We start from the raw sequence: 52,362 nt of genomic DNA, 5'->3' as shown, positions 1-52,362 counted from the left end.
TGTGGTCCTGACGCCCCAGTGGCTGGTGTCTCCTCGCAAGACGCGAACGCGTCTTTGCGAAGACGGTGGCAAAAAAGCCCGGTCTCGCCGGGGAGAGCACGAAGTAAGCCGTAAAACCACTGCGCAGGGAAAGCCGGAGTTTCCGGTTTCACCTGTGGTCCTACCCCTGTGCTTTTTGTTGCACAGGGCCCATGGGTGCGATCGGCACCCGGCTTTCCCTGCGCCCTCTGCTCGATGAGAGGGCGACACGAGACGCAAAGCTCGGGCGATTCACGCCGCGAGAATACGGACTCACGTCCTCTTCGCTGTTTGACAATTGAATCGGAGTTCCTCCCCGTCATTGCGAGGAGCTCGCGACAAAATTGCAAAGCAATTTTGCGCTGAAGCGACGAAGCAATCCATGCTTCCGCAAGTGGCGACGTGGACTGCGTCGCTCCGCTCGCAATGACGTGGGGACGGCGTGCGCCAATACAACTAGCTCGTGGTCGACGGACGGACCACGCGCTTGACCTTGTCGGTCGTATAGGACTGGCCGCCGATCGAGAGCAGCGGCGGCGAGGCGGTGAGGTCGACGGAATCGACCACGCCCTGGACCTCGGTCGAGATCGAGACGGTCTTGCCGTTGGAGTCCTTGCCGGTTGCGGTCAGCGTATAGGTCCCGGGCGGCCACTTGGTGCCGTCGTTGCCCTTGCCGTCCCAGACGAAGCTGGCATTGCCCTGGCTCAGCGTGAAATTGCCGGAATAGGCGGTCTGGCCGGTCGAATTCGTGATCGTGATCGTCGCGTTGGTGCCTTTCGGCGCGGTCAGGTTCCAGGTCGCGGATTTGTCGAACTGGGCCTTGCTGCCGTCGACCGCAACGGTGTTGCCGACATAGACCAGCGCCTGCGTCGATTGCGCGCTCTGCTCGATCGCGATCAGGGACTTCAACTGGTCGTTCGATTTGAGCTGCTGCTCGACGCCCGCGAACTGCACCAGTTGCTGGGTGAACTGGTTGGTGTCGAGCGGATCGAGCGGGTTCTGGTTCTGCAACTGCGTCGTCAGCAGCGTGAGGAAGGTCTGGAAATTATCGGCGATGCCCTTCGTCGCCGTCGACGCGGTGTTGTTGCTGCTCGAGCTCGACCCGGTGTTGGTGGCGGGCGCCGAAACCACCGGCGTTGGCATGGTTGCATCGACTGACATCGTGAGCTCCTTACACTCTGATATCGACCCCGCCGCTCGCGCCGGACATGCGCCCGTAGGAGCGGCCGGCGACGGCGGCAGGGATCGTCTCTTCTTCGCCGACGATCAGGCGGTGGGCGTTTGGATTGGACTGGCCGTTGTTGTTCTGGCCCGACTGCGATTGATCGCGCAGGCTGAACTGCAGGCCGCCATTGCCGGTCGATAGGCCGGCATTGTCGAGGGCGCGCTGCAACTGGTTGGCGTCCTGGCGCAGCATCGACAGCGTTTCGGGCCGCTCGACCGTGAGATGCGAGGTGACCTGGCCGTTGCGGTCAACGTCGATGCGGACGTCGATGCGGCCAAGCTCGGCCGGATCGAGCCGGATCTCGAAGCGGCTCTTGCCGCTCTTCGCCGATGCCGCGATCTCCACGGCAAGCCCGCTGAGCGGCACTGCGGCGCTTTGCGTTGCGGCGGTTGCGGTCAATTGTGCCGTCGCAGCCGGCGTTGCCGGCGTGGTCGGCGGTTGCGGTTGGATCGCGTTGGCGGCTTGCGCGCCGGCATCGGGCGTGTTGACCAGCGCCTGTGCCGCAGCGGCCGAATGACCGTTGGTCGCGGGCGTTGGCGCCGCATTGCTTGGAGCGTCGGCTTTGACGGCATCGACAACGCCGTCAGCGGCTTTTGCCTTGCCGGTGACAGCGGGCGGCTGGGTGACGCCGGGGACGATGGTGGCCGTTGTTGCAGATGCGGTGTTGTTGGTGGTGGTGGCGGATCCGGTCGCGCCGTCCTGTTCGGCAGGCGTCGTGACGATGCCATCCTTCCCGGCGATTTGGGGCGCGGTCGGCGACGCCGTCTTCGTGGCCGGCGTTCCGGTGGCGACGGTTGCGGCCAGCGCGATGCCGGTGCTGGCGTTGCCGGTTTCCGCGGCGACGCCTTGCACCGTTGCCGCATCGGCCTTTGCGGCTTGCGTTTCGCTCTTCAGGCCGGCCGCCTTGGCGACATCGGCCGCATTCGCAGCGGTCGTGGCCGCCGTCGCCGCGTCGGCTCCGGTCGGGGCGGCTGTGCCGGCAATCGCCGAGCTCGCAGCGATGGCCGCAGCGGCGATCGCAAGCGGGGCGGCGGGCTTGTCGGATAACGCCGCTGCCGCGCCGGTCGGCGTTGCGGGCACGGGAATCGCGGCAGCGATGGCATCCGTCGTAGCCGTTGCGGCCGCATCCTGCTTGGCGTCGGTCGGACCGGTGACCGGCGTCTGGTCGGCGGAGTCGGTCTTGCCGGTTGATTTCTGGTCGTCGGATTTCGACGCCGACTTCGGCTTGCTCTTGCGTGGCGCGTCACTGCGGCCGTCGACCTTGTCATTGTCTTGCGCGCCGGTCGCGTTGTCGGAGTCCCGCGCCGTCCCGTCGGGCGCCGTGTCGCGCGATCGGGGGTTGGTCGGCGATGAATCATCGGCGCGGCGCGCGGGGGCGGGCGGCGAGTTCGACGAGTCGGGCAGGCGATTGTCGCTGTTGTTGGCGGCCGTGTTGTTGCTGTCGACCAGCGAGGCAAAGCTGTCGTTCCGCGCCGACGGGGCGGGGTCCGGGCGCTGCGACCGCTGGGGCGAGCCCTGGAAAGACAGGTTTGCCGATGCTTCTGACGTGACGCTGACCACAGCCGATCCTCGTGATGAGACTTCCGCCTTCCATTCAGCAAGGACCGGGCCATTGCCCGGAGATGGATAATTATGTGTTATATCAATGGCTTATGTGGACGGCTTGGCTGCCGAGGCGGGTTCCGAGCGGTCTCGTTTTTGCCCGGCGGCAAGATTTGCCCTGCCGCGGCAGCGCTCCGTGACTTCCCCTGATTGCCTCTGCGGAATACGGCCTATATTAAAGGGTGGCCTTCGACGCGTCCCGAACCGACCGATCCGGCCCCGGATTCGTCTTCTGGGCTCGCCCCAAGGCCTTCTGGATAAAGGCCTTTTAATCCCGTCGCCGAGCCAGTGAAACTCGTCGCGATAACGATCGATGACCGCTTAAGATGCTCAACAGTCTGGATCTCGAAGGCCGCCCTGAGGACACACGGATCGTGGTCGCCATGTCCGGCGGCGTGGATTCCTCGGTGACGGCTGCGCTGCTGAAGTCGCAGGGCTATGACGTGGTTGGCATCACCCTGCAGCTCTACGACCATGGCGCCGCCACCCATCGCAAGGGGGCCTGCTGCGCCGGCCGCGATATCCATGACGCGCGCAACGTTGCCGAGCGCATCGGCATTCCGCATTACGTCCTCGACTATGAAAGCCGCTTCAAGGAGCAGGTGATCGACAATTTCGCCGACAGCTACGCGCTCGGCGAGACGCCGGTGCCGTGCATCGAGTGCAACCGTTCGGTGAAGTTTCGCGACCTGCTCGCGACCGCGCGCGAGCTCGGTGCTCAGGCGCTTGCCACCGGCCACTACGTCGCATCGCGTCGCCTCGCTGACGGATCGCGTTCGATGGTTTGCGCAGCCGACGCCGATCGCGATCAGAGCTACTTCCTGTTCGTGACGACGCGCGAGCAGCTCGACTTCCTGCGCTTCCCGCTCGGCGACATGACCAAGCCGCAGACCCGCGAGCTCGCGCGCCGATTCGATCTCGAGGTCGCCGACAAGCAGGACAGCCAGGATATCTGCTTCGTGCCGACCGGCCGCTACACCGATATCATCGGTCGCCTGAAGCCGAATGCGATCGCTCCGGGCGACATCGTCGATCTCGCCGGCAACATCATCGGCCAGCACCAGGGCATCGTTCATTTCACCGTCGGCCAGCGCAAGGGGCTCGGCATCGCCTCGGGTCATCCGCTTTATGTCGTCAAGCTGGACGCCGCGACCCGTCGCGTCGTGGTCGGACCGCGCGAGGCATTGCGGATGGATCGGATCGCGCTGCGCGACGTCAACTGGATCGGCGACGGGCCGCTGGATCGCGTGATCGGCGACGGCATCGAGCTGTATGTCCGCGTGCGCTCGACCCGCTCGCCGCAGCCGGCGTGGCTGCGCGCCGTCGATGGCGGATACGAGGTCGAACTCGTCGCCGGAGAAGAGGGCGTGTCGCCCGGACAGGCCTGCGTGTTCTACGATGCGGCTTCGGGGCAGGCGCGCGTGCTTGGCGGCGGCTTCATCAAGAGCGCGACCGCAAGCCGCGTGGCGGCGCGGGCAGGGACGCGGGATACAATGGCGCCGCTCGCAGAAGCGGTCCGCGGTTAGGATTTCGGGGCGGGGCATGGCTGGGGACATCGACCGCGACGGGGTCGAAAAGGCGTATGGGCGCTGGGCGCCGATCTACGATCTCGTGTTCGGCAAGGTGTTCGATCAGGGCCGCCAGTCGACCATTGCGGAGGCCGACCGGATCGGCGGCCGTGTGCTCGATGTCGGCGTCGGCACCGGTTTGTCGCTGTCGGATTATTCGCGCACGACAAAGCTCTGCGGCGTCGATATTTCCGAGCCGATGCTGCGGCGGGCGCAGCAGCGCGTGCGCGCGCTGGGATTGAGCAATGTCGAGGCGCTGGCGGTGATGGACGCCAAGAATCTTGCCTTTCCTGATTCGTTTTTCGACGCGGTGGTCGCGCAATATGTCATCACCGCGGTGCCGGATCCCGAGGCGACGCTGGACGACTTCATCCGCGTGCTGAAGCCCGGCGGCGAATTGATCCTGGTCAATCATATCGGCGCCGAAAGCGGGCCGCGTCGCCTGTTCGAGCTGGCTTTCGCGCCGCTGGCGCGCCGGCTTGGTTGGCGGCCGGAATTCCCCTGGGCGCGGCTGACCGATTGGGCCGCCAGGCATGGCGGCGTGAGCCTTGCAGAGCGCCGTCCGATGCCGCCGATGGGACATTTTTCGCTGATCCGCTTCCGCAAATCGTGAGGCTGCGAGGCTCGTAAGGGGCATGATTCTCGCGAAGGGCCGGTTCCAGCCTCTTTCGGATCAAGCTCGGGGGAACATCGGCGTGTCAGCGCGGTTTTCTCTCCATGCGGATCACTCAGTCACTTCTTTTGTCATGTGCGCTGATGGCGCCCGTCGTGGCTTCGGCCCAGGCGCCGCCCAGCCCGACGACACCGCCGGCCCAGACCGCCCCACCATCGCCGACGCGCGCGGCGAACTGCGCCCCGATGCAACAGCCGGCTCATCCCGGGATTGTGGTCCCGGAGGGAACCACCACCGGTCAGAGCACGATGCCGCTGGGCGACAAGCTGGCGAAATCCGACGGGGTGCTGTGCCCGCCCGCTGGCGTGGATCCCGAAATGCGCGCGCCGACCCCGGAAGGCGGCAACACGCCGGTGATTCCGCCGCCCGGCAGTCCCGGCGGCGACCCTTCGATCCGCCCGAAATAGCGTAGGCTTACAATGAGTTGCGGGAGGGGCCCGGGTTGCTTGACAGGCGTGCGGCCCACTCCTTATATGCCGCGCGTTCGCGTCCCGCGGCTTGATGCCGCCGACCGCGACGCCGTGGCGGGGTAGCTCAGCTGGTTAGAGCACGGGAATCATAATCCTGGGGTCGGGGGTTCGAGTCCCTCCCCCGCTACCAAAAACACAGCAAAATCAATTAATTGCTTGCTGGTCGCGCGGACACGATATTTCGGCGCCGGCCTCGTAGCAAATCGGTAGCAGTCGAGCGTAGTCGGCGGACGATAGTCTAATCCTTGAAGTGGTCAGTATTCGAATCCTTCCGCAAGGCGGCGACTCGAATGCCGATCCCCTCCTGACGTGTATGTCGCCTCAGTCGAACAACCGCTGACGTTCTAATCGGCGGGTCCTCGGTTCAGGTTCTGCTGCGAGCACCAAATCCCTCGAGCTTGCGAATAGCTCAGTGATGGCCAAGCCGTTATTTTGCGTTGGTCGCGGCTAGGTCACGCGAAAAGATCCAGCCGCTGTCGTCGATCGGCTTTTTCTGCAAGCATTCGAAAGGAAAATCTCAGCCGGCATCTCGACTGGCGACCGCAACGTAGCTCATCGATTGCGCGCATCGGGAGCAAGAAGCGGGGCTAGCGGGCGGAGGTGAGAGTCTTCTGATCGGTGGGGAGGCCCGCAAAAGCAGGTGAGAGTCCCTCCCTCTCCGCCACTTGATTGCGACGTGCGAAAAACCCAATAAAACCGGGCATTTCTCGAGCCACCGGATTCGGACGGTGGAGAACCGCGGTGGAGACCCTGTGGGTCCCGCGGCCCGGTCAAGTTGCCATCATTGAGCCGTCCGCGGGAAGCTCGAATCCTTGGAAAATGGCCGAAGTCACCTGAGCGAGCATCGAGCCCTTCGAGCCAGCGACATAGGTGCGGGAGGAGTGGATCGCATTAACGAAACGCTGATGCCGCCTACGGAGCAGGCCAAGGCCAACGACCATCGGATTTAGCGGGCAGCAAAAGGCATTAGAACCGCCCGTTGAACACGGTAGATGTCGTCAGTACCGGCTGCCCCTTGGACGTGGAGCGAACGGTGCGACATCGGGCGGCCGCGGCCCCGCTGTGCCAGCGCGTCCCATACCGTAAAACACTTGACCATTTCCGGCTGACCGGGCGACCTCAATTCAATCTGACGTGACAGTCCTTTCTATCCGCCTGGGCAGCGACGTCCACGCGATCGCCGCTCGGCGAGACGATGTCACCGCAGTTCCGTTGCCTACACTTGCGCGCTCGACCGTAGCGATGCGCACGTCGGGCAGCTGGGACGCTTCGGGACAATCGCCCAGATAGGGCTCTCCGGACGAAGAGGCGTCGCGTAAATCTGCTGATCTGGGAGCGCAGCGCCGAGGACACCGGCACGGTGCCGAAGGAAATAAGTCGCCGTTAGCAGTCCGGCCCAGAACGAGACGAACGCCACCGTCGGAATGGGAGCGTCGGCAGGATCGTCGTCGGGGTGCAGGCACTCGGCGCAACCGTCCGTGCCGGGCACATGGAACGATGCCATGGCGGACCAGTGCGTCGTTGCGCCGACGCCGAGCCATGCCGGCCAGCCGCGCTGCACAAGCCACCGCGAGGGGATGTCGTCGACGCCCACCAGCACGACCTCGCTCAGGCCGATCGAATTGGCGGTCTCAGGACCAAATCGCTCCGGGATGGGCGTGACTGCCAGGCCGGTTCCTGCGCACATCTCTTCGAGGTCTTTGGCCTTTTGCGCGCCGAAGTGGGATCGCAGCAGCAGCATGTACCGATTGAGGTTGGTCAGATCGGCGAATTCGGGCTCGATCACGCGGGCATGCCCGCGGACCTCCGGCAGCCGCGTCAAGGCGAAAAGTGCCGATTGGGTAATCGCGCCTCCGCTCACGCAATCGAACTCGCCGAGTGCGCTCACCATCGGCGTGCCGGCCGGTGCCAGCGCGAACTCGATGTCGGTCGAGGGCGCGAACGTCTCCATCATCACCGCGGGGTTGCGGGCGTGGCGCACGATCTTCCGCATCGCGATCTTGAAGGCCTCGGTCGCAGCCATCGCCGCTGCGGCCATGGCGCCCAGCGGCCATCGGCCTGCACGCCACCGTATAGCCCTCGCCGGCGGGGAGAGCCTGCCGGTCCAGTCGTCCGCATTAACGCTGATCATCGCGCGCCCACGCAGCGACGTCTCGGTATCGCCGAGCGTGACGACGAGATCGACCGGGTCGGCCGGCATCGCACTGGAGAACGTTATGCCAGGCAGCAGGTCGCGACCCACGGCGAGCAAGCCGGTGATCATCAGGCCCGCCGGCACAGGTGGTTGCGCGGCAGCGAGGAGAATGTCGGGTGCGACCAGATGCACTCGATGTCCCGACCGCGCCATCAGCATCGCCAGCGTCATGAAGGCGGTCTGCGCCGAGTGCGAAGCCAGGTTCGAGGAGTCGGCGACGATCGCTACCTCCGTCTCGATCAACGCGGCGAGCAGCGCGTCGTCGGGCGTGGATGCGTCGAGTTCGTCGCGCATCAGCCGCATCGTGCGGTCGAGGGCCAGTTGCAGGGTCATGTCATCACCAGTCGTGAAGCAATGGGGACTTCCTTCCAGCGCCCGCCGGGCTGGATCTCGGTCAGGTAGGCCTCGTCGAAGCCGATCGGCCCGAGCCCGAAGTTCGGGATCACCAACGAAAGGAATCCAGGGGTGTGGATGATCGGGTATTCGTCATCCGTGCGCGAATGAAAGGCCTCGCGGGGGTGCGTGTGCACCTGGACGCGGATGCCCATCTTGGTGGCACCGAGTTCCAGCCAGAACTCGTTCAGCCAAGTGTCGTCGAGCACGAAGCCGCCGAAATGTCCGGCATGCTTCGGATGCACGACCTTGGCGATGATGTCCGGCTGCGACCAGGGGCTGAGCCAGAGCACTTGGCATTCCTCCCGACCGCAGCCGCAGTCGCGGAAGTGCCGGAAGGTCGCTTCCAGCACACCGCGATCGAGGCGATAGGGCGCGCTCATGAGCCGCCCTTCACGGCGCCAGGGCGCAGCAGCAACTGGTCGTTCGGCTCGACGCCCGCCTGCTTCAGCGTCAGCCCGTCGGCCAATTCCGCACCGCCCTTGTAGAGCGAGAGCGTGTGGGGATTGGCGGCGCCGAACGCGCGGATCGCCTCGTCCAGTAAGTGCTTGACGGTCTCCTCGGGACGAACCTCGAACGTCTTGACGACGCCGTTGTAGAGCACCTTCACGGTGAACTTGTGCGGGTGCTCCATCTCCTCGATCGCCTTCTCGACCTCGGCCTCGGCCTTCGCCACGTCGTTGGCGGCTTCGCGGCTCTTTTCGAGGGCCTGTTCGAGGTTGCGTTCAGCGCGGTGCAGGTGTTCGACGGGGGGGCCCTCGGTGTGCTGGTTGTCCAAACGATCGCTCTCCGGCTTGCTGCCGTCGCCGCGCTCGACATCGTGCATCGTGTGACTTCTCCTAGTTCCCATAATAGGAACGATGTCTGTGTAGCTTGATTCGGAGCGAAGCGCAACGTAATCGATCCCATTTTGGGAACCATTTTTCTTGCGCTTGAGCAGCGGTTATGGGATAGCAATGAGGATTGCGGGGAAATCCAAGCTGATTCGGGCGTCGTCGGAGTGCAATGACGAGACGGCCGGGGCCTATCGAGCCTTTCATGCTGAGCTTGAAGCGGCGGCCTGGCGGTCTCCCAAGGACGTCCTTGCCGCCTACCCCGATGCCAAACTCGAGACGCAGAGCCTGGTCGTTCCCCTTGACGGGCAACATTGCGTCGTCCTCGCGATCAACTACGAAACGGGAATCGCCCTGATCGACTACGCGGGACCTCGCGCGCGTCGTCCGGGTGATTCATGACACGGAAGTCTTCATGAACGTCACACCAATTCGCTCGGAAGCTCATTACGAAGCCGCGCTCGAACGGATGAGCGTTCTGATTGGCAAGCACGATCAGCGCTCGCTCGACGAGCTTGAGGTGCTTCAGACGCTCGTAGAGAAATGGGATCGCGAGAATAGCAATGTCATGGCCCTGCCTACCCCGGTAGAGGCGATACGCTTCCGCATGAAGCAGGGCAACTTGAAGCCTCGCGATCTCGAGCCATACATCGGGCATAAATCCAAGGTGTCCGAAGTTCTGAGCGGCCGTCGTCCTCTGTCGATCGATATGATCCGTGCGCTTCATCGTCACCTTGGAATCCCTCTCGCGTCTTTGGTCGGACCAGACGAGGACGATCGAAACGAGCCGCGGCTTACCAAGTCGGCGATGAAGACGCTCGCGAGCTTCGGAGTTTTGAGGCAGAAGGAGCATCATTCCGCCTTTCTCGCGAGGGCGTTTGCCGGCACTGCTTTGCCCGCCATGCTGCGGAAGACGCGCACAGAGCGGACTAATGCCAAGACTGATGTTAATGCGCTGGAGGCTTGGTGCGCTGCGGTCCTCGTGAAGGCGGCTTCCTTTAAGCCTCCCAAGAAGCGGCACGCTATTTCGCGCGAATTTGGTCGCGAACTCGCTCGGCTAAGCACCAAGCCAGATGGTCCGACTCTTGTGAGGGATGCACTCGCGCAAGTCGGTGTGGCGTTCGTGATCCTTGAGCATCTGCCCGGAACGTTCCTCGACGGTGCAGCGCTCTGTCGAGCCGATGCGACCCCTATAATTGCGATGACTGTCCGCCATGACCGACTGGATAATTTCTGGTTTACCCTTCTCCACGAGTACGCGCACGTCTGCTGCCATCTAACTGGTGATACCAAGCTCATCTTCGACGATCTCGATGTTAAAAGCTCCGATGCGATCGAGAGAGAGGCCGACGAATTTGCGCAATCGACGCTCATCCCGCCGAAGATTGCGCAGAAGCTGGCTTCGAGCGAACTGGCTCCGGAAGACGTAGTACGCATAGCGGCGGAAGCCGAAGTCCATTCGGCGATCGTCGCTGGTCGGTGGCAGCGCGATCACAACGACTACCGGCGCTTCGCCAAGATGCTTGGTCATAGGCAAGTACGAGAGCAATTGTTTTCGAACGATTGAGTTCGTCGGTGACCGCTGGCAAGACGCGGCCGGCCTCGGGGGCTAAAGTATGGTGTTCGTTTGTACAGAGCGGCAGGATTTCTGTTTTCGTGATGTTTGCCTTCCCAGAGGCTCTGGTGAAACTCCGCGAAGCGTTCCCTGAACTGCAAGCTGTTGCGGCGAACGTCTTGGGCGATGAGTTGCGCTCGCTCGCTGCTGACGCCTCAATTTTCGAGGATGAAGCCAGTCACCGCTTCGCGCGGGATATGCTGCTTCAGATTGGGCGGGAGCTGTACCCAGATGCTCCACTTGGCTTCGGCGACATGGGAGCCTTAGTGGCCTTCCACAATGCTGTTCCCAACAACACGCTGCCCATCTTTTGGAGCAATGGGGGTTCGGATCGTCCTTGACGACCGCTCTTTCCGCAGGCCTAGAAGGACTTTCGGAGAGATTTTGGGAACGGTCCACTTGGTTGAGATTGCGGGGCGCATCCTGGCAACTATGGAACGGAAGGCTCCCAGCTTTCACGAGAGGCCCTCGATAGTCATCGGGCCGATCACTCGCGCCGCGTGACGGATTCGCGCCAAGGCTGCATCTCGTAAATCGCAGTATCGCGACTGGGAGATTCCGTCGGACACGCTGCTCGATCAGTGCCAAGTCGTCGAGGCGGATGGTATCCGACGAACTTAATGTTCGTGACCTTGTCCAGCACTCCCGACAAATCGATGGTAGCGAGTGTGTTCTCTATTTGCTGTGTTCTGCTTTGACACAGTCACCTCCTGTGGCGCCAATTCATACGGCTCCTCCCACTCAACCCTACCGCTTCATCGCAAATGCATTCACTGCGTAGGTACACTATTCGCCTGCCGTGAGACCCAGCGCAATAGAGCCACGCCATCGCATCTTCGTATGCCCCCAGCTAACAATCAGTGGTTCGCAATGTAAGGCGCTCGCGTACGCGCGGTGCCCATCGGAAAAATCAGGGAAGCTTTACCTCCTTGCCGGAGGCAAGTACGCGAGTGCCGCCTCAGGCGGGGGTTCCGCTTCCGTAATAATCTGACAAGACGTCCCGACATCATTAAGCTAGGGAGAGAAGATCGTCTTCCTACCAGGATTAGTATTGGGAGCTCGTTCATCGCGCTGGCGTCTATCCTGGCTGGTTTATGTCGATCAGGTACTGAATGGCGGACCGGCTCGGCAAGAAGAAGTATCCGCCAGCTCGTGCGGTCACGAACGTCTTCATGCCGTGCAACTGAACGGGACCTGACGCCGTTGGAATGGTGAAAGAACGCGGTCTCTTTGGATCAGACCATGCCACCATTGGATCGGGCTCGTCTCTCAGGCCGTGAAACGATGGCGATTGAATCCAGGTTTGTTGAACGAACTCGAATTGCCGGTCGAGATCGGCGCAGAGGCACATGAACAGCAGACCCTTTTCCGTTTCAGCATCCTCTGACGGGCGGTACGCGTAGGGCCGTCCCCGCCGCAGCAATCGGTGGCGGTTGGTGATCGACTGTTGACCCGGATCATCCGGCTGCAGACTGTCCCGCGGGTTGGCGCGGCGGATATGGGCGCCGAGCGGGCAATGCAATCCCTGCGGATCGTCCACACCATAGCTAAATTTGTTGTCAAGCGCTTCGCCCTTGCGCGGGCTCTCCTCGCGGTCGGCACCCGGCCGCTCGACCAGGGCCGTGCCGTCGGGCCAACGGCCGATCATCTTTGCGGCCAGCCATTTGGCGTTGATTCTAGCGCCGACAGTATCCGCGAGGTTCGGATAGTCGTCATCGATCTGGCGCGCCTTGGCGTCAAGAAATTCGGCGAAACCAGCGACGTCCTGCGCAAGTTGCCGAACCACGAGGAAGCTGCCATTGCGGCCGAAGTCACGTACGGCGGAGTTGCCTTCGAACGAAGGGAACTCGCTCGGCGCGTCCGCGAGGACGACGGGAAGGTGCTCGTTCTGATCGGAGTCCGCGCGGACCGTCGCGGTGGGCGGATAGTAGCCCTGGTTGTTGCGGTATCCGAGAATGAATTCGCCAGGCTCCACGATGTCGCGTTTTTGTACGCCCTTCAGAAAGCGTTGGCTCCCTCGTATCGCCGGCTGCGAAATGCCGTCACGGAATCCGAAATGTTCATAGAGAACGTAGTCGACGTCGTTGTCGCTCCGTAGATCCTCGCCCAGCGGGCATTGGACTCTTGCGCGCCCTTCCTGCTCATAGGAGATGCGCTCGATTGCCGGCTGGGTCGGGACGACATGAATCAACGCGTCTTTGCCGAGCGTCGCAACGTGATCGGCGAGGGCTTTTTCGCATTCCAGGGCATCCTGGGCGTAGATGAGGAGGACGGCATCGGCGCCGGACGGCCTCGCGCTACATCCGTCGGGGCCCGCGTTCGGCGTGGCGTCCGACCAGCGCCATCCCGCCGGTGAGGACTGTCCGAAATCTCCAAGGCTACGGCTGCGATTGGCCATTCCCATGTTGAAGGTGTTCGGGAAAGCACCCAGCCCGTCGTGCTGGGTTGCCTCCGACAGCCCGAGCTTGTGCAGACCGGCGGCACTGAAACCGACGAAGGTTGCGAGGTTCTGCAGGCGGCGGTCGGGGCTAAACGGATGGTCGCCGAAGGTTATCCTGAAGGCTCCGTCTTCGTCCTCGTCGAGCTCTGCGACGCTGTGCGGTGATTTTGCTCCCGGCACCAGCTTTTCGAGCCATTCGGCACGCGCGGCCTTTGTGTCGGGCAGCCGTATCAGCGCGCAAATCGCGTAGCGCAAGTAGCGTTGGCCGCGGAAAAGCAACGACTGGACCTCGTCGGTTTCGATCACGTAATCGGGGCGTGGAATCGAACCGAAGCAATCGAGCCAGGCGCGCGCCGCGGAATCGGTCGATGCGCGCGCCAGGCCATCGTGGATCAACGCATTGCGACGGATCTGGTCGGTGGTGAGATGGGGGAAGCGGCTGTACCAGAATGGCGAAAGGACCTGCTGACGGCGGACCCAACGCTTGAACCGGTCGCCGTTCTGGGCTCCGTCGAGGATCAGGTACCGCGTGCGAGGGAAGCCAACCCCATTGCTCCAGGCGGCAGTCTGACCCAAGTGCGCTTTCATGATGAAGTCTTCAAGGTAACTTTCCCAGCTTCCGTCGTAGTTTGCCTGGAAGACGAGCTTGTCGTGACCGGGCAACCGGAACCATTTCGCGTAATGGATGGTGCCCATATTGAGGACGAAGCCGGGTCGGAAATAATTGAGCACCATCTGCTTGATGCCCCACAGCGACATCGCGAGCGTCAATTTCCTGAACCACCCGGGCTTCAGCGCCGTCACGGCCATGAAATGATTTTGGGCAAAGCCGGGCGGGTTTTCGACGCCGGCGATTGTAGCAACATCGTGCAGAACCGGGTTTCGGTCGTCCGGGATGTCCTTCGTCTCGTGGTAGCGGAGCAACGCAAGGAACCCGACGCCGACGATCGCAAGCACCGACAGCGTCGCCAGGGCACCACCCACCAGGGCCAGGATGATCCTGCCCGGAAGGACAATTGATGCGGAGCTATCGGTCGCGGTGGCGTGGAAGACGGCGACGGCAAACAGCGCGGCGAGTGCGAGGGCGGGGAGCGCGAGGCTCCAGTAATCCCAGGTCTTGAGGAATTTGAACACCGCTTCGCGCTTGGTGCACGGCTGCCAATCGGAGATCTTGAGGCGTCGCCTGCTTGGAACGACGAGGACGTCGTGCTCGGAAAACTTCGCGCCGCGCGCAAGCAAGTCCTCTATCCTTTGTCCTATGGCACCCGACGGCTTGATATTGGCCCAGCGCTCTGGATGGACGATGAACGATCGGACGAAGTCGAGTGCCTTCATCGCGCGATTACCGATGCCGACGTGGAACATCAGGAACAGGTCGAGGGCGTCACGCGCGAATGTGGACAGGGACTCCTGCATCGCGATGTCAGGTACGGAAAACTCCGGCGTCCCGTTGAAGTTGATGCCAGTTACGCCCCAAGGGCGGGTTCGAAGGTCACGTACATAGCTGTTGAGAATCTCGGCGAGCGCGGCCTTGCCCTTTGGCGTGTTCCGAAAGATCGAATGCAGCGTCCGGCTGGCCCGATCCGCAGCGGCGATCTTCTGAATCGCTGCTTCCGTCGATCCGTCGACGTTGAGCTCCAGCAGCAAATGGGGTGCGGCCTTGCCGTCATCGCCTGCATCGATCATGGACAGCGAGGCGAAATGAACGATGCCGGTCTCGTCGAGCATGCCGCGCATCGGTCGCGCTGAGGGATTTCCCAGTTCGGCGATCTGCCGCCGGATTTCCTCGAGTTTGGTGTCCGTCCGTTCGCCGTCGCTTACCTCGATCGGCGCGCAGATGGTCATCATGGTCTGGGTGGACGGCGAGGTCGGCGGATCGAAGTCCATGTCGAGCCAGCGTGGAAATGGTCCCGTCCACCTGATGCCGCCCCACCAGTCCCAGCTTGTCGGGCGACGACGAAGGTTCTCCTGCGACAGCAGGATCATGAAGATCTCGGTAATCTGGGAAATCGCCAGATGTTTACCCAGGCACTCGTGGACGCCGGTGCCGAATAGAAGATCCCATGAGGATGGCTCCCGATTGGTCCTGAACGCGCCGGGCCGATCCATCGCGCGGCGATCGCGCAAGGCTGACATGGTGGAAACGATCAGCGTCTTGCCCTTTGCGATCGTGCGGCGCGATGCTCCCGATCCAATCTCGGCCTCGCTCTTGACGAAGCGCCACTGTCCCGGCGCGAGCGCCGGATTAAGGCGTGCCGCTTCCAGCAAGGCGGCTTGCAGCGCCTTTCGGTCCGGATTGCCAAGTTTGCTGGCGCTCGTCGGGCTGTTTTCATCGATCTCGCGGGCGCGTCGGGCTTTCTCGACAGCGTCGCGCATGGCATCAGGCCTGCGTAATAGCTCCTGCAGGATCTTTCCGGCGGCCAGCGTATTCGTCGGAATGAACCCTGTTGCCAAGCCTAACAGGATGGCGCGGATTTTTTCATTCGTGATCGTGCCGTCAGTTTCCTGGCGCAGCAGCAGTCGACCAAGCACGGTATCGGAAACGTCCGCGCCGAGTTTGCGGCGCTTCTTGGTCTCGGCTATCGACCGATCGATGACGGCGCGCACGCGGGCTGCGCCGTTGAGGGCCAACTGACGGGTGGCCGGCGCACCGCAAGGATCCGCAAACAGCAGGGCCGAGATGGACATTGTCCATTCGGCGAAGATGTCCGGGTCGTCAACCTGAAGTCCGAAGTAGCGGATGCAGGTCTCTGCGGCAACGCGTGTGATGAAATCCTTCATCACGTCAATTCGGCCGCCGGACGCGCGAATCAAGGCCTTGGCGTATCGATTGCTCAATCGCGCGAGGTGCTCGGCATCCTCTTTGCCGAAGCCTGCCCTGAGCAGATCCTCGTCCGTCGTCGCTGGCCCGCCGACCACCTCGGATCGGGACTGCTCGCCGTTGCCGCCGAGGACCGTCCTGATGAGCCTGTTCTGCTCGTCATGAGCCGAGCCCTCCAGCCCCAGGACGAAGTGTTCGCCGCCTAGCTCCTTCATCTCGCGATCGAAGGGGACCTCGAACAGTTCAGGGTGAGCCAGCACACTGCAGACATCTGCATAACGCGTGACGACAACGAACGAACCGATCGTCGCGACAGGCCAGAATTCCCGGAGCAGGAACAACAGGGGCGGGAGAGCCGCTCCAGTCAACCAGACGGTTATGCGCCGACGCCAGCTGTCTGCACCGAGTTGGTCGAGGTCGAACGGTTGATTGGCGTCGTCAGCCTTGGTCTTACGTTGTGCTGCCTTGATGCGAGCATAATATTTGGACTTGAACATCGGCCCCCCGATTGTCCTGCAAGAAAAAATGAATGAAGTGGCTATCCACTATGCGGTCCTGCTTTGATCGTCGTTCTCGAGCCAAGCGGACCGCTCGATCGGCACCAGTTTCAAACCTTCGACCAAGTAGCTCGTCCACTTGCTGTCGACGAACGGCAGCCAGTCGATGAACCGCTTGGAGAAGTCCGGCTTTAGTAACAACAGTTCCTCCAGCGCGTCGCGTGCCGCCGATAATTCGCCGGTCCGGGCAAGCGCATTCACCTTGATGACATGTGCGTACCAATAGGCAGGACGAAGGGCGAGAGCGTGGTCCGCATGCTCGATCGCCTTGCTCCACTTGCCGAGCATGCTGAACGCAAGAGCAAGTTCAGTCAGCGCATAGAAATTCTGGAGATCGTTCGAGTTCAGCCGTAGCGCCGCCTGCAGATGTATGATGGCCTGCTCTGGCTGGCCGGTTAGATTGAAGCTCCCTCCCAATTGGGCATGCGCCATGGACAGACTTGGATTAAGCGCAATCGCTTGTTGCAGGAGCTCCTGGGCCGCCAAGGGATGCCGTAGCCACATTTCCGCGATGCCGGCCAGCATATACCCGCGGCCGTCATCGCGATCGGCATAGATCGCGTCCTGAGCCAACTTGCGCATCTCGTAGACGCGATCTTTCGGCTGGCGGCCCGCCCAGATCGCCCAGCCGAGGGCGAAGGTCGATTGGAGGAGCGCTTCCGATGACGTTGGATCGAGTGCCAGCGCTTCGGCAAACAGCTTCTGCGCCATTTCGGAATCAGTCTTGGTGAGCCGGTTAAGGTGCCAGCGGCCGCGCCATATCAAGTCGTTGACGGTGAAATTATCCTGCCGTTTGCCCCGAGTCCGCATCTGCTCGGCATGATCGACCCTGGCTTCAAGACTAGCCACCAGCTCTGCGACGAATTGATCGAAGGAATTCTTTGATGTCAATGATGGCAGGATGAACCGCTGCGTCCAGACGGTATGTCCGTTGGTCCCGTCAATCAGGCTTGCAACGATCAGAGGGGTGTCGCGGTCTCGGCGCAGGCGACCTTCGAGCAGATATCTGGCCCCGAGACTTTTGCTGACGGTTCTTCGATCGGTCGCGTCGGAGAACGAGAAGCTCGAGCTTCGGGATATGACTGGTAACCAGCGGATTCTTGACAGGCGCTCGATGAGCTCCTCACTAATGCCCTCCGCGATATAGTCATACTGTTCGTCGCCGATCATGTTCAAGAAGGGCAACACGGCAAGAGCCGAGCTACCTTCGAATCCGATTGGCGGTTGCGATGTATCAACGATATGCAAGGGCAGCAGCGAAGCCGATGTCGGCGTGTCAGAGGCGGGACGTGGTGACGATTCGCTGAACGGTTTGCTCTGGGTGAGAGCTGTGCGCGTGAGCAGGCGTCGTTGTTCTCGAAGCCATTCCTCAAAGCCGTCCTCACCCGCAATGTCGAGCCCTTCAAGGAATTCCCCGGGCAGCGGATGAGCTAGTGCACGTCGTGCGTCGACGTCGATCAGCTCAAGGTTAAGTGTTACACGATCGCGTCCAGTGACGAGCAGCTGCGTATCGTGGTTCAGCAGCTTTCTGAGGTTGGACAATTCCCGCCGCAAGCTGCCGCGCGCTTCGGTCTGTTGTCGCTTTCCCCACAACCTGTCCTGCAGCCAGCTGCGCGTGCGCTCGCCGTCTCTCGCCATAGCAAGCATTGCAACCACCGCGACCCCCTTCTTGCTGGGGATTTCAACGCGCTCACCTCCAGGTTTCAGAAGTCGGAATGGTCCGAACAAACCTAACGTGAACCGCTGAGCCGTCGCCATGATTGCCAGAATTTTCCGCCACACCCAAGACGAGCATAGCAGTTTTCACCGTTCGATCACGCTTTTTTCACGCGGATTGAACGCTTCCATCGCGGAGTACGGACGACCGCGGGCGAAGGTGCCGGCAGCCGGAAAGAGCGCCGGCAACGGGTATGACAGGAGGGCTCGCATGAAATTGCTTATCGTCCTCGCCACGGCGGTTTCTCTATCCACCGTCGCTCCTACGGTTGTTTACGCAGACGATGTGAATCTCGCTCCGACCTATCAGCCGCATCCCGAGACCGACAGCGAGCGCCTGCAGAACTTCAGAGTGCCGTCACCACCGCCGACCAGCTATCCCAACGTCAGCGGCGGCGATCGCGGTGATCCGCGCCTGAACATCAATCGCGACGTTTCGCTGGGCGGAAATGTCAGTCCGCACAGCGTCGAGGGAAATGTGCGTTTCCCAATTCCTGGACGACATTGATCAAGGGAAGTAATGCAATGATGGGCTTGGGGACTGCCGACACGTTGCGAAAGACCATCGGGGCATGCCTCGGGCAGGGCGACCCCAGGGTCAGAATTGCCGTACTGGACGGCCGAGTCGATGCTACGCATGGCTGCTTCCTCGGCGCCCATCTTAGACCGCTGGAAATCCCGGTCACTGCTGACAGCGATGCCAGCGCGCGCGGGACGCACACTGGCAGTTTGATCTTCGGACAACCCGGAAGCTCGGTCGCGGGACTGGCGCCGCGGTGCCGCGGCCTGATCGTCCCGGTCTTCGGAAACGACGGTCCGCGATGCTCCCAACTGTGTCTCGCGCGGGCGATCGAGCTGGCGATCGAGCATGGTGCTCACATCATCGATATTAGCAGGGGTGAGTTTGTGAGTTCTGGCACGACTCAACTGGAGTTGACACGAGCGATCGATAGATGCGTGCACCACAATGTGATGATTGTGGCGGCGGTAACGACGGTCGGCCTTGATGCAGCAGAGCCGATCCTTGCTGTCGATGCCATCCATGAGCCCGGTCATCTGCCGTTCGAACGTATTGGTGGCCATGCGCGCAGTGGTCGGTACGTGCTGGCGCCGGGCTCCAACATCGAAGGCGCAGCGTTGCAGGGCGGCATCGCGCATAGGAGTGGCGCAAGTTGCGCGGCAGCACTGGTCGCCGCGATCGCGGGGCTTCTGCTCAGTCATCAGCTCAGGAACGGACGACAGCCGGATCCGCACCAGGTTCACAGGGCGTTGCTGGAGACGGCAACTCCGTGTCCCTCGTCGGCCGCCGGCGTCATCAATCCCGACGGCGCTCTCGACCATGTCGCAAGCGGGGCGGTGGCTGGTAGAGAGGCCATGGAGTTTTGGACCAGAATCGGAGTGACGATTGCACCGACGGTGTCGGGCCCATGAAGCCGGCGCTCACGGTTTTGGACGATCGATCCGCGCGGTGTAGCGGTGGGTCGCCTATTACGATCGCCGCAGCCGCCGCTTCAATATGGATCGCTAATACGAAATTTCACTGGCAACAAAAGGAGAGCCCTTATGCCGCGCATTATGGATGTCGAACAAGTTCATGTCATCGTGTTCAAGTCGGGACCGCAGGAGGTCTTTGCAGTTCATGCTAGTGGTCACGTTCCTACGACCGGCTGGACTCAGATCGAATTGGACGCGCATGTCTATATTGTCCCGCCGGCCGACGGGATCATGGATTTCGACTTCAACGGAAAGGCACCCGACGGAATCGTCGGCGAAGTGGTATTGCCGGTCACGGCTCAAACCGTACGCCGCATGCCGAAATGGCTGAAGGGCGTTCGCGTTCACGCGAAGCAGAACGCCGTGGAAGAGCTGGTGACCAAGCCGGTTCGGCATCTCGACATGCTGGGTGACGCCTAGGCCAACCTGGTTCTCGATTCCCTGGTCAGGCGCGCGCAAATGTCGAGACGAAGGAGCGGCCAAAGGATCGGTCCGATCCGGTTGGCCGCTCGTCGTCGGCGCGCGGGATTTATCGAATAATCCTTTCAAATGGGGAGATTCTAAAGATGCGTAGTTTCGCCTTCGTGCCGCAATTGACAATGCGGTCGCCAAGATATCGAGGCCGTGTCGCGCAAGCGTTTGGCCTGCTTACTGTGATTTGCGGTCTGTCGAGCAGCCAGGCCTCGGCAGCTGGCGCGTCGTTCTATGAAAGCATCGCCGCCGGCGTCGACAACGCGAATGCACAGGCGATCGCGTACCTTCAGAAGGGAATTTGGCGGACCAACGTCGCGGATACCGAGATGATCTGGCAGATTTCGTCCGCCAACCGTGCACGGATCGAGATCGAGTACGCGAAATCGCAGGTCAAGCGCGGCCTAGTCGATCTCATCAATCCCATCACGGTCACGATCCGCAATACCAGCGGCGTCTGTACCGTGCTGACCTTCAAGCACATCGAATATGGGGAAGGCGGCTTCTTCTCCGGAAACTCCGATCTGAAGATCAAGGGTGACGCGAACTGCAAGGATGCGGACGGCGTCGTTGAGGCTGAAAAGCACCTGGCGCTCGCAAACGATTCATCCGACTTCTTTCAGGGCAGAATCTTCGCTGCGCTTGACGCTTCTCCCGCCATCGCTGCGCTCTCGTCGCGAGGAAAGCCCCCGGTCGAGAAATGCAACAATGCGACGTGCAGCAGCGCGACCCCGGACAAGGGGCCGATTACGCAGGTCTCGATCTATGGCAAGACCGATTCCGCCGGTAATCCATTGGCTCCGTTCGCGCTGGAGTTCAAGGACAACGCGGTCATCCCGCTTTCAGTGAACAATTTCCTCAAGCTGAAGCAGGGCAGCAAGGTGATCGTCACCCAGCTGAAATACGACCTCGTGCAGGAGCGCGGCAGCGCTACGCTGGGTCAGTTGACCGCGCTGTTGAAGGGCGGAACGCTCTCCGCCGGCGATACCACGCTGAACTTTCCGGAGGGCAGCCAGATCGTCTTTCAGAACGCGAGCCTGGATGCTGCGAACGGCCAGCTGAAGGTCTCACGCGGCAGCTTTGAGGGATACCTCGCGAGCGGCTCGGTACTCAGCATCAACTCGAATCCCAAGACGCCCTCCAATGTCGTTCTCGACAGGGCTGCTGTGAAACTCGACGGCATCGAAGCGACGTTCCAGGGAAAGAACAGGACGGTAAGCGCTCAGTTTGGCAGCTTCGATACTCAGATCGTATCTGCTGAGTTGTGGTTCAGCCCGTCGAACAGCGTTCGCCTGGGCTACACCAACCTTCATTTCGACTTGGGATGTCCGGCCGGAGCGCCGGCCGGCTGCCTGCCGATCAACTGGGGGCCAAATGGAACGGCCCTGAGCGGCAAGTTGACCGGTCTTGCTTCGGATATCAAGGGCGGGCAACTCGCGTTGAACAATGCTGGCGTCGTTCAGATTGACGGCGGCAAGATCCTGAGCGGCGAACTCGCCATCGACACCCGCAAGAAGGACAATCTTCTGCTCGGCCGTATCGACGAGTTTACCCTGGAGGCATCGGCCCAGAACATCTCGCTTGATGCTGCCAACAAGATCCGCGTCGCAAGGGTCAAGCTGACCAGCAATGACATTCTGTTCGTTCAGGACGATCCCTATCCCGTGGGGCATCTGAAGGTCGAAGGAGGCGTTAACGGCGCGACGGTCGACGGAATTGGCGACATCGTGGTTTCGAATGCAGCGCTGGACGCGACGATCAGCAGGGTAGCGGGAGACGAGCTGCGGGTAGACACGGCGGCTCTGAATGGACTGATTGTAGTACGATATGACTCCAATCGGCGCGGCAATGTGGACTTCAAGGTGACTGATGCCCGTTATTACCGTGGCCAGGGTGACGGCAAACTCTCGATGACTGCCCGTGACTTCAAATACGATCTTCGGAGTCCACGCGGCTCCGAGCATCCGGAATGTTGCGGCGATCTCGGATTCAAGTCTGATGTCGATGTCAAGGAAATGGTCGTCAATCTGGCCGCCGACCCAATCCAGATCGACGCGGAGATCAAGTCGGCAGCCGGCAAGTGGCAGATCGTGCCCAAGGGGTCGATCGGGCTGGGCGTGTCTGCGAGCGTTGCTGATCAGGAAGCCGTCGACATGAAGATCCGGGAGAAAGTTGGTAGCACGCTCATCTGCCATCCTCACCTTCGCACGGACGCTAAAACCTATCGTATAACGGGAACCGGCACGTTCAGCGTGGGCAGCGGCGGCGGACGGCTCGCGATCACCAATGCCTCGATCAATGAAGGACTTTCCACGCGCGTAGAGGACAATTGCGGTACGGTCGCCCAACTTCTCTGCGGAATTGTCGGAACGATCATTTCCGGAAATCCGATTGGCGGTGCGGCCGCAGCGATTATGTGCGGCAAGGAAGTCGACAAGTATCGAAACATGGCGACCGACGAAATCAAGAATAAGTCGGTGGAGGAGGTTTCGAAGTTCCGATACGAGAGCACGTTCGGCGGCGGCTCTTAAGCAATGCGAATCCGTTGCGCTGTGGGACGAGCCATGCTCGTCCCACTACCTCTTGGTAGGTCAGGGCTCCATCAAAGCCGTTGGTCGACGTCCCGTACCTGACAGAGCGGAACTGCCTTCGATTGTGGACGTTCAAATATGAATTCTCGTAAAGGAAAGGCTAAGAGGCCCAAAGCCACGAAGCTGCGTAGCGCAGGCGCAAACCAAGACAACTTGGTTCTTCTCGAACGGTTTCTCACACTGCCAGCAATCGTAGAAGCCACTGATTGTCTTGCGCTCGTTCAACGCCGGCTCGCGGAGTGCTATCGGCGAAGTCATGATGTCGCAATCCATCCTGCGCCGTTCAAGATCTCCAGGTTCTTCGGTTATTGGCATCAACGATCCGATCGAACTGCAGGACGGGCTTGCCGACGCCGACATAGTCGTCGCTGTCGGCACCACCGGGGTGGCCTCCGGACTCGACGTCATCTACATCGGCTCCGATGGATGGCGCGCGCTGCTGTCGCGGGAGGGGCCAGTGGGGTCCGGGTCGACGACAAATCCGTTCGGCGCCGTCGCAGCCGCGTGCTTCGGCGCCGCCAACGTCTTCAGAAGCATCTTCGCCGACCAGCTTCCCCGCGGCGATCTCGACCACAGGATTGACCTGTCGTTGTCGACCTACGGTCAGGGATCCGCGGCCGCATCGGCGCTGCCGGAGAGCTGCGATCTAGGAGACGGCTATCTCCTGGGACTGGGCGCGATCGGGAACGGCGCGGTCTAGGCATTGTCGCGCGTTCCAGGTCTCGCCGGCATCCTTCATCTCGTCGATCACGAGAACGCCGACCTTTCGAACCTACAGCGCTACGTCATGGTCACGCAGCACGACGTCGGTCGCGGGTAGGTCCGGCTCGCCCGCGCGTTGTTCGGGCAGGGCGCGCTTAAGGTGAGAGCGCATCCGCAACGGTGGAGCGACTATGTCGACGGTCGCCGCAAGCGCGCCTTCGAGCGGGTCGCGGTGGCGCTCGACACCGCCGAGGATCGCATCGCGCTCCAGGCCTCGCTGCCCAAATGGAGCGTGAACGCCTAGACCCAGGACGTCGACTTGGGCGTTTCCCGGCACGGTTTCGCGGACGACGGCGCATGCCTGGCCTGCCTCTACCTGCCGACAGGCGCGGTGAAGAACGAGCACGAACGGGTGGCGGAGGAACTGAGGATTCCCGATGCGCACCAGGAAATCCGGACGCCGCTGCAGACGCGTCGGCCGGTGCCCGAGCCCTTCGTCCGGCGCGTCGCCGCCGCGTTCGGCGTCCCGTTCGATGCGCTCCAGATGTTCGTCGGCCAGCCGGTGCAGACCTTCTACCGAAACGCCATCTGCGGCGGCCTGATGGTCGGACTGACCGGTGGCGCCCACGCGGGCATGGCCGTCGTCCCCATGGTGTTCCAGTCGGCGCTCGCGGGGATCATGCTCGCGGCCGATCTCGTCAAACACGCGGCCGGCATGCCGGCCGCCTCGACCACGACGACACGGATCAACCTGCTGCGACCGCTCGCGCCGGTCCTGGGCGACCCGCGAGCCAAGGATACGAGCGGCCGCTGCATCTGCTGCGATCGCGACTTCCTCGATGCCTACAGGCGGAGATACCGCCTGACGTAGATTTGGAAGCAGATCCGAGAGGCAGGCGCGAGACCTCGACCCGCCGGCTCGCCGTCTGGAGGGGGATCACGGGATTCGTCTGCATGGTTGACTGGTCGCGGAATTGCCACCATTGGTCAGTCGCTGTCACGTCATGGAAGGGATTCCGCGCCTCGGTCGGCCACTTCTTCTCCGCCGGTACTTCGATGTCTCAGACTGAAAGCCGTTTACCGCTCACTTCCGAACAGACTGCGACGGGGGAAACCCTCCGGCTTCTGCTGGGGACCGCCGTAGCGAACCGCTACCTGGACTTCTGCGAGCTTGTCAGCGGCACCCTGCCGCTTCATACGACCTTGCCGCTCGCGGCACATGCGCTGCGCGAACTGGAAGCGCTCGTCCGCGCGGTTCTCGCCGCACCGATGGATGCTGTTATTGCCGAAAGCCCGGAAGCGAAGATCCAGAGAAGAAAGGCGGTGGAGTCGCTGAAAGCGTTCGGCTACGACGACGATGCACTGCAGGGTGTTTCCGGGAAATTGGAGCCTCGAGTGAACCACAGGCTACAGATCGAGCGTATCTGCGATCGGCTCGGCCTGTACCCCGACGCAGATGTCGTCGTGTGCTGGCAAGCGCTTCGCGACATACACGGTTCTGCGCACCAACGGCATTTCGACAAAAGCCTTCGCGTCGATGACGAGTTTCGCGAAAGATATGCACGCCCTTTCGACGTGGTGATGCGAGGCCTTGCCTCCGCCCTGGAGGATCGTTATGCGGCGCTGCTCCAGAGAGCGATGGACATCGCGGCCATGCCGCCGGCACGGGGCATAAAGGCCTTCGTCGCCGAAATTCCGGGGGCGGGACAGCTTCAGCACGGGTTCTACGAGAGTCTGAATTCCGAGGACTGGCTGCCTCTGCTCGATGAGAAGGGTCTGCTCGGCGAGCCGCTCTTCACTCCGGAGGAGGACGACACCGGTTTCCGGCAATGGCCCGTCGGACGCTATCTTCTCCGGATGGCGGCCTCGCCGAACGCTTCGACCCGCGCCATCGTCGTCGCCGCGGTCCGGGCGCTGGCCGCCTCGACACATCCGGACGTCCAACTCGGCGGGGTGGAGATCGCGGCGGTGCTACCTGCGGATGACGCGGCCATGCTGGCTGACACAATCGCCGGCTGGCTCATGCCGGGCGCCAGGCTCTTTTTCCTGCACCCCGCTACCGTCATGAAGAATCTCGCGCGCGGCGGTCAGGGCGCCCCCGCCCTCCGTATCGCTGCCGCCTTCTTCCAGGTCTTTTCGAGAGACGGGCGCCTGGCCACGCTGCACGACCAATTCATGTATGAACACTTCCTGTCGGACACGGCTAAAGATCTCATAGCCCCCGCGCCAGTACCGGCGCTTGAACTTTTCTGCGATCTGCTTCGCCAGGTGGCCGTCGTGAAGGGATACCTGCCCGCGGACGAACACGGCGATCGTTCCCATAACCTTCTCGGCGACATCGACGGCAATCCGCAACACCGCGACATCCCCACCGCGCTTGCCGCGGCGATCGTCGACGCTGCCACCCAGGCGATCCATTCCGACGGATCGCGGACGGGCGACGTCATCACCCGAATCCGGTCGCGCGGTGGTGGATTGTTCGAGCGCATCGCGATGCGCGTCGTAGCGTCGTCCCCCGGCAACGTGCCGGAGCTGGCTACGGCATACCTGGTGAATCCGGACCTAATCGGAGCCTCGTGGTGCCGGACCGAGTACGATATGATCGCGAACGTCTGGTTTCCGACCCTTGATCCGGCGAGGCAGCAAACGATTCTTGATCACGTGGACTCGTTCGTCGACGAAGATGGCTGGAGAAAGTGGTTCGTCGGTGTCCATGATCGAGAACCGAATGAGTCCGAAGCGCGCGAGTACGGCTTCAACACCATCCACGACATCGTCGGCGGCTGGCGCAACGTTCTGCCCGCGGAACGCCAGCGCGCTCTCGACGCCGGCGTCGCGGAATTCGGCGCGGCAAACGATCGTCACTTCCGCATCTACGACTATGCGAAGAGTCCGCGATCGAGCGAGGAGATGCATTCGGCCGGCGTCGAGGCAACGATCGCCTTCCTTAGCGATCGAGATCCGAGTGCCGATGAGAACTCGGCGCGCGAGACCACGGCGCTCGCCGGCGAATTTAGGACCGCAGTCTCGAAGGATCCCGTTGCGTACTCTAGTATCGCGGTCGAGATCTCAGAGCTCGCGCCCATATTCGTGCGCCGATACCTAGAAGCCATGGATACTGCGGCGTTCAACGCCGTTCCACTCGATTGGTCGGCGCTCCTTGCTCTCCTGGCTACGGTGTCTCGGCGCATGCCGCACAGGCCGGACGATCCCGACCGATATCCGATCTTGCGCGCTTGCATCGCGCTAATGGTGTCCGGACTTGGGAAAACCAAGACTATCGATGTTATGCTTCGTGAAGAGATCCTGTCCTTCGCGACGGCGCTACATACAATCGCATCGAATACGTGCGAGCCTGTAGAAGTCCATCGGCGGCCGAAACCTCCGTCCTTCGTGGACGCCCGGCAGACGTTGACGGGCGGCATCGTCGAGTTGTGCATCCTTGCCCTGAATTGGCTTGACGCCAAAGCCGACCGATCGACGGCCGCGCATTCAGCCGCTGCCGCGCCGCCGGGCCGGGCACTTCGGTCCATTCTGGAGCAAGCCCTGGCCGATCGAAGCGACGAGAGCGCCGCTCCACGCATGGTCATGGGCAGATACCTGAACCGGCTCTACCGGATCGAAGGGCCGTGGCTCAAGGAACAACTGCCGTCGCTGTTGCCCGTCGACGACGAGCCGCTGCGCATGGTTGCCTGGCTCGCGCACCTACAGGACGACGTCGGCCCGGTCGACGATTTGATCGCGGAGCCGCCCTATCGCGCCTGCTACGTGGACGAGATTTACAGAATGTCGGATGGTGATCCTAAGGACCGCGAGGCACGCGGTCATCGCCTTGCGGGATTTCTGATCACGCTGTTCCTAAGAGGATCGCTGCCGGAAGAATTGCTCACCCCGTTCCTGGAGCGCGCGCCGATCTCCGAACGTCAAGAGGCGATGCGGCTGATCGGGCTGACAATCGGGTCGAACAGGAGCTCCGAACCGTCGATCTTCAGAGATCGCGCCGAGAGCTACTGGTTGCGCCGGCTTTCGGCGGCCAAGGCGACCGGCGACCCGAGCCAGTTCGCCCGCGAGATCGGCTCCATAGGTCTCTGGTTTCTGTGGGGTGTCGACACCGATTGGCTTACGGAACAGCTTCTCGACGCTCTGGCCGCAGGCTATGCGCCCAACGACCTCTACACGGTCATCGGCGGCCTTGCCAAGCTTGGCGAGGACAGGATCGACAGGGTGATCGAAGTGCTCGAAGGTCTCGCGACCAACCCGTCGGTGAGCCGATACGCGCTCATGGTGCAGCCTGTCGAGCTGCGCAAGATGCTGACCGTCGGTAAGGCGTCCAGATGCGAGAAAACGCGTCGGCGGGTCGACCGGCTCGTGAACGTATTGGCGTCGAAAGGTGTGGACTCGTTCATCGATCTACTTGAGTAGGCCAGTGAGAGACACGCTCCCCAACCTGAGCGACACAATGCTGCAGCTCTCGAACCGAACCTTGGCCGATGTGCAACCTCTACTCGATCACCACTAACCAGGCGGCCATCAGCGCGCTGTTCCGAGTGGTCAACCGGTACGTCGGCAATCTCGCGCCGATGCCCGGCGTGTTTCCGGACTGCAAGGCGCCAATCGTGCGGAATGGCGCCGGAGGCCGGGAGCTCGCCACCGCGCGGTGGGGCATGCCGTCGTCGCAGCACGCCTTGATGGAAGCGACCAAGAAGCGCGCCGGGAAGCTCGAGGCCAAGGGCAAGCCGGTAGACTTCAAGCAGTTGCTCCGGATGGAGCCGGACGGCGGAACGACCAACATCCGCAACGTGAAGAGCAAGCACTGGACGAGGTGGTTGGGTCCGGAGCACCGCTGCGTGGTGCCGTTCAACAGCTTCAGCGAGTTTAACAAGACCGAGGGCGGCGACATCTGGTTCGCGCTCGACGAGACCCGCCCGCTGGCCTGCTTCGCCGGCATCTGGACCAACTGGACGTCGGTCAGGAAGGTCAAGGAAGGCGAAACCACCAACGACCTCTACGCGTTCCTCACGACGGAGCCGAACGCCGAAGTCGGCGCCGTCCATCCGAAGGCGATGCCGGTGATCCTGACCACGCCGGAAGAGGTCGAAACCTGCGCCTCCGGACGAGGCCCTGACGCTGCAACGGCCGCTGCCTGAAGGAGCGCTGCGGGTCGTCGCTCGCGGCGTGAAAGAAGACCCTGCCGGATCGGCGACGTGACTGACGAGGACGACATCGGCAAGGCCGAGCCCGCGACCCGTCAGCGAAAGATCATCCACGTCGACATGGATGCCTTCTACGCATCCGTCGAGCAGCGAGACAATCCGGACTTCCGCGGCAAGCCGGTCGCCGTCAGCGGATCCCGCGAGCGAGGCGTTGTGGCTGCGGCGAGCTATGAAGCCCGCGCGTTCGGTGTCAGGTCGGCCATGCCGTCGGTGACGGCTAAGCGGCAATGTCCGGAGCTGATCTTCGTGAAGCCGCGCTTCGAGGTCTATAAGGCCGTCTCGCAGCAGGTCCGAGAGGTCTTTGCCGAGCACACGCAGATCATCGAACCGCTGTCACTCGACGAGGCTTATCTCGACGTGACCGAGAACCTGCAGCAGATCCCACTTGCACGGGACGTCGCACTGGCGATCCGCGCCAAGATCAAGGAGGTGACCGGCCTCAACGCCTCCGCGGGCATATCCTACAACAAGTTTCTGGCGAAGCTCGCTTCCGACCACCGCAAGCCGAACGGCCAGTACGTCATCACGCCCGAGATGGGTCCGGCTTTCGTCGAGGCGCTGCCCGTCGGGAAATTCCACGGCATCGGTCCGGCGACCAGCGCCAAGATGAATTCGTTCGGCCTCCACACCGGTCTCGACATGCGCAACCAGACAATGGAATTCATGCAGGCCAACTTCGGAAGGGCTGGCGCACACTACTACTGGATCTCGCGCGGCGTCGACGACCGCGAGGTCCGCGCCAATCGAATCCGGAAGTCGGTTGGCGCGGAAAACACGTTCTCCAGCGACCTTACCGACTTCGAACCCATGGCCGCAGAGCTTCAGCCGCTAATCGACAAGGTCTGGCGGCATTGCGAGGACAAAGGGTCTCGGGGCCGGACCGTGACGCTGAAGGTGAAGTTCAACGATTTCGAGATCATCACCCGCAGCAGGTCGGTGCCTGCTCCGATATCAACCCGCGACGACCTCGAACGCCTTTCGATTTCGCTGCTTCAAAACGAGATACCCGTCCCCAAACCGGTTCGGCTATTGGGAGTCTCGCTTTCGTCGCTGCAAGGCGGCGAGCGGGAAGAAGCGCAACTCGGTTTGCCAATCTAGCGAACATCCAGTCCGCCTCCGAAAATAATAGGTCTATCTGGTCTTCAAGTGCGAATGCCGGCGCGGTTGCAAAAACGGGACTTGCCAATCGACAGCCCCGCGACCGAAAATCGACTGAACCTTGTCAATGGGCCACCTGAGCCGCCAATGCTTACCATTGTCTACGTCCTCGTGAGCGCCGGCCTGGGCTGGAGCATCAGTCATTGGTGGATCGCCAGATACCATCCCTCCTTCAAGACCATAATTGATGGCGCCTGGATCGTCCTGACGGCTGCGGGCGTGATCATGTCTGTCGCACAGTTCGCTTCCTCCAGTTCGCGCACGACCGGGCTGATGCAAGATCTGCAGGCATTGGATGCCAGTGAGAAAACGACGCAAGCCGTGGCAAAGATGACTCGCGAGGCGAGTGCCGTTGCCACCAAATGCAAGAGCAAGGGCCTGAAGCTATCGATCACTATTTCCGGAACACCCGAGGATCTCTGCAAGGTGCTCGACGAGGAAGCCGCTGGTCTCAACGACATCACTGCCATCCACGCCGATCTCAATAAAATTCTCGCGTATCAAGAAGATCCGTCACGGCCTCGGGGAAAATCAGGTCTGATCGATTTCGCTTCCGACCATTTGAGGATCAACCGAACGGCAGTCGGGACAAGGTCCGCCTTGCTCTGCGAAGCGAGGAACAAACTCGCGGGCGACGCTACGATCCGCAAAGAGCCGCAGCAGACGATTTTTGACACCATTGGAACGCTGTGCGACGTCTACAGAGAGGAAAGCGAGTCGCTCCCGCCATTTGTGCCGAAACGCGATGAGTTGTTCTCGATTCCGACGGGATGGTCGATAGCATGGTTCATCTTCTACGCGTTCTTCGCTGGGGCCAGAGTCGCGACCGTGACGATGCCCTCCGACAAGAAACCCATGACGGCAGCAGATCAACCTGAATCGACGCCGCTCACACCCACACCTGGCTGAGCCTTCGCCGCTGCGAAAATCGAGAGCCAGCCGGCGCCGTGCTCGGCGCCGGCGATCGCGGCCTCGGCGACCGAGACGCTTCTCGACCCGCTTGCGGGCGTCGCCGACCTTCTTAACCGCCTTCTTCACGGCGGAGGCTGAACGACCGGTCTTCTTCGCTTCGTAGCCGACTTCGTACCTCTGCCCACCGGCCACCCGGGCTCTACAGACGGCAGCGTCGGCGGCGGCCGAGAGGGCTTCGACGAGAAGTTGATTTAGTGCAGCCGAAGAAACGCAAGGCACGCTAGATGAATTCCCGGGCTAGTCGTACTCGAAGCGAACTTGCCTACTTCAAGTCCGTCGAGCCATTGTAGTTTCCCCTAAATAAGCTGCGGCCGCGGATCTATGCATGTTGCAGCGCTGGTTCAAGCGAGCCAATTGCCATGTCAATGGTTTATAGGCAGCCGTTACCGCGCGGTTAGATATGCGCGCGAGACCCGGTCTAGCGGGCCGCGAAGTCGCACAAAACCGTAGGGATTGCGGTTGGCTGCATTGAACGAAAGAGGGTGCGCCTTTGGCTTGCGGGCCGGTTGTCCGTGAGGCAATATGCACGTGAAATCAAGGGGCATTGCTGTTCTGAGGAGCCGGGTCGGCAAATTCGCACAGGACGAGACGACATGCCTGGCCAACCAGTTCAGGCGGTAATTTCGGTAAATGACGGCGTTCGGGGCAAATAAGGAAACTTTCCCGCATTCGGACAGGCCTGCAACTGGCGGGCATGGATCGGCCGTAGCCGATCTCGTGCGCGACGGTGTTGCCAAAGCGCGCGAGAAGCTGATCGACCTCAGCATGCGCAACACCATGCTGAACTTTCGGCACTCGGAGACGTCGGCGAAGCACGTTCGGATCGTCGACGAAGATCTAGGGTTCCTGGTTGGTACGCTGGCCTCCGGCCAGGCGCTCGATATCATGCCGCTTCCGCCCGTCGAGGAGGTGCCTCGGGATGAAGAGACAGATGGATTCAGAGCGGCGCTAAAGACCGCCAAGGAAACGGACGCTAAGTGGTTAGCGGCCGAGGATGCACGTCGTGCCGCCGGCAATCGCCGCCGCACGAAGGACAAGGTGGCCGAAAGGGCGCTTCGCGATCGCGTGCGTGCGAAGCTCGGAATGCCAGAGTGGCGGGTCGCGACCGATCCGCGTACTCGGGCGCGAGAACTCGGAATCGATCCTTCGTACGATCTGCCACACTCCAAAGATTCCGCTCCACGGCACCACGCTGACAATACGTTGCAGACTCTCTTCTTTCCTGACCGCCTCGAGCCGAAGCTCGCCAGCATTCACAGTGCGGCGCGTGCGCTCCAGGAAGATGCAGGTCTAAGTGCTCTGTGTTTCGCTGTCGGCTTTCTTGAATGGTACGACCAAGACGATTCGACCGATCCAGCTTATGCACCTCTCGTCTTGTTGCCCGTTAACATGGGAAAACGCATCGCGAGCGGTGAATACGTATACTCGATCGCGGGCCGCGATGACGACGAAGCAAGCAACGTTGCGCTTCGCGAGAAGCTGAAGCGTTTTGCCATCGATCTTCCGGAGTACGATTCGGAAGCAGGGATAGAAGCGTATCTTTCTAACGTCGCTGGTTGTCTCAACAACAAGCCTCGTTGGAAAGTAAGGCGTTTCGCGACCATCGGGCTCTTTTCGTTCGCTCGCCAGGCGATGTGGAGCGATCTCGACTCAGCTCGATGGCCGGTAGATGCCCGTCCGGAAGTGCACGCCCTGCTGGGTCAAGTCTATGGCGATGTCGCCGGCGAGCACACCGACAACGTCGCTCCAGTCTATGACGTCGATCAGCCGCAACTCGAATCACAAGCCCCGGCGCTGGTGATCGAAGCCGACGCGTCGCAACTAAGTGGGGTAATCGACGCGACGGCGGGGAAAAATCTCGTCATTCAGGGACCACCAGGTACCGGTAAGTCTCAGGCAATCACCAACATCATCGCGAACGCCCTGTGGCACGGCAAGACGGTCCTGTTTGTCTCCGAAAAGATGGCCGCCTTGAAGGTGGTCAAGGATCGGCTCGACCACATGGACCTCGGCCTCTATTGCTTGGAAGTGCACTCGGCGAAGGCGTCGAAGGCATCGGTGCTCAAATCGATACGCGAGCGCATGGAAACTCCTCGCCGCGTCGCAAACATCCAGGAGGTTGAAAGCGCCCGCGAAGCTCTCCGACAAGCGCGACATCGCCTTACAGAGTACGCGGGCTTGATGAACAGTCCGGCCGGCTCCACGGGTCTCAGCGTGCATCAAGTCCTTTGGGGTGACTTCACCAGAGCCGCGCCGGATCCCGCCCCTCCAAAGCCGGCGGTCGAATTCCGCTTTCCGGACCCATTGGGCATCGACCGCTTCAAGCTTGGAGAGTTGGTCGGAATCGGCAAGGCCTTGGACGACTGGGCGGCTTCGATGGGTAATGCTGCCGAGCCAGCGCAGCAGCCGTGGCGGGGTATCGGCAACCTGAATCTGAATCGATTCGATCGCACTAAGGCGGTCGAAGTCGTCGCTGGTTGGTCTGATGCGCTGAAGCAGCTTCTCAAACACGTCGAGTCGCTTTCTGTCACGACCTCGTGGGAAGGCCTCAAATCCCCAGCCGACGCATCTGCCGCGGCGGCGGTTATTGAGGACCTGCCTGAGGCTGGACCAGACGTTGAGGGAAAGCTGCTTGCCCTCGCGACCGGCGAAGTGGCTCGAAAATCGCTGGGTGATTGGGCCGATCGCTGCATTCGAGCCCATGATCTCGAGTTGCAGGTCGACGGCATCTGCTCAAAGCAGGCTCTTGAAGCCGGCGGTGACGCCGTCGAGCCGCTGATGGAAAAGGCTACTACATTCGACGTGGCCGCTCTTCCGGTCGACGAGATCTCAAAGGCTCTCGACGAAGCGAGGCAATCGGCGGGCGGATTTGCGTCCCTCGTCCAATTGATGGCGGAGCTACTGCACGCGGCGGGGCGCGATCCAAGCGCTGTCCCTGACGTAAAATCTGAGGCGATGGCCGCCGGCTATCTTCTCGTCGTCCCAAAGATCCAACAGGACAATCTACGTTATCGTTCGCCGTCGCTCACAGCGGAAGCGATAGTCGACGAACTGAACGCCGCTCGTGGGCTTGCCGAAGAAGCCAGATCGGCCGCCACTGAGGCTCGATTCTCCGAGCAGGCGACATCGAGCCTCGCGGACTCAATGCCTTCCGTGGGCGAATTGCGTCGAGCCGCAGGAACCCTTCGTTCCACCGGCCTCCTCGGCAAACTTTTCGGCGGAGAATGGCGGGCGGCGCGCGCGATCTGCCGCCAAACGTTCCCAGACGAACCGAAGCTTCCGCCTCTCGAGGCTGCTAAGCGGTTGCTCGCCGCCGCGTTGTGGAAAGATCGATTGCAAAGACTTGACGAATGTGCCGAGGCCAAGGCGGCTTGCGGTCGTCATTGGAAGGGGGCGGAAACTCCGTTTGACCGACTCATCGACGTGTCGGAATGGATGCGGTCGGTACAGAAGGTGACACCACTCGCCGAGCCTAGCGCACGAGAGCTGCGTCGGTTGGCCTTCGAGAGCGAATCCGACGAATTCGCGATGCTCGTCCGTTTCGCGGAAGCCGCCGAAAGTCTGAATCTCTTAGAAGCCTTCCAGACGGCATATGCCGCACGATCCACGATTCACGCGGAGGCAGATAGGCGAGAAGCGCGTGCCTCCGCTCTCGATTGGATCGTCCGAACCAGCCAGCAGTTCGGCATTCAACCAAAGCAGCCAATCGCGGCGCTTCCGAAGGCGTTGCAAATGCAGACAGAGGCTAAGGCTCTCCGGCAACAGATGATGGCCGACGTTATGGCGACGAACGGTTGCTCGACGCTCGCGGCAGGATCGGAATTAGAGCGAGCCAAAAATGTTCGGGCTACGATCCGTTTCGTCGAGAAAGTGCAGTCGACTCAACTTCCGCCGTCGGTTGCACGGTATCTTTTGCAGGAAGGTTACGGCGACCGATTGTTCGGATTGAAGCAAGCCGCAGGAAATCTGAAGGTCGCTATCGACGACGTTGAGCGAGCCGCTCGGACGGCGGACGAACTTCTCATGTTGAGACCAGAAGAATGGTGCGGTGGACCTTTGAGGACTGCACCGATCCTCGCGCAATTGCAGAAATGCGAACGGGCGTCCCAAGTTCCCGATGGTTTGGAAAAACAGATTACGCTGCTATCGACCGAGCTCGAAGCCGCTAACCTTGGACTGAGTGAGCTCATCGGGTGCTGGCCCGCGGCGGGGCTTCGGTATGCCGGCGTCGCAAACGCTGTCGAAGCCGCCTTCTACCGATCGGCGGCGGAGAAGCTCATGCGAGAGCACTCCGTACTGAGCCGGCATGCCGGAAATACTCACGAGCAGGTACGCAAGCGCTTCCAGGACCTCGATCGCGAGATACTTCAGCTGAACCGCAAGCTGATCGCCGCCCAGCTTCATTCGCGATCCATACCGCCAGGTCGACGCGCAGGTTCCACGCGCGACTACACCGACAATGAGATGTTGACTCATCAAACTGGTTTGCAACAGCCACGGATCGCGTTGCGCCGGCTGTTCTCCAACGCTGGGAACGCTATTCGGGCCTATACCCCTTGCGTCATGATGAGCCCGATGTCGGTCGCGCAGTATCTCGAGCCCGGTAGGCACAGCTTCGACCTCCTCGTTATCGACGAAGCTTCGCAGATGCGGCCCGAGGATGCCCTAGGGGCGATGCTACGCTGCAAACAGGCCGTGATCGTAGGTGATCCTGAACAGTTGCCTCCGACTGATTTCTTCAGCGCTTCGGACGACCCGAGCGACGAGAAGGCAGAGGATGCTCCCGAAGAATCGATCCTCGAGCTCGGACGCCGCTGCTGGCATCCGATGCGCATGCTTGAAGTCCATTATCGCTCGCGGCACCAAAGTTTGATCGCCTATTCCAACCGCGAGTTCTACGGCGAACGATTGCTAGTATATCCAAGCCCAGTCCTCGATGATGCCGATTTCGGGGTATCTTGCCGCAAGATCGATGGAGCCTATGAAGTCGGGCAGGGCCGGAACATGAAGGAAGCCCGTGCGATTGTCGAAGAGGCAGCGGAGCTCATGCGTACGCGCGCCGACCGCTCGATCGGCATTGTTGCCATGAACCAGGCCCAACGCGATTTGATCGAAACCTTGATGGACGAGACGGCCGCCACGGATCCCGACATCCAAGCATACCGCGAAAAATGGAACGGAGAGCTCGAGGACTTCTTCATCAAGAACCTCGAAAACGTTCAGGGCGACGAACGAGATATCATCCTGATCTCGACGGTCTATGGACCAACGGCGGATGGCACGTTCCACCAGCATTTTGGTCCGCTGAACCGCGCATACGGCCACCGGCGTTTGAACGTGCTCTTCACCCGGGCGAAGCGCAAACTCACCGTCTTCACCTCCCTCGACCATGGACGCATCGTGGCCGACGGCAACCGTCGCGGCGTTCGCGTGCTGAAGGAATTCCTCGAGTATGCCAGCCGTGGTTCGTTCACCCCCGGCCGCCAAAGCGGGGAGGAGCCGGATAGCGACTTCGAACGATGGTTCCTGTCTCGACTGAAGTCCGCCAACTATGACGCGCATCCGCAAGTCGGCGTCGCGAAGTACCGGATCGACATCGGAGTGGTGCATCCCGACAAGCCTGGCAGCTATATTCTCGGCGTCGAGTGCGACGGCGCTACGTATCACTCCTCCAAGTCGGCGCGTGATCGGGATCGGCTACGTCAAGACGTCCTGGAGAGCCTGAACTGGAAAATTCATAGGGTTTGGTCCACCGATTGGTATCGCGATCCTGAAAGGGAATTCGACCGCCTCGTCCAACGCATCGAGCGGCTACGTGCCGCGCACTAGAAGAGCTCCGCGCACGACCTCGCGCGCTTGGCGCGGGCCCGGGAAAGCGTGTTCTTAAGGGCTCGGACCCCCTTGCCATGACGCGGTGAAGACGCGGCCTGGCGCCACGGTCGAAATCCGTTCGAATCAGCGACCGATTAGCCCAAAGTCCGCGTTGCACGGTTCCACGTTCACCTCTATATGCGAGCGTCGTGCCAAGCTGGCAATTCCAGGTAGTCGAGCATGCTCCGGCCACTTCGTAAAATCAGACGCGACGGAACGCCGTATCGCCGGCGAGCGGCAGTCGAAGCCGCCCTGGATGGTCTGTCCAGCCAGCCCCGAGACCGTATCGTTGAGCGATGTTCGGTGCGTAACCCGGAGCATTCGGACTACGTGTTCTCCGAATGTCTGCTGCACCTCGTCAGGGAATCCAGGTCGGACAATTCCGACGATCACTTCGCGGCGCTCTATCGCGAACTTCGGCGCCGCGTCCTCGCCCGCCTGCCCAGGCCGGAGGTCGGTCGTTCGGGCGATGGAAAGGAGCTGGTCTCAGGGGTCAACCTCGACGTGTCCGACGCGGTCATGGGTCGATTCCAGGAGCTCTTGATCCTTGATCGCCAAGGCTACGAGGAGCGTCTCGACTACTTCGAGATCAATTTTGACGATGCGGTGGCTGCTCTCAGGTCCACGGCGAAAAGGAAGGCGAGGCGCGACCAGGATCGGTCGGCGCCGATGACCTACGACGATGAGACGAGTGAGCTGAACGCGGAGATCGAGGAGGCGGCCGCCACTCAAAATCCGATTTCGGAGTCAAAATTGGACGATCCGGGTTACCGGTCGAGGCTCGACGCGGCGATTGACACCCTACCGGAGCCTCAGCGCCTGGTCATGGAATTGCTGCTGAAAGGCTATCCCATCGAGTCCCAGGAGCCTGGCGTCCACAGCGTCGCCAGCATTCTGGGGTGCACGGAGAAGACCGTGCGCAACCGAAGGGATAAGGCGATCGAAGTGCTCCGCAAGGCACTCAATGAGGAAGAGACATGACGACCCAAGAGCCGGAAATGCCATTGGAGGACGTCCTCCTCGCATTTTCCGTCGAGCCCGTCCACGACAGGGACACGCTCGATCGCTACCTCGCCCTGTACCCGCAATACGCCGAGGATATCGTCCTTCTGTCGCACGACCTCCGCGTCGAGGGTCGCGGCATCGCCGAGGCCTTCGAGGATGAAGACGATTTCCAGAACGCATTGAAACAGCTTCGAGGCGCCGGCACGGCCGAACCCCGCAACGCGGCAAATCCGTTCGAGGCCTTCCGGGGCGCGTCGTTCGCCGCCCTGGCGGACCGGCTGCGCGTGCCGAGGTCGGTTCTCATCGCGTTGCGCGACCGCCTGGTGATCGCGTCCACCGTGCCGCCGGCCTTCGCGGCGCGCGTCGCACGTGCGGTGCGCATGAGCGTAGCGGAACTGGTAGCCTACCTGGAGCTGCCGCCCGTCGTGGCGGGGGCGGTGAACTACAAGGCCGACGCCAAGCCGGCCGCCGACGCCGCGAAGGTGGCATTCGATAGTCTACTTGATTCCTCGCAGGTCACGCCCGAGCAGAAGGCGGATATCTACGAGGCGTCCGACTAGCATGGATGCCGTCGAGCTCGCGCGTCAGACCGCAGAACGGCTGCACCTGGAAGCCGTATCCCGAGGGGCTGACCCCTGGAAACCCTACGACTTCGCGAAGGCCGAAGCCAAGCGCCGGACGATTGCGGTTGAGAAGCTGCCGAAAGGCGACGTCCGCCTTCGTGGCGCGCTCGCGTTGTGGGATCCGGACGCGTTGACGGTGTTGCACGAGGACGCGGGCGACGACTTTGCAAACGCCTTTCTCGTCAGCCACGAATTGGGCCATATCGAACTGGGTGGCTCGGCCGAGGAAAGCGTCTCCTTGTCAGCCGATCCGTCGCGGCCCGCCGAGGCCGCTCCCGTCGGCGTCGATAGGGTCGTCGACTACGGACGCCGCGAGCGTCGCGAAGTCCAGATGGATCTGTTCGGTCGCGAGTTCCTGCTGCCTCGTTCGGTAGCCCGACGGTTCCATGTCGAACAAGGAATGACCGCGTCCGCCATCGCTTCTCGGCTAGGCGCCCCGTTCGACGTCGTCGCGCAGCAGTTGCTGGACGCGCTGCTTCTGCCTGCGGTCACTCTCGACGAGCGCCCGCGGGAGGAAAAGCCGCTCAACGACGAACAGAAGAAGGCGGCGGAGCATTTTGGCACGCCCTTCCTTCTGGAAGCCGGTCCGGGCACGGGCAAGACGCAGACTCTCGTGGCGAGGGTGGAGTGGTTGCTCGACGTCAAGAATGTGCCGGCCGACGAGATCCTGGTACTGACGTTCTCGAACAAGGCTGCGGGAGAACTCGCGGACCGGATCGCCGCGAAACGGCCGCGTGCCGCCGCCGCGATGTGGGTGGGCACCTTCCACTCGTTCGGGCTCGACATCATCCGCCGATACTACGATCGTCTGGGCCTGCCGCCCAACCCGCGCATGATGGACCGCACGGAAGCGATCGATCTGTTGTCCGATGGGTTTCCGCGGCTCGGCCTGACGCACTACCAGAACCTTTGGGATCCCTCGTTCGAGATCAGCGACATCCTGGCCGCCATCTCGCGCGCCAAGGACGAGGTGGTCGGCGCGGCGCAGTACGCCCGGCTGGCGGACGACATGCTCGCTGCGGCCAGCACGGCGGACCAGATCGCGGCGGCCGAGAAATGCCAGGAAGTGGCAAGGGTCTATGCCTTTTACGAGACGCTGAAGAACGAACGGAAGTGTTTGGACTTCGGCGACTTGGTCTCGCGGCCCGTCGAGCTCGTCGAGTCTGACGCCGAAGCCTTGGGGTACCTGCGCGGCCGGCATCGTCACGTCCTCGTCGATGAATTCCAGGACGTGAACCGGGCCAGCGTGCGGCTGCTCAAGGCCATAGCCGGCGACGGAGACAATCTCTGGGTGGTCGGCGACGCCAAGCAGTCGATCTACAGATTTAGAGGGGCCTCGTCGGTGAACGTGGCGCGCTTCGGCAAGGAAGACTTCGCCGGCGGAAAGCGCGGAAGATTGAGGATCAATTACCGGTCCACCGGTGAGATCGTGGATACGTTCGTCGAATTCGCCCGCCGCGATATGAGAGCAGCGGCGGGCGACGAAATAGATCTGGAGCCCGAACGGGGACGCTCTGGCGCGAAGCCGCAATACCGCGCAGTCGACACGGCGTCCGACGAGATTGCAGCGGTGGCGGAAGCGATCGCGGAGAACAAGGCCGCCGGCATCAGCTACCGCGACCAAGCGGTGCTCTGCACGGGCAACGAGCGGCTTGGGAGACTCGCCGCCGGTCTGGAGAGTCTCGGTTTGCCCGTGCTCTATCTCGGTAGCCTGTTTGAGCGCGACGAGATCCAGGAACTGCTTTCGCTGCTCTCGACGTTGATCGACCGCCGCGCCATGGGGGTGGTCCGGATCGCAACCATGCCGCACTTCCGGATGAGCCTCTCCGAGGTGGCCGCTGTGATCCGGCATCTCAAGGAGGCCGAGGAGCAGCCCGTGGAATGGCTCGGCGCTATCAGCGGGATCCAAGGCCTGTCGCCCGACGCGCGGGAGTCGCTGGCCAGGTTGAGCGACGCGTTGCAAGGGTTCGATTCGCGATCGGCTCCTTGGCCCTTCCTCGCCACGTACCTGCTCGACAGGACGAAGATCGCGGCCGGGATCGCGAGTTCGGCAGGTTTGTCAGAGCGGGCCCGGGGCGTCGCGATCTGGCAGTTCATGAACTTCGTGCGATCCCAACCATCCGGAGCCGGATTGCCAGCGCGGCGCCTGCTCGATCGCATCAGGCGCCTGGTCCTCCTCGCGGACGAGCGGGACCTCCGCGAGCTGCCGGCTGCGGCGCAGGGCATCGACGCCGTCAGACTGATGACTATCCACGGCAGCAAGGGACTCGAATTTCGTGCGGTCCACATCCCCGGCATGAACGCCGATACGCTTCCGCGCTCTCCCAACCACGTGAGGGGGTGCCCGCCGCCCGACCGGATGGTGGAGGGCGTCGATGGTACCGGCATCGAAGTCCTCAAGGCCGGCCACGTCGAGGAGCAGGAATGTCTGTTCTTCGTCGCGCTGTCCCGCGCCCGCGACCGTCTGTTGCTCTATTCGCCGACGAAGACGGCGAACGGCAGAACGCGAGCCCGATCTCCCTTCGTCGACAGACTGAGCGGCAAGATCGAGCACGGGTCGGTCCGCCCGAGATCCTCGTTGCCCATTCCTGCGGACGACGTGCCCATTCCGGTCGGCTTTCCTACGGGAATCCGTCTGACCGACCACAAGCTCGGGCTCTACGAGCGATGCCCCAGGCGATTTCTCTATACGCACGTGCTTGAGGTTGGCGGGCGAAGGACCGAAACGCCGTTCATGCGCATGCACGGTGCCGTGCGAGCGGTTGTCGATTGGGTCATCGAGAGCGCGTCCGCACCATCGTCGGCAGAACTCGACGGCCGGCTCGCGGAGGCTTGGGACGAGAACGGTCTCGACGACCAGGGCTATTCAGGCGATTTCGAGCGCATAGCCAGGCAACTCATCGGATACTTCGTGGAATGCCGCTCCGGATACGGCAGGCTGCCCGCCACCGAAATGCGCCTGATCGTGACCGGCGGCGAGATCGTCGTCACGCCCGACGAGGTGCTGTCGGCGCGGAACGGGCGCACGCATGTGCGCTCCGTCCGGACCGGACACGCCGGCTCCAAGGACCTTGAATCGGTGCCTACGGCCGTCTTCGCGTTGGCGGCGGAGGGAGCCTTTCCGGGCTGCACGGTAGAACTGGTCCACCTGAGCGATGCCGCGGTCAACGCGGTATCCATGAAGCCGAGGATGCTGGCGAACAGGAGGGAGGCCGCCGTGGCGGTCTTCGAGGAGATCCGCGCGGGACGGTTTCCGAGAAAGGAGTCGACGCGGACCTGCCCGCGCTGCCCCGCCTTCTTTATATGCGGTCCGGTGCCCGGCGGCCCGCTGGCGAAAAAATTCGAAAAATAGAGGCCTCGACGTTACCGGTCGGCCGATCCCGCTCCGATTGACCAGTTGAAGGCGGCCCATTGGGGGGCGCTGGTATCGGAGAACTACTTATGAATATTCACGACAATCCGCAGACGGAGGGCGGCCTCGTCGAAGAGGCGGTCCACGTCGAGGTCGAGATCGAGGATCGCGTCGAGATCCTGGCGTTGCAGCCGGACGGCGAGGTCGAACTGGTCGAGATCATCCGCGAGAGGCTGGCGATCGGCGAGGACTTCCACTTCTTCGAGCGCGGCCGCGACGAGTCGTTCAGGCATCACGACCGCGGCCGCAAGCACGTGCGGCTGGTCGCCCATCGCTGTCACCAGGTCACCCTCGAGGTCGGCTTCGAGCAGCACTCCAAGCCGCATCACTTCAAGCCGTCGACCACGATGTTCAAGGCGCTGCAGTGGGCGGTCAGCAAGCACGGCTACGACCTCGATCCGACGAACGCGGCGAAGGCCAACCTGATCCTGCCCGGCGCGGACGCGCCGCTGCCGCGCGAGGACGTCCTCGGCAAGTACGTCAAGCCGGGCCAATGCACGCTGGTCGTCGATCTCACGCTCAAGGACTTCAGCAATGGCTGAGGAGACGCGTTCCGCCTCCCAGCGCTCGCTCGAGGACCAACTCGGCTCCGTCCCGTTCCAGGCCGGGGTCGAGGAAGGTCGGTGGAAGATCCTGCGCTATGAATTCCCCACCCTCGAGGTCGAGGTCACTGCCACCGATCCGTTCGGCGGCGCCACCGCCAGCCTGCAGTTCCAGCTCGTGTGCGACAACTTTCCTGCGCTGGGCCCGTTCGTCCAGCGCTGGGACCACGCCAACCAGTGCCGTCCCGCTGCGCCGACCAACAGCTCCCCTGGCGTAGTCGACGCATTGAAAGACTGGGGGGATATTCCCGGCAGCCATGGCGGCATCTACCGCGCGTGGCAGCGCCACGCGGCCGCGCACAACGCTTGGGCCGCGAAGCGACCCGACGAAGCCTGGCGCCGCGATCGTCACATCACATTCATCATGGAGAAGCTCTATGCGCTCGTTGCTGAACACGCTGCTTGGCTGGCTCGGTCTAGCGCCGCCTAGGCTGCGTTGCCGGCGCGCGGTGTGGGACGCAGGCGTCGACGAGCTGGAGCGGCGCACGTTGAGCGGGCGGCGCGAAAGCGGCGCCTATCTACTCGGAAGCCAACGATCCGACGGCAGCCGCGATATTTCGGAATTCGTCTTCTACGACGACATCGATCCGAAGGCGCTCGATACCGGCATCGTGACGATCCGTCAGACCGCGTTGCCGCGTCTCTGGGAAGTCTGCAGAGCCCGCGGCCTAGGTGTCGTCGCAGACGTGCATGTCCATCCGCACGGGTACGGCCAGAGCGAATCCGACCAGGCCAATCCGGTCATTCCTCGCGTCGGCCACCTCGCACTGATCCTGCCGAACTTCGCGCGCGGGCGGCCGCTGCCCGGATCGATCGGCATGTACGAGTTCCTCGGCAACGGCGAGTGGGCCTCGCACAGCGGCAAGGGTGCGCGGTTCTTCAGGTTGGAGGGTTGAACATGACGATCCATTGGAAACGGTCGCGCATCACCAAGGCCTTCGCCGACGCATCGCGAGTCGGATCCTTCGCGGAGGCCGAGGCGCGGCTGGACGCCATCAGATTGGAGATCGTCGTCGCGGCCGACCAGCTCGCGACGTCCGCGGGACAGGCCGCGACGCTCACAGCGGTAGCAACCGCCCGAAAATGCTTCGGCCGGGTGACCGTCGTCGCCGATCGCGACGCCGCGTTGATCGCGTCGTTGCCGTTGGGCAAGACGCTCCTTGAAGCGGTGCGGCGACTCGGCGGCCGGGCCATCAAGAGTCCTAGCGGCAAGGCGACCCACGAGATCCGCGTCGGCAGCGCGCCAGCCAGGGCCGCCTGGAGTGTCGCATGTTGGTGGAATCGCTGGTCGGCGGGCACTCGCGCCTTTACGGACGAGCCGGCCGGCGATTCCCGGCTCGCATTGGCCGGCACGTTCGCCGGCGCGCTCGCGGTCAGGCAGGTGTTCGCCTGCGCCGTCGCCGGCCGTAACCTGCCGCCGCGCGACGAGACCGTCTCGTTGTGGACGCCGTGGAGGGAGGCCGACCGCGCGGATGCCGGCCCGGAGCGCTTCGACATGCCTGACAAGCTCTGGCTTCTCGCGCTCGGCCATCTCGGACAAGCATTCGTCTGGAATCTCTGCCTCCTCGGCGGCTCCGGAGACAGGCTCGCGGTGCTGCAGGACGACCAACTCGTCGCGGAGGAAAACGAGGCGACGAGCCTGATGGTGCTGCCGGGCGGTCGGCAGCTCAGTCGGAAGAAGACGAGGACGAGCGCGGCGTGGCTAGAGGCGACCGGCTGGCGGACGGATGTCATCGAGCGAAGGCACTTCGGCGATATCGCCCTGACGCCGGACGACCCGCCCTACCTCGTATCGGGGCTGGACAGGGTGGAGCCCCGGCTTGTCCTCGCCAAGCACGGCTTTCCCTACATGATCGATGCCGGCATCGGCCACGGTCCGGGAGATTTCGAGGGAATACAGATCAGGACGATCGCGAAGGGCCAGTCCATCGACGGTCTATGGAGCAAGCCCACGGCCACCGACGAGCGGCGCGTGGCGAAACTTCAGGACAGTCCGGCCTATCGCGAACTCGAGCAGCACCTCGGCCGCTGCGGAACGTTCGAATTCGCAGAGGCCAGCGTGGCCGTACCGTTCGTGGGAGCGGCCACTGGGGCTCTGGTTCTGGCTCAGATCATCCGGCTCGCTTCGCTCAATGAAGTCCCTGCACTGTTCCAGATGGAGCTCGGCGCGCCGCAGATGGTGTCGTCGGGAGCGATGCTGCCGCCGCCGAAAGTCAATCTCGGTAGCCACGAATACCGGCTGGGAGCGGGGCGCGACTCGGACGGCGAAAGCGAGAAATCCGGAACGATGGACGGAGTCAAATCGCGTCGCCGGACACGACCCGGTATCCACAGCGACGGCGAAAACGCTGGTTAAACCGAGAGAGCGGCGTCAACGTCGGCCGAAAGGAATCACGACATGCGAATCATTCATTCCGCCGACTGGCAGATCGGCAAGGTGTTCAAGCAGTTCGGCGCAAAGGAAGAGACGCTGCGACAGGCTCGTCTGTCCGCCATCGAACGTCTTGGCGTCCACGCCAGGGAGAACGGTGTTCGGCACGTCCTCGTCGCCGGCGACGTCTACGACAGCGAGGCGCCCTGCGCCCACACGCTGCGCGCGCCGATCGAGCGCATGAAGACGTTCGGGGACGTTCACTGGCATCTGCTCCCGGGTAACCACGATCCGCACCGTCCGGAGGGCGTCTGGGATCGGGTCGCGCAGCTCGGCGTGCCTGAGAACATCCACCTTCATCTCTCGCCGATTCCGGCGACGCTCGACGAGAACGCGGCCCTGCTGCCGGCACCGCTGCTCCGCAAGAGCGAATTCGACGACATAACGGCATGGATGGACGCGGCGTCGACCCCGCCGGGCGCGCTGCGGATCGGCCTCGCGCACGGGTCGGTGGTCGACTTCGGCAGCGGCGGCGAAGCATCCAATCCGATCGATCCCACGCGCGCTGCGAAGGCACATCTGGACTATCTCGCGCTCGGAGACTGGCACCGCACGCTGCAGGTGGGCGCCAAGACATGGTACGCGGGAACGCCCGAACCCGATCGCACTGGCGGCCAGGAGCAGGGGACCGCGCTCCTCGTCGACATCGCGGGTCCGGGCGCGCCTCCCTCGATCACCCGGCTCGTCACCGGCACCTACCGCTGGGTCACGCGCTCGGAGCGGTTCGACGACGAAGAGGCATCCGCCGATCTCGATCGTCGGCTGCGCGAGGAGCCCGATCTCTCGCGGTTGGTACTACGCCTCAAGCTGGAAGGCAGCCTGCCGTTGGCAGCATACGGAGCCTTCCGACGCCGCATGATCGATCTCGACGCCGCGGTGTTCGATCTGGATCTGGATGAGGCCTCGCTGGCGGCGCGGCCGACGCTGGCCGATCTGGAGGCGATCGATTTCGACGGCGTGCTGCGGCGTTCAGCCGATCGACTCAAGAAGATCGTCGACGACTCCTCCGCCGCACCCGATCTGCGACGGCGCGCCGAGGAGGCGCTCGTCGAACTCTATCTCCGTGTGGCCGGCGCCGTCCGCGAGGAGGCCGCCTGATGCTCATCAACGCACTCAGCGTCGAAGGAATCGGCCGCTTCGCCGGCGTCGCCCGCGTGGACGGGTTCGGTGCAGGCGTGAACGTACTGGCGGCGGGCAACGAGGTCGGCAAGTCCACCCTCTTCAAGGCCATCCGGGCGTGCCTGTTCCTCCGTCACGACAGCAAGACCCAGGAGCTAAGGGATCTGGGATCCGACGACAGCCAGCTTCCCGCCACCGTCGAACTGGACTTCGACCACGAGGGGCGGCGCTACGTTATCCGGAAGAGCTTCCTCCGTTCTCCCTTGGCCGTCCTGACGGAGGACGGCCGCGAGATCGCCCGCGCCGGCGAGGCCGACAAGGCGATCTGGGACATCCTGGGCATGGCGCCCGGGAGCGGGCGGAGCATCGACGACGGCGCGTTCGGTCTTCTATGGGTGGGGCAGGGCGCCTCGTTCAGCGCGCCCGTTCCAGGTTCGGGCGCTTCGTCGCTCCTCAACTCCGCCATCGAATCGGAGGTCGGAACGCTCGTTGGCGGGGAGCGCGCGCGGCTGGCGATCGACGAGATCACGGGCGAGATACGGCGAAACATGACCGACAGCGAGCGCGGTCCGCGTAGCGACGGCCCGCTCGCCCGTGCCCGCGAACGGCTTGAGCATTGGCAAAAGGCGGAAGCCGACGGCTTCGCCAAGGTCGGCGCTCTCGAAAAGCAATTCGCCGAACTTTCGCAACACCGCAGGCGGCATCGCGAAGTCAAGGATCCGGCCGCCGTGGCGCACATGACAGAGGAACTCACGGACGCCCGAAACAAGCTGCGCGAAGCGCAGGCCGCGCACCAGGAAATCCGAAGCCTCGAGGCGGAGACATCGGCGGCGCGGCGCGCGCTCGAAGGCGCGGCCCAACGCCTGCGGCAGCTCCGCGAAATCGCCGAGCGCGTGGATCGCAACCGTTCTCTCGAAGCGGATCTGAACGGAAGCCTGCCCGGAATTCTCGCGCAGGAGGAGGAAGCCCGGGCATCGCTCGCTCGCACCGTGGAGGCGTCGGCGGCGACCGAAGGCGAAGCCAAGGAGCTGACCGTCCGGGAGCAGCATCTCGGACGACTGGCCGCCGCGGTGCTTCGCGCCTCGCGCAAAGACGAATTGATCCGCCGGCTGGACGCGCTCGAACGGGCCGCCGGCAGTCTCAGAGCGATCGACGCCCAGCTTTCGCAGGTCCGCGTCGATCCGGAGACCGTCGCCAGGCTCGACGACCTCGACCGTCAACTGGCGTCGTTGGACGCGCAGCTATCGGCGGCAGCGGCGACCTTGGCGATCGAAGTGGGCCCGGCGGGTGCCGGGCAGGTGCGGGTCGGTTCGCTCGGCGTCGACGGCAACCACGTCACGGCCGTGCTGGCGCCGACGAAGATCACGATCGGCGATCTCGCGACGATCACGGTCACGCCAGCTCTCCATCCCCGGCATGAAGCGCGCAAGCGCCTCGATGCCGAGAGGTCGGCGCTCCTCGCGGCGGCCGGCGTGGAAGACGCTGCGGAGGCTCATGCGATCCTGACGCGCCGTCGCGATCTTGAGCACGGTCGTCGCGGCGTCCTCGCCGAGCTGAAGGGCCTCGAAGCGAGCGACGATCCGGCGAGAGCCGGCGCCGCCGTGAGGTCCGAACTCGCCGAGGTGAAGGCGGCCATCGACGCCGTCCTCGCGGCGACCGGCCGAGCGGCGCTGCCCGGTCAGGCGGAGATAGATTCGGAAAGACTTGGCCACGAGCAGAGGCGCGCTTCGCTCGAAGCCCGGCATGAGAAGCTCGCGGCCGCCAGGCAGGAGCATCAGAGGGCCGTGGAAGCCGTGGTCGTGCGCCGCGCCGACGTCTCGACCAGACTGGAATTCGTCCGGAAAAGCATTGCTGAGGACCTCGTCGTGTGTCCCGACGCCGACCGCGTGGCCCGCGACGCCGCGCTGGTCGCCGAAGTGGCTGCCTGCGAAACCATGCAGCAGACCAAGGCGGCCACGCTCGCCGCGGTCCGGCAGGCAGCCCCGGATGCCGCCGAGATCGACCGCCGCGAACTGCGTTGCTCCCGGCTGGAGAAGGCGCTCGAAAACCACAACGCGGAGCTCATGTCGCTGGAGCGCGACATCGGCCGGCTGACCGGCCAGATCCAGGCGGCTGGAGGCGACGGCGTCGGCGAAGCGTACGCCGCCGCGCAAGAACAGCGGAAGATCGCCGAACGCGAGTGCGCGCGCATCGAGGAACGCGTCGCTACGCTGCAGTTGTTGCGCGACACGGTCGGCGATTGCCTCGCCGAAGGCCGGGAACGCTACTACGAGCCCGTTCGGCGTCACCTGCGGCCTTATCTGAACGATCTTTTTCCTGGAGCGGAGCTCGAGTTGGGCGATGGGTTCGCGGTCACCGGGATCAAGCGCACGCGTTCGGAGAGCTTCAGGCGGCTTTCCGGAGGAACTCAGGAGCAAATCGCGGTGCTCGTGCGTCTGGCCATGGGAACGCTGCTGGCTGAGCGCGGAGGCAATGTGCCGATCATCCTCGACGACGCTTTGGTCTATTGCGACGACGAACGCATCAACATGATGTTCGACGCACTCAGCCGTGCCGCCAAAAGTCAACAGGTTGTTGTCCTGACCTGCCGATCGCGTTCGTTCGCCCCGCTGGGAGGAAACACGCTGCGGGTCCAGATCGACAGTGAATTCCACTAGAGGCACAGAACAACACCGTGTCCTCAATGTTCGCTTGGAGTGGGGTAGGGAAAAGAATGCCGTTCGGCAGACGCGATGTCTTTACTCGCCTCGTCGGAGCAGTGGCCACTGCTACGGCTTCGATCTGCACGCCGAATACTGCGCGCGGCCATTCGCGTCGGGTGTCCCAGGCCGACCTCAATGACGCCATCGAGCGGCACGCCATGTGGCTCGTGGACGGTGTACGGGGCGCGCGGGCGATCTTCTCGCACTGCGATCTCTCTGGGCTCGATTTCGGGTTCGAGCGCGAAACGCCGGTCGACCTTCGCGAGGCGGATTTCACAGGGGCGGACCTGACCGGGATCAAGGGCAACGAGGTCAGCTTCGTGCGCGCCGCAATACGCGGTGCAACACTGTCATGGTCGCATTTGAAGCGTCCAGTATTTTCGTATGCAAGCCTGCGCGACACGAGGTGCAACGACGTCGTTTGGGGTTGGGATGACTGTTTGGATAAGAAATCCTCTCCACTAGCTACGTGCATTGGGCGCGTCATATCCTGCGGCTGCGCGATCTTCAGGCGGAGACGGGCGGATTCACTGAATTTGTGCCGCTGCCGTTCGTCCACATGGAGACGCCGATTTATCTGAAGGGACGCTCCCGCAAGGGGCCGACGTTCCGTGAAGTGGTTCTCATGCACGCGGTCGGCCGGCTCGCATTGCACGGCATGATCTCCAACATTCAGACGTCCTGGGTGAAGCTTGGCGAGGATGGCGTTCGCGCCTGCCTCCAGGCCGGCGTCAACGATCTCGGCGGCACGCTGATGGACGAAACGATCTCACGTTCCGCCGGCGCGCAGTATGGCCACGAGATGTCGCCGCGCGAAATGGAGACGTTGATTAGGGCGATGGGACGCGTGCCGCGTCAACGCACCACGCTCTACGCCGATGCCAATGAGGAACGCTATGTCGCTTCGCTCGATCCTTCGGAATTAATACCGATCGTGACCGGACTGAAGATGCGCCGCCCGGCAGGCGGAGGCGCCAAGCGTCGCGGATCCCACAACGACATCCTGGTCGTTTGATCCCGCCTTGTTGAACGAGACGTCAGGACCAATGGTGGATCCGATAACCTGCTGCGCGAACCTCGTGGCCGCCCAGCGGGATTGCCGCTTTGCCCGGGCCGCCAAGGCGGCGCCAGATTGCATTTGGCCGGCCTATTCTTTGGCTCCGGCGGCGCAAGCTCGCCGGTTGGCTGCTCAGGCGGGACCAGATCACTCATACCGCGCCCCATGTGGGGCAAATCATCAGACTGCCATCGGCTAGGGCGCGGTTTATCCTAGGTTAGTTGGAACTAAGCCACTCTCAAATTCAACTTAGGCCACTAAGGGATAAAACAGGCCAGCGCCGGACTTTTTCAAAAAATAGCCCGGAACGGTCCTAAGCTAGGTTGGTTGGAAGAGCATGATTTTCACGTTGGAGATCATGCGATGTTCAAAACAGAGGAACCCATCGTCCGCTGCAAGTGTGGACGCGAACTGACGAACCCCCGGACGTTCCTCGACACCAAGACCGGAAGGCGCTTTTTAACGGAGCGCTGCGAAGCGTGCCGAGAAATCGTCGTCATGCTGGCCGATGAAGGACCGGCGGTGTCGCGATGAGCCGGGAGACCTTACAGGCTCGTACCGAGCAGGCGCTTGTGGTCATTGTGCTCAGTACCGCGACGCTGATTTCCTGCTTCACCCTAGTTCTTTCTCAGATGTAAGGCCGCCACCGACTGACGCCATTGTTAGCTCTATGGCATTTGCGTGTCGTCGCAGCGATAGTCCTCGCAGTAGATCAGCATGCCCCGCGCGCCGCTGGAGCGCATCTCGCCGAAGATGATTTTCTGGGCGCGCGTCATGACCGACGATCGCGCCGATCGCTCATGGTGAGATCAGCTCTCGATACGCGTCACCGTCGAGATCGGCCATCTGCCCTCGTGTCCTCTGATCGAGATGCGAAGCCCGTGCTCATCGTCGAGGATGACGTCATCGATCGTGCCGGCCTTGCCGTCGGTCAAGACGACGGTCCTCCCGACCAGCTCCTTCTCGGCAGCATGCAATTCGCGGAGGATGTTCATGGCTCGCTTGTCGCCGTTGCTTGAAGCGTTCATGAGCGTCGCACTCACCCATTTGGGGTGGCAATTCTAGCACGCAAATGCACCTGTTTTGGTGCTTTGAGGTGCGCATCATTTGATGGCAGCCCGCGCCCGAGCTGGCGGGCCGGCCAGTGCGCTGCGAACACCGGCCAGACCCTGGCAAGCGTCGGGCGGTCATCCCGCGCGGGTCCATTTCGGACCCACGGCGAAGCGTCCCTTCGTGAATGGCACCGCATGCCCAGTCCTGTCATGCCAGTTCGGCACGATGTTCGCAGATCCTGCCGCGCCGCAGACGGGGCCGTCCAGCGACAGTCCACCAATTCGGTTATACCGGAAAAGGTAGATTTCACGGCCGCAGGCCATGAGATATTTCGGGGTTGTGCCGTCCCTCTTACCGGCACTCAGAACCCCGAACGGCCTCAGCATGTCCCCCCGGCTGAGGCCGTTCTCCCAAGCAAAGGCCATCACCCCGTGGCCAAATTTGTTGCGAGCGATCTGCCCTACGTTTATCGCGGGCGCAGGCGAGATTGGAAAGGCCGGCGCTGCCGCGTGGTGAGCCGTGGCAACAGGAATAGTTGCCAAGTCGAATTTGCGGATGGCTTTCGACTGATAACCACCCGGGATGCGCTTCGACTTTGGCCCCACGGCTTTGCCCCTCCCAAAACAAAGGAATAGTCACCGCCTGTTGGCGACGTCAGGAAACTCGAGAGCACCCGATACCGGAGCTCGACGCCAGATAGCCTCACATCGTCGTCCGCCCAGCGGTCGGCGGCACGACACGAGCGAGATTTCTTGTGGACCCGGTCCGCCGGCCGAGTCACGCGGGAAAATGCAGAACCAGCAAGACAGTCGAAACGGCGACTAAGGCGGTAAACGCCAAGACCACGACATAGAAGACCTTGCCGTTCGTTCTGCTCGGCACCTTGCGCCAGTGCATGGCAGTCTCCTCGCTCAGATTTTCGGCGCAGCACCGGCCCGGTCAAATACTGGCGTTTTTTCGATGTCGCTGGAGCCACTCCCGGAGGGCGTATCTTCGGTGGCGTGCCGCAACGACTCGGTGGTGGCGTCGAGTCCGTCGACGGTTTCGTTTGCCTGACTGCCGGAGTCGTGTGGGTGAGCGGGAACCTGTCCAGCGCCGGAACCAGTAACGGCATCCATTGCGCTCGACCGACGTGGCATCCGATTTTTCTGTGTCATCGGAACCTCCCTGACGAGTCAATTTTTTCGCTCGCTGCAGGTTCCGCCCAGCAATTCAAGTCAAACCGGGCTGGAGTGGCAGCAGCGGTGGTCCGAACAGTAGACCAGCACGCCCATTGAGCGGATCTCTCTGAAGGTGATTTTCTGCGCGCGCGTCACGACCAACGATCTCGCCGATCGCACACGGTGAGAAGCCGCAAGCGATCGCGGCGCTGATGCTCCAGCAAACAAGGGACTGGTCGAGGCGCAGTCTCAAGGTGTGCCGCGCAGCAACGTCACGATTGTTGCATAACTTCGACCTCAGGGCAGCCGATGGGTGCGCGTCCCGCGTTATCTTTGGGTGCGAAATCGCCAGCGGTTATCCCCACCTTTCAAGGTTCCGGCGCGATGCAACATCTTGCCTGATCGCAAGTTCTGCACGCAGATTGCTCGACGGGATCAGTGTGCCAGGCTCGTCTTGTGGGACAGGACGATCGTCTACTTGGTGCATTGGCAATAGTTTTGTCGGTGTTTTGCTCAGGGCCCTGGCACCCGTGGTGGTGGTTGCATTTTGAACGCAAGGTGTGTGCGCCAGCGTTAGCTCGCTCGGCGCTCACAGGGGAGG

Annotated in this window: 39 protein-coding genes, 1 tRNA gene and 3 pseudogenes; 31 read left to right on the top strand and 12 right to left on the bottom strand. The window is 62.5% G+C overall.

Annotated elements, in window-relative coordinates; genetic code table 11:
- Positions 1-474 precede the first annotated feature (474 nt).
- Positions 475-1,179 (bottom strand): flagellar hook assembly protein FlgD, encoded by a 705-nt coding sequence (locus ACFFWD_RS35670; RefSeq protein WP_376973594.1) that lies wholly within the window; start codon positions 1,177-1,179, stop codon positions 475-477.
- 10 nt (positions 1,180-1,189) lie between these two features.
- Positions 1,190-2,803: a flagellar hook-length control protein FliK gene (locus ACFFWD_RS35665; RefSeq protein ID WP_376973592.1), complete on the bottom strand. Its 1,614-nt coding sequence runs from the start codon at positions 2,801-2,803 to the stop codon at positions 1,190-1,192.
- Between the two features lie 368 nt (positions 2,804-3,171).
- Here ACFFWD_RS35665 and mnmA point away from each other — a divergent pair, with 368 nt between their 5' ends.
- The 4 genes from mnmA (at position 3,172) to ACFFWD_RS35645 (ending at position 5,686) form a co-directional block, all read left to right on the top strand.
- Positions 3,172-4,371: a tRNA 2-thiouridine(34) synthase MnmA gene (gene mnmA, locus ACFFWD_RS35660; protein WP_376973590.1), complete on the top strand. Its 1,200-nt coding sequence runs from the start codon at positions 3,172-3,174 to the stop codon at positions 4,369-4,371.
- 16 nt (positions 4,372-4,387) lie between these two features.
- Positions 4,388-5,026, top strand: coding sequence for a class I SAM-dependent methyltransferase (locus ACFFWD_RS35655; RefSeq protein ID WP_376973588.1), 639 nt, complete (start codon positions 4,388-4,390; stop codon positions 5,024-5,026).
- A 104-nt stretch (positions 5,027-5,130) separates the two neighbouring features.
- Positions 5,131-5,493, top strand: a complete 363-nt coding sequence (locus tag ACFFWD_RS35650) for a hypothetical protein (RefSeq protein ID WP_376973586.1) — start codon at positions 5,131-5,133, stop codon at positions 5,491-5,493.
- A gap of 116 nt (positions 5,494-5,609) precedes the next feature.
- A tRNA-Met gene (locus ACFFWD_RS35645) sits at positions 5,610-5,686 on the top strand.
- A gap of 1,086 nt (positions 5,687-6,772) precedes the next feature.
- Here ACFFWD_RS35645 and ACFFWD_RS35640 read toward each other — a convergent pair.
- Genes ACFFWD_RS35640 through ACFFWD_RS35630 form a run of 3 tightly spaced genes read right to left on the bottom strand, consistent with a single transcriptional unit; the run spans position 6,773 to position 8,969 of the window.
- Positions 6,773-8,083: a BilD N-terminal domain-containing protein gene (locus ACFFWD_RS35640; RefSeq protein ID WP_376973584.1), complete on the bottom strand. Its 1,311-nt coding sequence runs from the start codon at positions 8,081-8,083 to the stop codon at positions 6,773-6,775.
- The gene (locus ACFFWD_RS35635; RefSeq protein ID WP_376973582.1) at positions 8,080-8,526 is read right to left on the bottom strand and encodes a hypothetical protein; all 447 of its coding nucleotides are present in this window, start codon (positions 8,524-8,526) and stop codon (positions 8,080-8,082) included. Before ACFFWD_RS35635 ends, ACFFWD_RS35640 begins: the two co-directional genes overlap by 4 nt.
- Positions 8,523-8,969: a ubiquitin family protein gene (locus tag ACFFWD_RS35630; RefSeq protein ID WP_376973580.1), complete on the bottom strand. Its 447-nt coding sequence runs from the start codon at positions 8,967-8,969 to the stop codon at positions 8,523-8,525. The genes ACFFWD_RS35635 and ACFFWD_RS35630 overlap by 4 nt, the downstream gene beginning before the upstream one ends.
- Before the next feature lie 130 nt (positions 8,970-9,099).
- Between ACFFWD_RS35630 and ACFFWD_RS35625 the strand changes: the two genes are divergently transcribed.
- Genes ACFFWD_RS35625 through ACFFWD_RS35615 form a run of 3 tightly spaced genes read left to right on the top strand, consistent with a single transcriptional unit; the run spans position 9,100 to position 10,932 of the window.
- The gene (locus tag ACFFWD_RS35625; RefSeq protein ID WP_376973578.1) at positions 9,100-9,378 is read left to right on the top strand and encodes a type II toxin-antitoxin system HigB family toxin; all 279 of its coding nucleotides are present in this window, start codon (positions 9,100-9,102) and stop codon (positions 9,376-9,378) included.
- Between the two features lie 13 nt (positions 9,379-9,391).
- Positions 9,392-10,543, top strand: coding sequence for an ImmA/IrrE family metallo-endopeptidase (locus tag ACFFWD_RS35620; protein WP_376973576.1), 1,152 nt, complete (start codon positions 9,392-9,394; stop codon positions 10,541-10,543).
- 8 nt (positions 10,544-10,551) lie between these two features.
- The gene (locus ACFFWD_RS35615; RefSeq protein ID WP_376973574.1) at positions 10,552-10,932 is read left to right on the top strand and encodes a phosphoribosyltransferase-like protein; all 381 of its coding nucleotides are present in this window, start codon (positions 10,552-10,554) and stop codon (positions 10,930-10,932) included.
- A gap of 737 nt (positions 10,933-11,669) precedes the next feature.
- On the opposite strand, the gene ACFFWD_RS35610 is transcribed toward ACFFWD_RS35615, so the two are convergent.
- Entirely contained in the window at positions 11,670-16,349 is a 4,680-nt protein-coding gene (locus ACFFWD_RS35610) for a cytochrome P450 (protein WP_376973572.1), read from the bottom strand.
- Between the two features lie 48 nt (positions 16,350-16,397).
- Positions 16,398-18,167 carry a tetratricopeptide repeat protein gene (locus ACFFWD_RS35605; RefSeq protein ID WP_376973570.1) on the bottom strand — a complete coding sequence of 590 codons (1,770 nt, stop codon included), beginning with the start codon at positions 18,165-18,167 and terminating at the stop codon, positions 16,398-16,400.
- Between ACFFWD_RS35605 and ACFFWD_RS35600 the strand changes: the two genes are divergently transcribed.
- The 11 genes and pseudogenes from ACFFWD_RS35600 to ACFFWD_RS35550 all read left to right on the top strand — a co-directional run bounded on the left by ACFFWD_RS35600 (position 18,166) and on the right by ACFFWD_RS35550 (position 30,663).
- On the top strand, positions 18,166-18,633 hold the full coding sequence (locus tag ACFFWD_RS35600; RefSeq protein ID WP_376973568.1) for a hypothetical protein: 468 nt from the start codon (positions 18,166-18,168) through the stop codon (positions 18,631-18,633). The genes ACFFWD_RS35605 and ACFFWD_RS35600 overlap by 2 nt on opposite strands.
- 17 nt (positions 18,634-18,650) lie before the next feature.
- On the top strand, positions 18,651-19,556 hold the full coding sequence (locus tag ACFFWD_RS35595; RefSeq protein ID WP_376973566.1) for a S8 family serine peptidase: 906 nt from the start codon (positions 18,651-18,653) through the stop codon (positions 19,554-19,556).
- 132 nt (positions 19,557-19,688) lie between these two features.
- Positions 19,689-20,039 carry a hypothetical protein gene (locus tag ACFFWD_RS35590; protein WP_376973564.1) on the top strand — a complete coding sequence of 117 codons (351 nt, stop codon included), beginning with the start codon at positions 19,689-19,691 and terminating at the stop codon, positions 20,037-20,039.
- A 146-nt stretch (positions 20,040-20,185) separates the two neighbouring features.
- Positions 20,186-22,621, top strand: coding sequence for a hypothetical protein (locus ACFFWD_RS35585; RefSeq protein WP_376973562.1), 2,436 nt, complete (start codon positions 20,186-20,188; stop codon positions 22,619-22,621).
- Positions 22,622-22,940: 319 nt separating this feature from the next.
- On the top strand, positions 22,941-23,381 hold the full coding sequence (locus ACFFWD_RS35580) for an E2 ligase fold family C protein (RefSeq protein ID WP_376973560.1): 441 nt from the start codon (positions 22,941-22,943) through the stop codon (positions 23,379-23,381).
- 162 nt (positions 23,382-23,543) lie between these two features.
- Positions 23,544-23,687, top strand: coding sequence for a hypothetical protein (locus ACFFWD_RS35575; protein WP_376973558.1), 144 nt, complete (start codon positions 23,544-23,546; stop codon positions 23,685-23,687).
- 15 nt (positions 23,688-23,702) lie between these two features.
- Positions 23,703-24,254, top strand: a complete 552-nt coding sequence (locus ACFFWD_RS35570; RefSeq protein ID WP_376973556.1) for a hypothetical protein — start codon at positions 23,703-23,705, stop codon at positions 24,252-24,254.
- Between the two features lie 83 nt (positions 24,255-24,337).
- Complete coding sequence (locus tag ACFFWD_RS35565; RefSeq protein ID WP_376973554.1) at positions 24,338-27,805, top strand: hypothetical protein; 3,468 nt, start codon at positions 24,338-24,340, stop codon at positions 27,803-27,805.
- Between the two features lie 68 nt (positions 27,806-27,873).
- Positions 27,874-28,591, top strand: a pseudogene (locus ACFFWD_RS35560) (SOS response-associated peptidase).
- Positions 28,588-29,694, top strand: a complete 1,107-nt coding sequence (dinB, locus tag ACFFWD_RS35555) for a DNA polymerase IV (RefSeq protein ID WP_446680537.1) — start codon at positions 28,588-28,590, stop codon at positions 29,692-29,694. Before ACFFWD_RS35560 ends, dinB begins: the two are co-directional and overlap by 4 nt.
- A 147-nt stretch (positions 29,695-29,841) precedes the next feature.
- Positions 29,842-30,663, top strand: coding sequence for a hypothetical protein (locus ACFFWD_RS35550; RefSeq protein WP_376973725.1), 822 nt, complete (start codon positions 29,842-29,844; stop codon positions 30,661-30,663).
- Positions 30,664-30,729: 66 nt separating this feature from the next.
- Here ACFFWD_RS35550 and ACFFWD_RS35545 read toward each other — a convergent pair.
- Positions 30,730-30,858: pseudogene (locus ACFFWD_RS35545) on the bottom strand (DUF3606 domain-containing protein); the annotation flags it as partial.
- 498 nt (positions 30,859-31,356) lie between these two features.
- On the opposite strand from ACFFWD_RS35545, the gene ACFFWD_RS35540 reads away from it, so the two are divergent.
- From ACFFWD_RS35540 to fbiC, 12 genes and pseudogenes are all read left to right on the top strand, one after another.
- Positions 31,357-36,555: a DUF4011 domain-containing protein gene (locus ACFFWD_RS35540; protein WP_376973552.1), complete on the top strand. Its 5,199-nt coding sequence runs from the start codon at positions 31,357-31,359 to the stop codon at positions 36,553-36,555.
- Positions 36,556-36,900: 345 nt separating this feature from the next.
- Positions 36,901-37,578: a DNA-binding response regulator gene (locus ACFFWD_RS35535; RefSeq protein WP_376973550.1), complete on the top strand. Its 678-nt coding sequence runs from the start codon at positions 36,901-36,903 to the stop codon at positions 37,576-37,578.
- Positions 37,575-38,162 (top strand): hypothetical protein, encoded by a 588-nt coding sequence (locus ACFFWD_RS35530; protein WP_376973548.1) that lies wholly within the window; start codon positions 37,575-37,577, stop codon positions 38,160-38,162. Before ACFFWD_RS35535 ends, ACFFWD_RS35530 begins: the two co-directional genes overlap by 4 nt.
- Position 38,163: 1 nt before the next feature.
- On the top strand, positions 38,164-41,577 hold the full coding sequence (locus ACFFWD_RS35525) for a UvrD-helicase domain-containing protein (protein WP_376973546.1): 3,414 nt from the start codon (positions 38,164-38,166) through the stop codon (positions 41,575-41,577).
- A gap of 89 nt (positions 41,578-41,666) precedes the next feature.
- A complete protein-coding gene (locus ACFFWD_RS35520; protein ID WP_376973544.1) occupies positions 41,667-42,179 on the top strand; it encodes a hypothetical protein in 513 nt (170 codons plus the stop codon).
- Positions 42,172-42,669: a DUF7665 family protein gene (locus ACFFWD_RS35515; protein WP_376973542.1), complete on the top strand. Its 498-nt coding sequence runs from the start codon at positions 42,172-42,174 to the stop codon at positions 42,667-42,669. Before ACFFWD_RS35520 ends, ACFFWD_RS35515 begins: the two co-directional genes overlap by 8 nt.
- The gene (locus ACFFWD_RS35510) at positions 42,617-43,135 is read left to right on the top strand and encodes a hypothetical protein (protein WP_376973540.1); all 519 of its coding nucleotides are present in this window, start codon (positions 42,617-42,619) and stop codon (positions 43,133-43,135) included. The genes ACFFWD_RS35515 and ACFFWD_RS35510 overlap by 53 nt, the downstream gene beginning before the upstream one ends.
- Before the next feature lie 2 nt (positions 43,136-43,137).
- Positions 43,138-44,595: a BilD N-terminal domain-containing protein gene (locus ACFFWD_RS35505; RefSeq protein WP_376973538.1), complete on the top strand. Its 1,458-nt coding sequence runs from the start codon at positions 43,138-43,140 to the stop codon at positions 44,593-44,595.
- Positions 44,596-44,637: 42 nt separating this feature from the next.
- On the top strand, positions 44,638-45,768 hold the full coding sequence (locus tag ACFFWD_RS35500) for a metallophosphoesterase family protein (RefSeq protein ID WP_376973536.1): 1,131 nt from the start codon (positions 44,638-44,640) through the stop codon (positions 45,766-45,768).
- Entirely contained in the window at positions 45,768-48,446 is a 2,679-nt protein-coding gene (locus ACFFWD_RS35495; protein WP_376973534.1) for an AAA family ATPase, read from the top strand. The genes ACFFWD_RS35500 and ACFFWD_RS35495 overlap by 1 nt, the downstream gene beginning before the upstream one ends.
- A gap of 26 nt (positions 48,447-48,472) precedes the next feature.
- The gene (locus ACFFWD_RS35490) at positions 48,473-49,072 is read left to right on the top strand and encodes a pentapeptide repeat-containing protein (protein WP_376973721.1); all 600 of its coding nucleotides are present in this window, start codon (positions 48,473-48,475) and stop codon (positions 49,070-49,072) included.
- Positions 48,958-49,383: pseudogene (fbiC, locus tag ACFFWD_RS35485) on the top strand (7,8-didemethyl-8-hydroxy-5-deazariboflavin synthase); the annotation flags it as partial. The gene ACFFWD_RS35490 and the pseudogene fbiC, both read left to right, overlap by 115 nt.
- A 2-nt stretch (positions 49,384-49,385) precedes the next feature.
- On the opposite strand, the gene ACFFWD_RS35480 reads toward fbiC, so the two are convergent.
- On the bottom strand, positions 49,386-49,703 hold the full coding sequence (locus ACFFWD_RS35480) for a DUF5681 domain-containing protein (RefSeq protein WP_376973532.1): 318 nt from the start codon (positions 49,701-49,703) through the stop codon (positions 49,386-49,388).
- A gap of 208 nt (positions 49,704-49,911) precedes the next feature.
- Here ACFFWD_RS35480 and ACFFWD_RS35475 point away from each other — a divergent pair, with 208 nt between their 5' ends.
- Complete coding sequence (locus ACFFWD_RS35475) at positions 49,912-50,082, top strand: hypothetical protein (RefSeq protein ID WP_376973530.1); 171 nt, start codon at positions 49,912-49,914, stop codon at positions 50,080-50,082.
- Between the two features lie 275 nt (positions 50,083-50,357).
- Here ACFFWD_RS35475 and ACFFWD_RS35470 read toward each other — a convergent pair whose 3' ends face one another.
- The 3 genes from ACFFWD_RS35470 to ACFFWD_RS35460 all read right to left on the bottom strand — a co-directional run bounded on the left by ACFFWD_RS35470 (position 50,358) and on the right by ACFFWD_RS35460 (position 51,758).
- Entirely contained in the window at positions 50,358-50,576 is a 219-nt protein-coding gene (locus ACFFWD_RS35470) for a PRC-barrel domain containing protein (RefSeq protein WP_376973528.1), read from the bottom strand.
- Positions 50,577-50,735: 159 nt separating this feature from the next.
- A complete protein-coding gene (locus ACFFWD_RS35465; protein ID WP_376973526.1) occupies positions 50,736-51,206 on the bottom strand; it encodes a hypothetical protein in 471 nt (156 codons plus the stop codon).
- A gap of 306 nt (positions 51,207-51,512) precedes the next feature.
- Positions 51,513-51,758 (bottom strand): hypothetical protein, encoded by a 246-nt coding sequence (locus ACFFWD_RS35460; protein ID WP_376973524.1) that lies wholly within the window; start codon positions 51,756-51,758, stop codon positions 51,513-51,515.
- Positions 51,759-52,362: the final 604 nt, after the last annotated feature.

Origin of the sequence: Bradyrhizobium erythrophlei (assembly GCF_042430365.1) — a bacterium.
Lineage (GTDB): Bacteria > Pseudomonadota > Alphaproteobacteria > Rhizobiales > Xanthobacteraceae > Bradyrhizobium > Bradyrhizobium erythrophlei.
Note: the sequence above shows the minus strand (reverse complement) of the source record. Positions and strands in the feature narration are given on the sequence as shown.

Coding starts and splice junctions, on each gene's coding strand:
- ACFFWD_RS35670 (WP_376973594.1), bottom strand. CDS start 1,179: ATGTCAGTCGATGCAACCATGCCAACGCCGGTGGTTTCGGCGCCCGCC.
- mnmA (WP_376973590.1), top strand. CDS start 3,172: ATGCTCAACAGTCTGGATCTCGAAGGCCGCCCTGAGGACACACGGATC.
- ACFFWD_RS35655 (WP_376973588.1), top strand. CDS start 4,388: ATGGCTGGGGACATCGACCGCGACGGGGTCGAAAAGGCGTATGGGCGC.
- ACFFWD_RS35650 (WP_376973586.1), top strand. CDS start 5,131: ATGCGGATCACTCAGTCACTTCTTTTGTCATGTGCGCTGATGGCGCCC.
- ACFFWD_RS35640 (WP_376973584.1), bottom strand. CDS start 8,083: ATGACCCTGCAACTGGCCCTCGACCGCACGATGCGGCTGATGCGCGAC.
- ACFFWD_RS35635 (WP_376973582.1), bottom strand. CDS start 8,526: ATGAGCGCGCCCTATCGCCTCGATCGCGGTGTGCTGGAAGCGACCTTC.
- ACFFWD_RS35630 (WP_376973580.1), bottom strand. CDS start 8,969: ATGCACGATGTCGAGCGCGGCGACGGCAGCAAGCCGGAGAGCGATCGT.
- ACFFWD_RS35625 (WP_376973578.1), top strand. CDS start 9,100: ATGAGGATTGCGGGGAAATCCAAGCTGATTCGGGCGTCGTCGGAGTGC.
- ACFFWD_RS35620 (WP_376973576.1), top strand. CDS start 9,392: ATGAACGTCACACCAATTCGCTCGGAAGCTCATTACGAAGCCGCGCTC.
- ACFFWD_RS35610 (WP_376973572.1), bottom strand. CDS start 16,349: ATGTTCAAGTCCAAATATTATGCTCGCATCAAGGCAGCACAACGTAAG.
- ACFFWD_RS35600 (WP_376973568.1), top strand. CDS start 18,166: ATGATTGCCAGAATTTTCCGCCACACCCAAGACGAGCATAGCAGTTTT.
- ACFFWD_RS35605 (WP_376973570.1), bottom strand. CDS start 18,167: ATGGCGACGGCTCAGCGGTTCACGTTAGGTTTGTTCGGACCATTCCGA.
- ACFFWD_RS35595 (WP_376973566.1), top strand. CDS start 18,651: ATGATGGGCTTGGGGACTGCCGACACGTTGCGAAAGACCATCGGGGCA.
- ACFFWD_RS35590 (WP_376973564.1), top strand. CDS start 19,689: ATGCCGCGCATTATGGATGTCGAACAAGTTCATGTCATCGTGTTCAAG.
- ACFFWD_RS35585 (WP_376973562.1), top strand. CDS start 20,186: ATGCGTAGTTTCGCCTTCGTGCCGCAATTGACAATGCGGTCGCCAAGA.
- ACFFWD_RS35580 (WP_376973560.1), top strand. CDS start 22,941: ATGTCGCAATCCATCCTGCGCCGTTCAAGATCTCCAGGTTCTTCGGTT.
- ACFFWD_RS35565 (WP_376973554.1), top strand. CDS start 24,338: ATGGTTGACTGGTCGCGGAATTGCCACCATTGGTCAGTCGCTGTCACG.
- ACFFWD_RS35550 (WP_376973725.1), top strand. CDS start 29,842: ATGCTTACCATTGTCTACGTCCTCGTGAGCGCCGGCCTGGGCTGGAGC.
- ACFFWD_RS35540 (WP_376973552.1), top strand. CDS start 31,357: ATGACGGCGTTCGGGGCAAATAAGGAAACTTTCCCGCATTCGGACAGG.
- ACFFWD_RS35530 (WP_376973548.1), top strand. CDS start 37,575: ATGACGACCCAAGAGCCGGAAATGCCATTGGAGGACGTCCTCCTCGCA.
- ACFFWD_RS35525 (WP_376973546.1), top strand. CDS start 38,164: ATGGATGCCGTCGAGCTCGCGCGTCAGACCGCAGAACGGCTGCACCTG.
- ACFFWD_RS35520 (WP_376973544.1), top strand. CDS start 41,667: ATGAATATTCACGACAATCCGCAGACGGAGGGCGGCCTCGTCGAAGAG.
- ACFFWD_RS35515 (WP_376973542.1), top strand. CDS start 42,172: ATGGCTGAGGAGACGCGTTCCGCCTCCCAGCGCTCGCTCGAGGACCAA.
- ACFFWD_RS35510 (WP_376973540.1), top strand. CDS start 42,617: ATGCGCTCGTTGCTGAACACGCTGCTTGGCTGGCTCGGTCTAGCGCCG.
- ACFFWD_RS35505 (WP_376973538.1), top strand. CDS start 43,138: ATGACGATCCATTGGAAACGGTCGCGCATCACCAAGGCCTTCGCCGAC.
- ACFFWD_RS35500 (WP_376973536.1), top strand. CDS start 44,638: ATGCGAATCATTCATTCCGCCGACTGGCAGATCGGCAAGGTGTTCAAG.
- ACFFWD_RS35495 (WP_376973534.1), top strand. CDS start 45,768: ATGCTCATCAACGCACTCAGCGTCGAAGGAATCGGCCGCTTCGCCGGC.
- ACFFWD_RS35490 (WP_376973721.1), top strand. CDS start 48,473: ATGTTCGCTTGGAGTGGGGTAGGGAAAAGAATGCCGTTCGGCAGACGC.
- ACFFWD_RS35480 (WP_376973532.1), bottom strand. CDS start 49,703: ATGAGTGATCTGGTCCCGCCTGAGCAGCCAACCGGCGAGCTTGCGCCG.
- ACFFWD_RS35475 (WP_376973530.1), top strand. CDS start 49,912: ATGTTCAAAACAGAGGAACCCATCGTCCGCTGCAAGTGTGGACGCGAA.
- ACFFWD_RS35470 (WP_376973528.1), bottom strand. CDS start 50,576: ATGAACGCTTCAAGCAACGGCGACAAGCGAGCCATGAACATCCTCCGC.
- ACFFWD_RS35460 (WP_376973524.1), bottom strand. CDS start 51,758: ATGACACAGAAAAATCGGATGCCACGTCGGTCGAGCGCAATGGATGCC.